This is a genomic window from Cellulomonas sp. P5_C5 (assembly GCF_054049655.1).
Map to the genome: position 1 here is coordinate 230,687 of NZ_JBFULY010000004.1, position 52,529 is coordinate 283,215.

Here is a 52,529-nt window from a genome sequence, read left to right on the forward strand (position 1 = left end):
CGATGAGCACCTCGACGGCGACCACGAGGGGCGGGACCGACGGCAGCAGCCCGCCGCGGCCCGCGACCGCGCGCAGCACGATCCAGGTGACGGCAGCCGCGGTGGCCGTGACCACCAGGAGCGTCTGCCAGCGCGTGCGGTGCATCACGGGTCCTGGGCCTCCGGTCCCGCCGGGACGGCCCCCGTGTCCCCGCTGACCGCCGGGATCGCGGTGGTCAGCCAGTCGAGCGCGAGCCAGCGGACGCCGTCGCGGTCGGGCGCGGTCGCGGCGAGCGCGCCGACCGGTCCCCCGCCCAGCCCGGGCAGCACCGCGTCGGGGTCGACCTGCGCCCACGGCTGCAGCACGAACGCACGCTCGTGGGCCCGCGGGTGCGGGAGCTCGAGGTCGTCCGTCACGGCCAGCACCGAGCCGTACAGCACGATGTCGATGTCCAGGGTGCGCGGCCCCCAGCGCTCGTGCCGCTCACGCCCGTGCGCGTTCTCGATCGCCTGCGTGGCCCGCAGCAGCTCACGCGGCGCGAGCGTGCTCCAGGCCAGGACGACCGCGTTGAGGTAGTCGGACTGCTCGGGCCCACCCACCGCCGAGGTCCGCGCCAGCGCCGAGACGTCACGCACCTCGATCCCCGGGGTCCGGGCCAGCTCCGTCACGGCGTCCCGGAGGGTCTCCTGCGCGGGCCCCAGGTTGGCGCCGAGGGCCAGGACCACCTCGACGGGCCCGTCCGGCTCCTGGTCGAGAGGGTCGGTGACGAGCTCGCCCACGACGAGCGGCTCACCCGCCGGGACCGGCTCGAGCTCGGTCGACGGGCCGTCGGGACCCTGCGAGAACGCACCGGGCGCGGGCGCGACGGCGTCGGACCAGGGAGCGGAGACGACGGGCGCGCCGGAGGCGGGTGCCTCAGACCAGGCAGCGGACGCGACGACCGGCGCGCCGGGCGCGGGGGTCACCGGGAACGACGCCGTCGCCGTCGGCACCGGGCGAGACACCGGCTCGGCCTCCACGACCGCGCGCGGCACGTACGGCTCCGCGGCAGGGAGCTTGGTGCGGTCGCGGTGGATGGCGACGACCACGTCGCCGAACGGCACGGTGATGGGGGCGTTCGGCTTGTGCACGGCCACGTCGACGGCCTGCACGATCCCCGAGGCCAGCACGGTCGCGGCGATGCGCTCCGCGACCGTCTCGATCAGGTCGACCGGCTCCCCCGACAGCACCGCCGCGACCTGCTCCGCCAGCTCGCCGTAGTTCAGGGTGTGCGCCAGGTCGTCGCGCGCGGCAGCCCGCCGGGTGTCGAGATGGACGACGACGTCCGCGACGAACGTCTGCCCCTCGCGGCGCTCGTGCTCGTAGACGCCGTGGTACCCCAGCGCGGTGATGCCCGACAGCCTGATCTGGTCGAGCCGGCGCCCGCTGGTGTCCAGCGCGTCCTGTCGGCTCTCGTCGTTCATGGTCACCGCGTGCTCCCTCCGGTTCTCGCGTCCTCGTCCACAGCCAGCTCGTCCTCGCTCACCCCGGCGCCAGGCCCGTGCGCACCCTGCCCGCCGTGCCACGCCGCGGCCACCCGCACGGCGTCGGCCGAGCCTGCCACCTCGTGCACCCGCACGCACCACGCTCCCGCAGCCGCCGCCAGGGCGGACACCGCAGCCGTGGCACCGTCCCGCGCGAGCGGCGGTGCGGGCTCGCCGTCCGGGCCCGCCAGGAGATGACCCAGGAACCGCTTGCGGCTGGCGCCGACCAGCACGGGGAACCCGTCCCCCACCAGCTCCGGGAGACGCGCGAGCAGCGGCCAGTTGCTGCTGCCCGCCTTGGCGAAGCCCAGGCCCGGGTCCAGCACCACCTGCTCGTCGCGGACCCCGGCCGCGCGCAGCGCCGCGACCCGTGCGGCGAGCTCGCGCCGGACGTCCGCCACGACGTCGTCGTAGTCGTCGAGGTCGTCCATCACGTCGGCGTGCCCGCGCCAGTGCATCGCGACGTACACCGCGCCGGTCCGGGCCACGACGCCGTACATCTCGTCGTCCGCGAGCCCGCCCGACACGTCGTTGATGATCGCGGCACCGCGCCCCACGGCCGCCTCGGCGACCACCGCGCGCGTGGTGTCGATGCTCACGGTCGCACCGTGCTGCACCAGCTGCTCGATCACCGGGAGCACCCGGGCCAGCTCGTCGTCGACGGCCACCCGGCGGGCACCCGGCCGGGTCGACTCCCCACCGACGTCCAGCAGGTCCGCCCCCTGCGCGACCAGCTCCAGGCCGTGCGCCACGGCCGCGCCGGGCGTGAACCAGCGGCCACCGTCCGAGAAGGAGTCCGGGGTGACGTTGACGACGCCCATGACGAGCGTGCGGCGCAGGGCGTGCAGCCGCGGGGGCAGCGGTGCCGGACGGGCGGAGGGACCGGGTCCTGTCACGGTGCGAGCCTAGGGGGCGGCGCGTCGGTCGATCAGCGACCGAGCACGAGACTCATGGCCTCGGCTCGCGTGGCGACGTCGCGCATCTGACCCCGGACCGCGGACGTCACCGTGCGCGAGCCGGGCTTGCGGACGCCGCGCATGGACATGCACAGGTGCTCGCACTCGACGACGACGAGCACGCCGCGTGGCTGCAGCTCGGCGACGAGCGCGTCGGCGATCTGGGACGTCAGCCGCTCCTGCACCTGCGGCCGGCGCGCGTACACGTCGACCAGCCGGGCCAGCTTGCTGAGGCCCGTGATGCGCCCGTCCGTGCCGGGGATGTAGCCGACGTGCGCGACACCGTGGAAGGGCACCAGGTGGTGCTCGCAGGTGGAGTACACCTCGATGTCCTTGACCAGCACCATCTCTTCGTGACCGATGTCGAAGGTGGTGGTCAGGACGTCCGCAGGCTCCTGGTACAGGCCCGCGAAGATCTCCCGGTAGGCCCGCGCGACCCGCGCCGGCGTCTGCTGCAGCCCTTCGCGGTCGGGGTTCTCCCCCACCGCGAGCAGGAGCTCGCGGATGGCGGCCTCGACGCGGGCCTCGTCGTACTCGCCCACGGCCGCGCCGGTGAACGTCACCGGTCCGATGCCCGTCGTCTGCTCCTGCGTCATGGCTACGCGTCCGGGGTCTGCGACGGCGGGACCTCGATGATCTGCTCCGACGGGAAGCCGAACGCCTCGGCCGCCTCGTCCTCGGGGATGATCGGGTGGCCGTTCTGCGCCGCCAGCTCCGCGGGCGTCATGACCGGCGGACGCTCCGAGACGGCGCGCTGCTCGCTGGACAGCCAGACCTGGCGCGGCGGGCGCTTGGTGATCGGCGCGAAGATCGTGGCCAGCTGCTCCTGGTTGAGCGTCTCCTTCTCGAGCAGCTCCAGCACCAGGGCGTCGAGGACGTCGCGGTACTCGACCAGGATCTCCCAGGCCTCGTCGTGCGCCCGCTCGATGAGCGAGCGGACCTCGAGGTCGATCGACGCCGCGATGTCCTCGGAGTAGTCCCGCCCGTGGCCCATGTCGCGGCCCATGAAGACCTCGCCGGAGGCCTGGCCGAGCTGGATCGCGCCGAGCCGGGCGCTCATCCCGAACTGCGTGACCATCTTGCGGGCCGTCGCCGACGCCTTCTCGATGTCGTTGCTGGCGCCCGTCGTCGGGTCGTGGAACACGAGCTCCTCGGCGACGCGGCCGCCCATGGCGTACGACAGCGTGTCCAGCAGCTCGTTGCGGGTGGTGGAGTACTTGTCCTCGGTCGGCATGACCATCGTGTACCCGAGCGCGCGACCACGCGGCAGGATCGTCACCTTGGTGACCGGGTCCGTGTACCGCAGCGCCGCCGCGACCAGGGCGTGACCGCCCTCGTGGTACGCGGTGATCTTGATCTCCTTGGAGTTCATGATCCGCGTGCGCTTCTGCGGTCCCGCGATGACGCGGTCGATCGCCTCGTCCAGCGTGTGGTCCGTGATGGTCTGCTGGCCGGTGCGGGCCGTGAGCAGCGCCGCCTCGTTCAGGACGTTGGCCAGGTCCGCACCCGTGAACCCGGGGGTCCGGCGCGCGACGACGTTCAGGTCGACGTGCGGCGCCATCGGCTTGCCCTGCGAGTGCACCGTGAGGATCCGCTCGCGGCCCTTGAGGTCGGGCGGGTCCACGGCGACCTGGCGGTCGAACCGGCCCGGGCGCAGGAGCGCGGGGTCGAGGATGTCGGGGCGGTTGGTGGCCGCGATGAGGATGACGTTCGCGTTGACGTCGAAGCCGTCCATCTCGACCAGCATCTGGTTGAGGGTCTGCTCGCGCTCGTCGTGCCCGCCGCCCATGCCGGCGCCACGGTGGCGGCCGACGGCGTCGATCTCGTCGATGAAGATGATCGCCGGGGCATTCTCCTTGGCCTGGTTGAACAGGTCACGGACACGGCTGGCGCCGACGCCGACGAACATCTCGACGAAGTCCGAGCCGGAGATCGAGTAGAACGGCACGCCCGCCTCACCGGCGACCGCGCGGGCCAGCAGCGTCTTGCCGGTCCCGGGAGGGCCGTACAGCAGGACGCCCTTGGGGATCTTGGCGCCGACGGCCTGGAACTTGGCCGGCTCCGCGAGGAACTCCTTGATCTCCTGGAGCTCCTCGACCGCCTCGTCGACCCCCGCGACGTCCTGGAACGTGACCTGCGGGGACTCCTTGTTGACCAGCTTGGCCTTCGACTTGCCGAAGCTCATGACGCGCGAGCCGCCACCCTGCGAGTTCGACATCAGGAACCAGAAGATCGCCAGGATGATGACCAGCGGGAGGATGAAGCTCAGGAGGCTGGCCCACCACGCGGTCTGCGGGACCACCGAGGTGTAGCCCTCGGAGAGGTCGGCGTCCGCGATGGCGGAGACGACCGCCTCGCCCTGCGGGACGACGTAGTTGAACTGGACCAGCTTGCCCAGGTTGTCGTCGCCCTTGACGAAGTCCTCCGCGAGCGTCAGGTCGACGCGCTGGACACCCTCGGTGATCTTGGCCTGGTCGACCTTGCCGTCCGCGATCAGCGTCATGCCGTCCGACGTGTCGATCTTGCTGATCTTCGGGGCGGCGAGCGTGGACGCGCCGATGTACAGCAGGATCACGGCGATGACGACCCACAGGATGGGGCCACGGGCTAGTCGCTTGACGTTCATGGGCGATCGGGGCAGAGCCCCTCAACCTCCGCTCGCGGGACAGGTGGCCTCGAAGTTACACGGGGAACCTGGGCGGGACCGACCGTGTTCACCGAGGGCGCACTCGGCCGGACGAGGGCTCAGGCGCCGTAGACGTGCGGAGCGAGCGTGCCGACGAACGGCAGGTTCCGGTACTTCTCCGCGTAGTCCAGGCCGTAGCCGACGACGAACTCGTTCGGGATGTCGAAGCCGACGTACCGGACGTCGACGTCGACCTTGGACGCCTCGGGCTTGCGCAGCATCGTCGCGATCTCGACCGTGGCGGGGCCGCGGGAGCGCAGGTTGGACAGCAGCCAGGACAGGGTCAGGCCGGAGTCGATGATGTCCTCGACGATGAGCACGTGCCGCCCGGTGAGGTCGGCGTCGAGGTCCTTGAGGATCCGCACGACGCCCGACGACTTGGTGCCCGAGCCGTACKACGAGACCGCCATCCAGTCCATCTGCACCGACGAGTGCAGGCGGCGCGCGAGGTCCGCCATCACCATGACCGCACCCTTGAGGACACCGACCAGGAGCAGGTCCTTGCCCTCGTAGTCGGCGTCGATCTGCGCCGCGATCTCGTCGAGCCGCTGGTGCAGCTGCTCCTCGGAGAGGAGCACCCGCTCGAGGTCGTCGCCCATGTCCGCAGGGTCCACCGCAGTTTGCTCCTCTGGTCCGACAGCCAGTCTGCCCGTGACCGCGCTATGCGGGGGCCGTGTTCAGGGCAAGCCTGCCACACGCGCGGCTGACCGCGATCCCGCCGGGGAGGGCCACCGGACCCTGCCCGTGCCAGTCGGTGACCAGCGCGTCGACCGCCAGGACGTGCGCCCGGACCAGGGCGCCGGCGGGGCTCCCGGCGGCGATCGCGGCCGACCGCAGCGCGCGGGTGCGCAGCGCCGGTGGAGCCGCCTGCAGGGTGTCGACGTCCAGGCCGTCCGCCGTGCGCGCGGCGGCGAGCAGGTCGTCCGCCAGCGCGTCGAGCAGGTCGGCGTCGTCACGAAGCTGCGCGGCCGACCGGGCCAGGGCCTCGGCGACGCCCRGACCGAGCACGCGTTCGAGCGTCGGCAGCGCCTCGCCCCGGACCCGGCTGCGCAGCGACGCGTCGGCGTGCGAGCCGTCGTTCGTCGGGTCGTGCCACGGCGCGAGCTGCAGGGCGTCGCAGACCGCCAGGGTGTCGGCGCGGCGCAGGCCCAGCATCGGCCGTCGGAACCGCCCGCGCGTGACTGCCATCCCCGCCAGCGCCCGGGCGCCCGACCCGCGCGCGAGGCCCAGCAGCACGGACTCGGCCTGGTCGTCGAGGGTGTGGCCGAGCAGCACGGCCGCCGCGCCGAGCTCGTCGGCGGTGCGGTCGAGGGCCGCGTACCGGGCGTCCCGCGCGGCCGCCTCACCGCGCCCGTCGACCTCTACGCGGACCACGACCGTCGGCAGGCCGAGACCCCGGCAGGCCGCTGCGGCGTCGTCGGCCACCTGCGCCGACCCGTCCTGGAGGCCGTGGTCGACGACGACCGCCTGCGCGCGCCACGGCGTCCCCGCCCTCTGCGCCACGAACGCCGTCCCCGCCGCGAGCGCGAGCGAGTCGGGTCCGCCCGAGCAGGCGACCAGCACCAGCGCTTCCGGCGGCAGGTCGGCGACGGCGGCGGTGACCGCCGAGCGCACCGCCGCCACCTCGCGGGCCGGACCGGTCACCCGTGCACCCGACGCACCCAAGCCCGGGGGTCGGCGATCTCCTGGGGTAGCGGCAGGTGGTCCGCCGACGCCCAGACCGCGTTCAGCCCCTCCAGGCCGACGTCCTTGCGCACGGCCCGGACGAAGGCCGCGCCGTCGCGGTACTGCGCCAGCTTGGTGTCGAGGCCCAGCAGCCTGCGCAGCACGCGGTCCACCCCACGAGACCTCGCCGCCTCGTCGCGACGCGCCTCGAACGCCTTGCGGATCTTGCGCACGCTCGGCACCACGCGGGGGCCGACCTCGTCCATCGCGACGTCCGCGTGACCCTCGAGCAGGGCCATCACCGCGCCGACCTCCTCGAACACCTCCCGCTGCCGGGTCGAGAGCAGGTCGAGCACCCCGACGCCGTCGTCGGCGCCGCCCACGACGGCCCGCGTGACCGCCCCCAGCAGCTCCCCCACCCGCGGGACCAGGGCCTTGTCGGCGGCCAGGTCGGTCAGCAGCTCCGCGGCGCGGGACCGCAGGTGGTCCGCGAGCCACGGCGCGGCGGCGAACTGCAGCGCGTGCGTCTGCTCGTGCAGCGCCACCCAGAGGCGGAAGTCCGACGGGTCGACCTTCAGCCGACGTTCGTGGTGCAGGACGTTGGGGGCGACGAGGAGCAGCCGACCGCGGCCGTCGGCGGTCGTCGTGAACGGGTCGAACTGGCCGAGCACCTTCCCGGACAGCAGCGCCAGCACGCCACCGACCTGCACCGCCGCACCCGCGCGGGCCGTCGCCGACGGCGCCGCACCCGCCAGCGGCCCGGTCATCGCGGCGAACACCTCGGCGTTGGCCTTCGCCCACCGCGGCCGGTCGACGACGAGCACCGTCGAGACCTGCTCCGGCGGCGTCCCGTCAGCCGCCGCGAGGCCGGTGATGGCGGAGGCGTGCACGGCCGCGCGCCCGGCCGCGTCGCGCAGCTCGTCGACGAGCGCGGTCAGCTCCGCGCGGTCAGCCACTGGCCCCGGCGCGGCCAGCCGGCCGGCGATCCGGATGGCGAGCTCCCAGTCGACAGGTCCTTCGGCGGTGTCCACCGAGCCAAACTAACCGCAGCCGCACCCGGACAACGCGGTGACGAACGAGTCGATGGCCGCGCGCGGACCCCACTGGCCACCGTCGGGGGTCGCGTCCGCGAGCACGACGAAGACGAGCTGGCGCGCGTCGACGTCGAGCACCGTGCCGGCGAGCGCCGTCACGTGCGGCAGGCTGCCGGTCTTGGCGCGCACCAGCCCGCGGGCCGGCGACTGCGTGTAGCGGTCGCTCAGCGTGCCCGTCAGCCCCGCGATCGGCATGCCCGTCGCGACGTCGCGCAGCACGCCGTGGGCGGGGTCCGTGGCCAGCCGCAGGAGCCCGAGCAGGAGGTCGGGCGGCAGCACCGACCCCGCCCCGAGACCCGACGCGTCGGACAGCTGCGCACCGGTGGTGTCGACGCCCGCCACGCTCACCGCGTGCAGCACGGCCGTCGTCCCGCCCTCGAACGACGCCGGCAGGCCCTGGTCGATGGCCACGAGCCGGCTGACCACCTCGGTGATCGTGTTGTCCGACGTGTCCAGGAAGTGGTGCACGATCCCGTCCAGCGTCGCCGACTGCACGACACCGATCTCCCGCCCGCTGTCCGGCCTCGACGTCCGTCGCGKGCTCCCGTCGACCGTGATCCCGACGTCCGCCAGCCGCTGCGCGAACGTGTTCGCCGCCGCGAGCGACGGGTCCGCGTACCGGGGCGGGTACTCGCCGGGCTTGATCTTCGCCGTGTCCACGGCGAGCGCCGTCACGGGCGCGACGAACCCTGCGGCCACGTCGGCGGGGTTCCAGGTGGGGCTCAGCGTCGGGCTGCTGAACAGGGAGTCGTCGAAGCCGAGGCTCACCGTCGTCACGCCCTCGAGCTGCAGCTCCTTGGCGGCCTGTGCGGCCAGGTCCGCGAGCCCGGCGTGGCCCACGACGGCCGTGGGGTCGCCCTCACCCGCCGCGAGCATCATGTCCCCGCCGCCGACCAGCACGATGCTGGTGCCCGAGCCCCGCACGACGCTCGTCGGCAGCGTCACGTCCGGACCGAGGGTGTTCAGGGCGGCGACGGCCGTGACCAGCTTCGCCGTCGACGCCGGCGTGCGACCGTTCTCGGGCAGGTGCGCGCCGAGCACGTCACCCGTCAGCTGGTCCGCGACCACCACGCCGACGCTCGCGCCCATGCGCGGGTCCGCCACCAGACCGTCGACGAGCGCCTGCACGTTCGGCGCCGCGGGCACCGGCGCCTGCGGGTCCAGGTTGGCCAGCGCCGGGACCGTGTCCGCCGGCTCGACCGCACCGGGGGCCGTCGGGAACGGCAGCGGCTCCGGCGGCACCTCCTCGAGCGTGACCATGCCCGGGACGACGTCGTACGCGTCGGCCGTCACGTACGCCCCGCCCGCCAGCACGAGGACGAGCGCAGTCGTGCCGACGACTCTCGCCGCTGTGGTCATCGTCACCCGCCCCGCTCGTTCCCCGGTGGGACGCCCCGTCCCGCGGTGCGTCAGACTACTGTCCGAGACAAGGGCGCCCCAGACACCCCGGCGCGCCGCACCATGACGAGCGTCGCGGCCGCCGGTCCCGGAACCTGGGCGCGGACGTGGGTGGAGGAGCAGCTGTGGAGTTCGACGTCACGATCGAGATCCCGAAGGGTCAGCGCAACAAGTACGAGGTGGACCACGCCACGGGGCGTATCCGTCTCGACCGGATGCTGTTCACCTCGACCCGCTACCCCGACGACTACGGGTTCATCGAGGGCACGCTCGGCGAGGACGGCGACCCGTTGGACGCCCTCGTGCTGCTCGAGGAGCCGACCTTCCCCGGCTGCCTCATCCGCGCCCGTGCGCTCGGCATGTTCCGCATGCGCGACGAGGCCGGCGGCGACGACAAGGTGCTCTGCGTCCCCACGGGCGACCAGCGCGCCGCGTGGCGCCAGGACATCGACGACGTGTCCGACTTCCACCGCCTCGAGATCCAGCACTTCTTCGAGGWCTACAAGGACCTGGAGCCCGGCAAGTCCGTCGAGGGCGCCCACTGGGTGGGCCGCTCCGAGGCCGAGGCCGAGATCGAGCGCAGCCGCCAGCGCGCCATCGACACGAACTACTACCACCACTGAGTCCCAGCACCACCTGAACCACCGCAACGTCCGAGGAAGTGGCTGCCATAGAGCCCACTTCCTCGGACGTTCGTGTCTTCTCAGCTCGGACTCCGTGAGGGATCCACAGGCCGTCGCGTCTCTGGTGCGATCCACAGAGTGCTGAGTGCTGACGCGGCGCACCCTCCCCGGAACCGCACGCTGGKGCGATGGTGGTGGAGCGAGCAGCACGGGTCCGACGGCGGGCGCGCATCGAGGAGATCGCGGCCGTGCAGGCGGGCGTCCTCACCCGGTCGCAGGTCGCTCTGCACGGCATCAGCAGGTCGCAGATGCGTGCGGAGATCGACGCGGGCCGCTGGCGGGTGGCGGGTCGCGAGTGCCTGGTCGTCGCCCCCACGCCGGCGGCGGCCCGCATCGACTGGTGGCTCGCCGTGCTCGAGGCCGCTCCACGGACCGGTACGGCGACGCCGCGCGCGGCCCTCGGCGGGCTGACGGCACTGCAGGCCGCCGGTCTCCAAGGGCTCGACGGCGACGGTCTGGTGCACGTCTGCGCGCCGAAGTCGTCCCGTCCGCTCGCGCCGCCGCCCGGCGTCCGGGTCCACGAGACCCGCCGGTGGGACGACGGCGACCTGATCGTGGCCGGGATCCCGCGGACACGACCCGACGTCGCGGCCGTCCAGGCTGCACTGTGGGCCCGCACCGACCGAGAGGCGGCCCTTCTCCTCGTCGCACCCGTGCAGCAGCGGCTGACGACGGTGGACCAGCTCGGTGAAGCCCTCGACAGGGTGCGGCGCGACCGGCGTCGGTCGTTCCTCCGCACTGTCTTCGTCGACATCGTCGGCGGCGTCCGGTCGCTCAACGAGCTGGACTTCGCCGCGCTGTGCCGTCGCCGAGGTCTCCCTGACCCCGACCGTCAGGTGGTCGCCTCGGGGCCGGCCGGGCGGTGCTACCTGGACGTCCGGTGGAGCCGGTGGCGCGTGGTGGTCGAGGTGGACGGGGTGGGGCACCTCCAGCCCGACCGATGGATCGACGACAGCCTGCGGCACAACGAGATCGCGCTGACCGGCGACGTCGTCCTCCGCATCCCGAGCCTGGGACTTCGGCTCGACCCTGACCGCCATCTCCAGGCCGTCGAACGTGCCCTGCGCCGATCAGGCTGGCGCTGACCGCCGGACCACGACGTCCGAGGACATGGCTGCAATAGCAACCACTTCCTCGGACGCCCCTTGTTCACAGACCAGAACGTCCGAGGAAGTGAGCGCTCTAGCAGCCACTTGCTCGGACGTTGCGGGAGGGGCGCGCAGGTTACGGGCGGCCGGCGAAGGGCATCGTGTTGCCCCAGCGCATGCCCGTGGTGCGCAGGGGGTCGCCCGGCTTCGAGGCCTCCATGATCTGGCCGCCCCCGGCCCAGATGGCGACGTGGTAGATCGCGTCCGGGTTGTTCGGGTTGGTGGACCAGAAGACGAGGTCGCCGGGGCGCAGCTCGTTGTAGCTGATCTTGAGGACCTGCTTGTACTGGTCGCGGCTGGTGCGCGCGAGGTTGACGCCGGCGGTGCGCCAGGCGCTCATCGACAGACCRGAGCAGTCGTAGCCGTTGGGGCCGACACCGCCCCAGACGTACGGCAGCCCGATCTTCGTCTGCGCCCACGCGAGCGCTGCGGCGCCACCCTCGGCCGATCCGCTCGACCGGCCCGTGCCGAGGCCGTAGCCACCGCCGGACGGTGCGGGCGCCGGCGGCGGCGTGACGACCGGGGGTGCGACGGGCGGCTGCGGGTTGGACACGACCGGCGGCGGGTTCGTGGTGGCCGGGGGCGGGTTCGTCGTGGCGGGCGGGTTCGTCGTGGCGGGCGGGTTCGTCGTCGCCGGCGGAGCCGTGTTCCCGCCGCCGGGTGCCGGAGGTGCGGTGGTGGTCGGCGGCGCGGGGGGCGGGCGGAGGGCGGCGGCGCGGGCGGCGGCCTCCTCGCGCTCGCGACGCTGCTGGTCGACGAAGTCCTGGCGGGCGCGCTCGACCTCCGCGCTGGTCTGGCGGGCGGCGGMCAGCGCGGTGATCAGGCCGTCGCGCTCGGCGGTGGCCGCGGTCTGCGCGGCGACGGCGTCCGTCTGTGCCTGCTCGGCGGCGGCCAGCGCGTCGGCGGCCGAGGCCTTTGCGGCCTTCGCGGCCTCGGCGGCCTCGGTGGCGCGGGCGGCGAGGGTGGTGGCGACGAGCTGGGTCGCCCGGTACTGCTGGACGGCCTCGTCGGCCTTGCCGCTGATGCGGTCCAGCGCGGTGCTGCGGCGGGCGACGTCCTGGAACCCGTCGGCAGACAGGAGCGCCTGGAGCAGGTCGGTCGAGCCGCCGGACCGGGCGACCTCGCGGGCGATGGCGACGAGCTGACGGCGGGCGTCCTCGGCGGTGGCCGACGCGTCCTTGGAGCGGGCGACGGCGTCGTCGGAGGCCTGCTGGGCGGCGTCGGCGTCGACGACCGCGCGGTTGTAGGCCTCACCTGCCTGCTGGACCTTGAGCTGGGCGGCGTCGGTCTCCGCGCTCAGCTGGGCGAGTCGGACCTCCATCGAGGCGACGGACCGCTCGGCCGACTTCACGGCTCCCTGGGCACGCCGGACGTCCTGCGCGGAGGGGGGTGTCGGGTCGGCGAACGCGCTGGACGCGCCTGCCGCGAGCAGGGTGGCGACGAGCGCGCCGGCGACCAGGCCCCGTGAGGCCGTGCGCATGCTCGTGCTTCGGCTCACCTGGACGCCCTCCCCGACGTTCGACGACCGGCCTTCGGCGGCCGTTCTCGAGGGACGCTACCGGCGGAAACCTCAGAAGAGAACACGTGTCACACCAGTCCCACGAGTCACACGCGTGTGGTTTGGGAGGAACCGGACAGGTTCACGCAGAGATCACCCGTTCGCCGCAATGACGCCTGGTGAGAAGATCTCTGACCACGATGCGAGACGCCAGTTCCACTTGTCGGACGGATCCGCTTACTGTCAGCCCATGTCCCGCCGAATGTGTCGCTGACCCAGCGCACGCTCGGCTGTGCCCGCGGGCAGGTCGCCACCACGGCGGCCTCGACGTCCCGCCCGAGCCATGGCTCGATCCGTGCGCCACTCCACCCCCTCCGCGGGACGGACGTCGGCTGCCCGAAGCCCCTCCGCGGTCCCATAGATCCCTTATCGACAACGGAGCGCTGAACCGTGAGCAACGAGAGCTGGAACTTCGAGACCCGCCAGATCCACGCCGGCCAGACCGCGGACCCCGCCACGGGCGCCCGCGCGCTGCCGATCTACCAGACGACGTCGTTCGTCTTCGACTCCGCGCAGCAGGCCGCCGACCGGTTCGCGCTCAAGGAGCTCGGCCCGATCTACACGCGCATCGGCAACCCCACGCAGGAGGTCGTCGAGAACCGCATCGCGGACCTCGAGGGCGGCGTCGGCGCGCTGCTCGTCTCCTCGGGCCAGGCGGCGGAGACGCTCGCCATCCTCAACATCGCGGAGGCCGGCGACCACATCGTCGCCAGCCCGTCGCTGTACGGCGGCACGTACAACCTGCTGCACTACACGCTGCCCAAGCTGGGCATCCAGACGACGTTCGTCACGGACCCGCACGACGCGCAGGCGTGGAGGGACGCGGTCCAGCCCAACACCAAGCTGTTCTTCGCGGAGACCATCCCGAACCCGAAGGCCGACATCCTCGACATCGAGCTCGTCGCCGGGGTCGCGCACGAGTCCGGCGTGCCGCTCATCGTCGACAACACCGTCGCGACGCCGTACCTCATCAACCCGCTGAAGTGGGGCGCCGACATCGTCGTGCACTCCGCGACGAAGTACCTGGGCGGCCACGGCTCGGCCATCGGCGGCGTGATCGTCGACGGCGGCACGTTCGACTTCGCGCAGCACCCGGAGCGGTTCCCCAACTACAACACCCCCGACCCGTCCTACAACGGCCTGGTGTTCGCCCGGGACCTCGGCGTCGGCGGCGCGTTCGGCGTCAACCTGTCCTTCATCCTCAAGGCACGCGTGCAGCTGCTGCGCGACCTGGGCTCCGCGATCTCGCCGTTCAACGCGTTCCTCATCGCGCAGGGCATCGAGACGCTGTCGCTGCGCGTCGAGCGGCACGTCGAGAACGCGCAGAAGGTCGCCGAGTGGCTGGAGGCGCGCGAGGACGTCGGCACGGTGCACTACGCCGGGCTGGAGTCGAGCCCGTGGCACGCTGCGCAGCTCAAGTACTCGCCGCGCGGCGCGGGTGCGGTGCTCGCGTTCGAGCTCGACGGCGGCACGGAGGCCGGGCAGGCGTTCGTGTCCGCCCTGGAGCTGCACTCGAACGTCGCCAACATCGGGGACGTGCGCTCGCTCGTCATCCACCCGGCGTCGACGACGCACAGCCAGCTGACGCCCGAGGAGCAGGCGCTGTCCGGCGTCACCCCCGGTCTGGTGCGGCTCGCCGTGGGCATCGAGCACATCGATGACATCCTGGCTGACCTGGACGCCGGCTTCCGCGCTGCGAAGGGTGCCTGACCGAGCATGAGTACGACACCGCCGGGACCGTCGGAGCGCACCACGCGCTCCGACGGCCCGGTGGTGCACCCCGAAGGGAACCGTGTGCCCGACCTGACCCTGTCCCCCGTCCGAGCGCGCACCCTCGGGTCCCGCACGCCCGAGACCGAGCGGCCGCCCGTCCCCGCGAGCGCCGCCTGGCACGAGGGGGACCCCGTGGGTCGTCGGCAGTTCGCGGACCTCGGCCCGCTCAAGCTGGAGTCCGGCGGCCGCCTGCCGGCCGTGCGGCTCGCGTACGAGACGTGGGGCGAGCTGAACGAGGACGGCACCAACGCGGTGCTCGTGCTGCACGCGCTGACCGGGGACTCGCACGTGACCGGCGAGGCCGGCGACGGGCACCCGACACCCGGCTGGTGGTCGTCGATGGTCGGACCGGGGGCACCGATCGACACGGACCGCTGGTTCGTTGTCGCACCCAACGTCCTCGGCGGCTGTCAGGGCTCCACGGGGCCGGCGTCGCCGGGGCCCGACGGGTTGCCCTGGGGCAGCCGGTTCCCCCTGCTGACCGTCCGCGACCAGGTCGCCGCCGAGATCCGCCTGTCCGACCTGCTCGGCATCGACGCGTGGTCCCTCGTCATCGGCGCCTCGCTGGGCGGCCTGCGGGTGCTGGAGTGGGCGGCGAGCGCTCCCGAGCGCGTCGAGGGCATCGCCGCGATCGCGACCGCCGCGCAGACGTCCGGCGACCAGATCGCCGGGTTCCACACGCAGCTGGCCGCGATCCGCGCCGACCCCCGGTACCGCGAGGGCGACTACTACGACGCCGCCGACGGCGACGGCCCGCACGTCGGGCTCGGCCTGGCCCGGCAGATCGCGCACCAGACCTACCGGAGCGCCAAGGAGCTGGACGAGCGGTTCGGGCGCATCCCGCAGGGCGGCGAGCAGCCGCTGGAAGGCGGGCGGTTCGCGGTGCAGTCGTACCTGGACCACCACGGCGACAAGCTGAGCCGTCGGTTCGACGCCAACACCTACGTGGTGCTCACGCGGACGATGGTCACGCACGACCTCGGCCGCGACCGCGGGGGCGTCAGCGCCGCGCTGGCGTCGGTCACCGCGCGCGCGCTCGTGATCGCGGTGGACTCCGACCGCCTGTTCCCGCCCGCCCAGTCCGAGCGCATCGCGGCCGGGATCCCCGACTCCTCGCTCCGCACCATCCACTCGGACTACGGCCACGACGGCTTCCTCATCGAGGAGGACCTGGTGGGGGCCTACGTGCAGGAGTTCCTGGAGCAGGGCGCGCGGCGGTAGCACCTGCGGCACGATGGGCGCCATGCCCTCCGGAGACCTCGCCGACGCCCGCACCGCCCTGCACGCCCAGTGGGACCGCCTGCGGTCCTGGGTCACCGCCGTGGTCGACGACGACGTCGCCGACGAGCCGTCGGTGCTCGACGGCTGGACCGTCGCCGAGCTCGTCGCGCACCTGGGCCGCGCGATGGAGGCGCTCGCGGTGTGCGTGCCGCTGCCCGACGGCACGGTTCCGTACACGTTCGGCGAGTACGTCGGGACGTACGTCGCCCGCGCCGAGGACATCGCGGAGACCACCCGTCAGCTGGCGGTGGACATCGCGCACGACCCGGTCGCGGAGGTCGACGCCCGCGCCCGGGCAGCGTTCGCGCGGCTCGACGAGCTGGGTCCCGAGGACCTCGTCGTGCAGGCCCGCCGCGGTCCCGTGCTGCTCAGCACCATGACCGTGTCGCGCGTGCTGGAGCTGGTGGTGCACGCCGACGACCTCGCGCGGTCGGTGCCGCGCGGCCCGGACCCCGTCGACCCCGGCGCTCTGGCGCTGGTGGCCGACGCCCTCCTCGACATCGTCGTCGCACGCGGCGGCTGGAGCCTCGAGATCGCCGACGCCCGCCTGTGGGTCCGGCTCGCGGCGGGACGGCAGGCGTACGACGTCGATCTGCTGGCCGTCGCGCTGCAGCCCCGCTACACGTCCGACGGGGTGCCCGACCTCGGACGGATGCTGCCGATCCTCTAGTCCAGCTCGACCACGGTCAGCAGCTGCCGGCTCACCAGACCGACCGTCCGAGCGAGCGAGTCGCGGACCGCGGCGGGCACGAACGGGACACCGCGCAGGTGCCACAGGGTCAGCCCGGAGACCCACGCGGCGTCCCGCGCCTTGTCGATGGAGAAGTTCGACACCAGGTCCACCAGCGGCGATGCGCCGGCGCCGTAGCGGACCACGGCCTCGTCGAGGAACGAGCGCCGGATCGGCCGCACCACCTCCGCCAGGACGGCGTTCACCTTCTCGAAGTCGGCGTGGATCGACCCCGACTCCGGTTCCCTGCGGCGCGCGCGGCACGTGGCGACGAGCGCGAGCGCGAGGTCGTGGTTGATGTGCGCGTTCATGCCGGCGAGGGCCAGCTGGATCGGCTGCACGCCCCGGGTCACGCGGCGCTCGACCAGCGGCTCCCACGCCTTCGACACCGGCCGGCCGGCCGCGAGCGCCCGCGGCACGTCGAGGAAGACCTGCGCGAAGCGCACGTCGAGATCCTCGATGAAGGCCTCGTCGGCGAACGTGCCGTCGGTCACCCGCTCGGCGACCAGGGCCGTGACCTGTCGGTAGACGTCGATGAACACGCCGAGCCCGTCGCGCCGCGGCAGTCCCGCGCGGACGCGGTCCATCTCCGCGACGACCGCTCCGATGGCTGCGCTGCTCACGCCCTCCAGGCTCCCAGAGCCCGGGTCGAGAGGACAGGACCTCATCGACCGGGCGTGATCCAGAAGGTTGCCGGGACCTCCACGTGCCGCGGGTCGGGCTCCGGCACGGGGAGAGCTTCGCCGTCCACGAGTGGCCGCGCCAGATAGAGCCGCGACACGTCGTACCGGATCGCTCCAGGCGGCCGCGTGCGACCGCCGCCGCCCGCCGCGTGCACGTGCCATGCCGTCGGGTCGGCGAGGAACTGCTCCGTGGCGCTCGACGTCGCGGGACCGGCGAGCAGCGCCGCGAGGAGCTGGCCGTCGGTCATCGCGGCGAGCGTGAGCTCGTCGAGCCCCGGGTCCTGGTCCAGGAGGGTGCCGACGAGGTGCCGCAGGATCCCGTTCACGAGCACGTTCAGAGGCGAGCAGTGGTAGGCGACCTCGTCGGCCACGAGTCGCACGATGCGCTGTGCCGTGGCGAGATCGGTCTCCACGGCGCCGTCGACGACGCGGAGCCGACCGAGCAGGGCTGCCGGGTCGGGGTGCTCCCGGCCGTGCACCCGACCGCTGCGCACGTACGAGTCGAGATGGTCGAGCGACAGCAGCCCTGAGCGCTGCGTCAGGGCCGACGGTCGACTGCCCTCCACGGTCGCGAGCACGTCGGACACCGCGACACCGTGCCGGGCGAGGAGCCCGTCGAGCGTCAGCACGGCAGCGGTGCCGAGCACGTGGTGATCGAGGCCACGGACCCCTTCGAGGGTGTGGCTGAACGGCAGGTGCCCGACGTCGTGCAAGAGCGCGGCCGCGCGGGTGACGGTGTCGTCGGGGTCGACGGACGCGACGAGGGCGAGCAGGCCGAGCGAGTGCTCGAGGCGGGAGTACGACTGCGTCGTGACGAGCGAGGCCGCTCCCGCGTGCGCGACGAGCCCGAGCCGGCGTACCTGCCACGTGCGCAGCAGGGCGGTCTCGAGCGGCGACAGCGAGATGACGGTCTGCCACAGCTGGTCGACGTGCACGCCACCGAGCCCGAGGGTGTCCGACACCCCGACCCCGGGCGCGGTCCTCTCGATCACCCGTCCCCCCGTTCCTCGTCGTCCGGCGCACCGATGCCTCAGGCCGTCAGGACCGGGTGCCGCGGAGACACACACCATCCTGCATCGCGACGACTCGCGCCCGGCGGTTACGTTGGGCCGGTGATCGCCGCCTACGCCGCCCGGTTCTCGTCCGACGACCCCGTCAGCGCGCTGGAGGTCGGTGAACAGCCGGCTCCGGAGGCGCGGGAGAACTGGTCGGTCGTCGACGTGCGGGCCGCCGCGCTGAACCACCACGACGTGTGGACGCTGCGCGGGGTCGGGATCCGGGCTGAGGCACTGCCGATGATCCTGGGCACCGACGCCGCCGGGGTCACCGCCGACGGTCGCGAGGTCGTCGTGCACGGTGTCATCGGCGGGGCGAGCGGTCACGGCGTGGGGGCCGACGAGCCGCGCAGCCTGCTGTCCGAGCGCTACCCGGGGACGCTCGCGGAGCAGGTCGCGGTGCCCACCTGGAACCTCGTCGACAAGCCCGCCGAGCTGTCGTTCGTCGAGGCCGCGTGCCTGCCGACCGCCTGGCTCACCGCCTACCGGATGCTCTTCCGGTMCGGCGGCGCGACTCCCGGGCAGCGGGTCCTCGTGCAGGGCGCGGGCGGTGGGCTGGCCACCGCGGCGATCCTCCTCGGGGCGGCGGCAGGGCTCGAGGTGATCGTGACCAGCCGTTCCGAGGAGCGCCGTGCGCACGCGCTGGCCCTCGGGGCAGCGGCCGCGGTGGAGCCCGGCGCGCGCGTGCCGCGGGCGGACGTGGTGCTGGAGAGCGTCGGGAAGGCCACCTGGTCGCACTCGGTCCGGTCGGTGCGGCCCGGCGGGACGATCGTCGTCGCAGGTGCCACCAGCGGGGACGCCGAGCCCGCCGAGCTCACCCGGATCTTCTTCCAGGAGATCACTGTCGTCGGCACCACCATGGGGACGCGCGACGACCTCGGGCACCTGCTCGCGTTCCTCGCCCGCACCGGGGTGCGACCGCTGGTGGACTCGACGTTCGCGCTGGCCGACGCACGCGACGCGGTGCGGCGGCTCGTGGACGGCGACCAGTTCGGCAAGATCGTGCTCGTGCCTTGACCGGCGGGGAGTGGGCCGACGACGTTCTCGGGCCCGACTACAGGGTCCGGACGCTCGTGCTGCAGCCCGACGACGAGGGGGACGTCGTGGCGACCCTCGTCCGGTACGCACCGCCGAGCAGCGAGCCGCTGCGGCCGTCGCGCGCGATCCTCTACGTCCACGGCTGGTCCGACTACTTCTTCCAGACCGGGCTCGCCGAGTACTGGCACGCCCGCGGAGCCGCCTTCTACGCGCTCGACCTGCGCAAGTACGGCCGCAGCCTGCGCCCGGGCCAGACGCCCGGGTACATCGAGAACCTGGAGACCTACGACGAGGAGCTCGAGGCGTCGCTCGACGTCATCTCTGCGGACCTCGGGGCACGCGCCCGCGTGATGGTGATGGGCCACTCGACGGGTGGGCTCGTCGCGGCMCTGTGGGCGAACCGGYACCCCGGGGAGCTCAGCGGCCTGGTGCTCAACAGCCCGTGGCTCGAGCTGCAGGGGTCGTCCGTGCTCCGGCACATCAGCGCCCCGGCGGTCGCGCGKATCGCCCGGTTCCAGCCGAAGGCGCCGCTGCCCAACATCGACCCCGGCTACTACGCCCGCACCCTGAGCAGTGCCAGCGGCGGCGAGTGGACCTACGACACCACCTGGCGGCCTACCCCGTCGTTCCCCGTCCGGGCCGGTTGGCTGCAGGCCGTCATGTCCGGGCATGCGCGGGTGGCCCGCGGCCTGAGCATCGAGGCGCCGATCCTCATGTGCGCGTCGAGCCGCACGGTCATCAGCCCGCGGTGGAGCGAGGACATGCGGCACGCCGACGTGGTCCTCGACGTGGAGCTGCTGGCGCGCCGCGCGGTGCAGCTGGGGTCGCACGTGACCGTCGTCCGGATCCGCGACGGGCTGCATGACCTCGCGCTGTCACCGCGACCCGTGCGCGAGCGGTTCTACGCGGAGATCGACCGCTGGTCGTCCGCGTACGGCTGGGGCTGACCGGCCCTACGGCCGCAGGATGCCGGTGGCCTCGGCCTCACGGCTGGGGGCTGACCGGCCCTACGGCCGCAGGATGCCGGTGGCCTCGGCGAGCGTCGGGCCGCCCTCCCCCAGCCGCCAGGCGCGCCAGCCGTCGACCGGGTTCTCCGCGGACACGGCCGCCGACGCGGCGTCGTCCGGGTCGGCGTGCAGCTCGCCCGTCGGGAGCTCGATGAGCCCGTCGGTGCGCAGCATCGCGAGCAGGCGCTGGCCGCGCCGTTCGCGGACCCAGACCAGGGTCGTGATCGCGCGGCGGCTCTTGGCGAGGGTCGCCAGCTCGGGCAGCGCGCTCGGGCCGCCGTCGGACCAGGGCTCGCGGATCGGCGCGATCTCCTTGGTGGTCTCCGGTCCGGCCTGCGGCGGCGGCGCCGGGCTCCGCGGGGGCGGGCTCGGCGCGGGCGGCGGAGGCGGGTTCGTCGTCGGGAAGCTCGAGGAGATGGGCAGCGCGGCGGGCAGGGGTGCGAACGGCCGGGGGCCGGTCACCTGGTCCGTGCGGTCGCGAGGCGGCGTGCGCGGGACGACCTGGTCGGCGGCGGCCCGCAGCCCGAGCACCGGGGTCAGGGTGGTGGGCGCGTCGTGGATCGTCGACGACACCCGCGGCTTGTCCGCCGCCGGCTGCAGGACGGGGGCGGGGGTCGGCTTCGGAGCGGGCGCCGGCTCGGGTTCCGGGGCCGGGGTCGCGGTCGGCGTGGACGCCTGCGTCGGGCGAGGAGCCGGCCGAGGCGTCGCCTGCGGGATCGGCGCCGTCGTCGGCGCACGCAGCGGGGTCGGTGCGGGCACCGCGGGCGTGGCCATCGGCGGTGTCACGGCGCGCAGCTCGCCCGTGGCGGGAGTGCGCACGTGCGGCGTGGGCGGGACGTGCGACTCGAACTGAGCGCCCCCCGCGAATCCCTCGCTCGACCGGACCAGCCGCAGCGCGGTGGGCTCGACGGAGCGGCGCGCCCCCTCGTGCGTCGCCAGCGGCGAGACGTCCAGGAGCCGCCGGTCGTCCACCCCGCGCACCACGCCGACCTGCAGCACGTCGACGTGCCGGCCGGGGCCGCGCAGGAAGCCGAGCGTGTCTCCGGCCTCGGCGGCGACCTCCGAGCAGAGCAGCACCAGGCGGACACCCTCACGGCGGCTGGACTGCGTGCCGAACGCCGCCTGCTCCCGGAACGCCGCGAAGTCGACCGCGAACCGGCTGGGGTCCGGGTGGTAGGCGCGCGCCAGGTCCGTCGTCGTCATCCGGGACGCCGCGCCGGCGTGCCGGAGCGCGGAGATGACGGCGTCGTCGTCGACGACCTGCACGACGTCGACCACGACGGCACGTCCCGTGGCGTCCAGGGCGAGCAGCTCGGGCAGGTCGGCGTGGTCGGGGGCGTTGGTCCGGGAACGGACCGCGAACAGGGGCTCACCGGCGATCGCGGCGAGGTGGTGGCTCAGGAGCGAGGCGCACTCCTGCGCGAACGATCCGGTCAGGGGCTGCATCGGCTGGACGAGGCGCGGTCGGCCGTCGTCGAGCTCGAAGAGAGGCATCAGTCCCGGCCTTCCTGGGCACGCCGCCGCCAGCTGCGCGTCCGTGTGTTCACCCGCGCGCCCCGACCGGCACACGTGCGACCACACTGTCCCACAGCACGGTCAGCCCGTCAGCCCGTCCGCACGGTGTGCCTGGACGAGATCGGTCACATCACTCGAACGTGGTCAGCGCGGCCTCGACCCGCTCGACCTTGCCGGTGAGCTCACCGGTGTGCCCGGGGCGGATGTCCGCCTTGAGCACCAGGCTGACCCGGCCGCCGTGCCGGCCGACCGCCTCGGTCGCGCGCTTCACGACGTCCATCACCTCGTCCCACTCGCCCTCGAGGGTGGTGAACATGGCGTCGGTGCGGTTGGGGAGCCCGGACTCGCGGACGATGCGCACGGCATCGGCGACGGCGGCGGTGACGGACTCGCCCGCACCGAGCGGGGCGACGGAGAAGGCGACGAGCATGCGGCCAGCCTAGGCCGGTGTCGCGGCATGACGGGCGGGCAGGTGCGCCGCCAGGAGCTCGGCGAGGTGCACGCCCTGCACGCCGGCCAGGTGGTCGGCCTGCGTCCGGCACGAGAAGCCGTCGGCCAGGTAGACGTCCCCGGGAGCGGCGGCGCGCAGCGCCGGGAGCAGGGCGTTCTCCGCGACCGCGACGGACACGTCGTAGTGGCCCTTCTCCATGCCGAAGTTGCCGGCCAGCCCGCAGCAGCCCGCGAGCGCCGAGAACTGCGCACCGGCGTCGGTGAGCAGCCGGCGGTCGGCGGTCCACGTCATCACGGAGTAGTGGTGGCAGTGCGGCTGCACGACGGCGGTCACGTCGGAGAGGTCCGGCACCTGCCAGCGGTCGCCGGGGCCGATGGGGGCGGGCGCGGTGAGCAGCTCCGCGAGCGTGCGGGTCTCGCGGGCGACCGCCACCGCGCGGGGGTCGTCGGGCAGGAGGTCGAGCAGGTCGGAGCGCAGGACGGCGGTGCACGACGGCTCGAGCCCGACGATCGGGATCCCGTTGACGGCGAAGGGCCCGAGCACGCCCAGCAGGCGGGTCAGCTGCTTCCGGGCGCCGTCGAGCTGGCCGGTGCTGATCCAGGTGAGCCCGCAGCACGCGCCGTCCTGCGGGATCAGCACCTCGTAGCCGGCGTCGGTGAGCACCGCGACAGCGGCCTGCGCGACGGACGGGGCGAGGGTGTCCGAGAACGAGTCGGTCCACAGCACCACGCRCGGCTTCTTGCCGGCGGAACCACCCGTCCCCTTGCCGGAACGTCCGAGGAACTGGTCGCCGGGGCGCTCACTCGCTCGGACGTCGCCGGTCTCGATCTCGTTGCGTCCGCGCACCTGGTCGCTCTGGCGCTCACTTCCTCGGACGCTGTGAGTCAGCGTGACGGCGTCTCGACCCTCGCCGCGCACCCACGTGCGGAACGGCTGCCGGGCGAACGTCACCATCTGGCGGCGGGTGTCCATCCCGCCACCGGCGAGGACCACCTTCGCGACGGGGCGGATGCCGAGGACCGCGTTGGTCAGCGCCGCGAGCCCTGGGACCCCGGTGATCAGCCGTGCCCACCGGGGCAGCCACCCGAGCGCGTAGTGCGACACCGGGCGGAGCTTCCCTCGATATGTACGGTGCAGCACCTCGGACTTGTACTGAGCCATGTCGACGCCCGCGGGGCAGTCCGACGAGCACGCCTTGCAGGACAGGCACAGGTCGAGGGAGTCGTGCACCTCGGGCGAGGCCCAGCCGCCCGACACGAGCGTGCCGTTCGCCATCTCCTGCAGCACCCGCGCGCGGCCGCGCGTGGAGTCCTTCTCGTCCTTCGTCGCCAGGTACGACGGGCACATGAAGCCACCGGTCGCGGTGCTGTCCGCCCGGCACTTGCCGACGCCGACGCAGCGGTGCAGCGCGGTCGTGAGGTCCCCGGCGTCGTGAGCGAACGAGAAGCCGTGCCCGTCGGAGAGCAGCGGCCGGGCCCACGGACGGCGCAGGTCGGCATCGAGCGGGCTCGGGCGCACGAGCACCCCGGGGTTGAGCAGGTCGCGCGGGTCGAGGAGGTCCTTGAAGGCGCCGAACAGGTCGATCGCCTTCGCCGAGTACATGACCGGGAGCAGCTCGGAGCGCGCGCGACCGTCGCCGTGCTCCCCGGACAGCGAGCCGCCGTGGGAGGCGACGAGCGTCGCGGCGTCCGTCATGAACGCGCGCAGCGGGTTGCCGGACCGCTCCAGCGGGATGTCGAGGCGCAGGTGCACGCACCCGTCGCCGAAGTGCCCGTACGCGAGGCCGTCGACCCCGTGCGACGCCATGAGCGCCTCGAGCTCGCGCAGGTACGCACCCAGCCGCTCGGGCGGCACCGCCGAGTCCTCGAACCCGGGCCACGCCTGCTCGCCCGAGGGCGTCCGCCCACCGAGGCCGGCGCCGTCCTCCCGGATCCGCCACATCGCGGCAGCCTCCGGACCGGGCGGGAAGAGCCCGACGGCGGCGGTCTGCGCGTCGGCGGCCAGCGCGCGCGCCCGGTCGAGAGCCTCGTCCAGCGAGTCCCCGCCGACCTCCACCATGAGCCAGCCGCCCCCGGCCGGCAGGGGCGGCACCGCAGCGGCACCGCGGACGCGGCGCACCACGTCGACCAGCCGGGAGTCCATGCCCTCGATCGCCAGCGGGGCGTGCGCGAGCAGCGCCGGGACGGCGTCGGCGGCCGTGGGCATGTCCGGGTAGCCGAGGACGACGAGCACGGGTGCCGCCGCGACCGGGACCAGGCGGACGGTGGCGCCGAGCAGAGTCGCAACGGTCCCCTCGGTGCCGACCAGCGCCTTGGCCAGGTCGGTGCCCTTCTCGGGCAGCAGGTGCTCCAGGGAGTAGCCGGAGACCTGCCGGCCGAACCGTCCGAGCTCGGTCCGCAGGATGTCGAGGTGCCCGCGGACGAGGGCGTCGAGACCCGGCACGACGTCGAGCGCGCCCGCCCCGGAACGCGCCTCGAACCGTCGGCCCGTGCCGTCCACCACGTCGAGCGCGAGCACGTTGTCGGCGGTGCGCCCGTACGCGACCGCGCGGGGGCCGCACGCGTTGTTGCCGATCATCCCGCCGAGCGTCGCGCGGGCCTGTGTCGACGGGTCGGGACCGAACCGCAGGCCGTGCGGCGCGGCGGCCTTCTGCAGGCTCGCCATCACCACACCGGGCTCGATGCGGGCCGTCCGCGCGGCCGGGTCGATGTCGAGGATCCGGTTCACATGGCGCGAGAAGTCGAGCACGACGCCGGTACCGACCGCGTTGCCCGCGACGGACGTCCCGCCGCCCCGCGCGGTCAGCGGCACGCCCAGGGACCGGGTGACCTCGAGCGCGGCGAGCACGTCGTCGGTGTCCTGCGGGAACGCGACGACCTGCGGGACCACGCGGTAGTTGGACGCGTCGGTGGAGTACTCCGCCCGGCGGCGGGTGCTGTCGTCGACCGCCCCGCGCAGCGCGGACCGCAACGCCTGCACGACGTCGGCGCTGCTCACGCCCCCTGCCACGGTCTCGGTCACGGCCACCACGGGGGCAGTCTCCCATCGGCGGCCGACTCCCCCGCACACCCCGCCAGGGAGTGGTCACCGCCCGGCGACAACAGGGTGGAATGTTCCGTGTGTCCGTTTTCACACTGTTTCGGGAGAAATGCCCCGATATGTAAGCGCTTCGAGTCGCTACTGTCTCGCGGGCCCGCCGATCGGTGGGCCCTCCCCGAACGAGAAGAAGATGATGCGCTCCTTCACCTACCGCGTCGCGGCCCCCGTCCTCCTGGCCGCAGCCCTCGCCGGCGTCTCCGGCTGCAGCGTCCTCGACCAGGCGGACCCGCCCGTCCGCGACGAGACGTCGGGCGAGATCACCGAGTCCAGCGAGGCCGACGTGTTCTCGCTGAAGGTGGGCGACTGCCTCAACCAGGCGGCGAGCGAAGAGGAGACAGAGGTCTCCTCCGTGCCGACCGTCCCGTGCGCCGAGCCGCACGACAGCGAGGCCTACGCGGCGACCGACCTGCCCGAGGGTGACTACCCGGGCGACGCGTCCGTCACCGAGTCGGCCGACACGTACTGCTACGACGAGTTCGCGACGTTCATCGGCCTGTCGTACGACGAGTCGGCCCTCGACCTCGCGTCCTTCTACCCGACGCAGGAGTCCTGGGCCGGKGGCGACCGCGAGATCATGTGCTTCGTCTCCTCGCCCGACGGCCAGGTCACGGGAACGCTCGCGGCCGCCGCACGCTGACCCCACCCTCCCGCTGTGCCGGGAGACGCGAACGTCCGCACTCGGACGGGGTCGAACCCTGTCGAGTGCGGACGTCGCGGAGGGATCAGGCCAGGGACGCGTCCAGCGTGATCTCCGTGCCGGTCAGCGCCTTGCTCACCGGGCAGGTGGCCTTGGCGTTCTCCGCGGCGGCGCGGAAGCCGTCGGCGTCCAGCCCGTCGACCTCGCCGCGGACGGTCAGGGCGATCGTGGTGATGTGCAGGCCGCCCGCCGGGTCGGGACGCAGCGTCACGTCCGCGCTGACCTCGAGGGCGATGGGGGTGCCGCCGGCGTCGGCGATCACGGCGGAGAGCTGCATGGCGAAGCAGGACGTGTGGGCAGCCGCGATGAGCTCCTCGGGGCTCGTCGTGCCACCCGCCTCCTCGGCGGTCCGCTTCGGGAACGAGACGTCGAACGTGCCGGCGCCGGAGCTGGTGAGCTCGACCTGCCCGCTGCCCTCCATCAGGGTGCCGTTCCAGGCGGTCCGAGCGGTGCGCGTGGACATGGTGCTCCTTTGCTGTGGGCGGAGCGGGCAGACGCCCGCATCCCCCACGCTAGGCAGACTGCAGGCTCAGCGCGCGCGTTCGAGGTGCCCGGTGACGATCTGCGTCGGCGCGCCGGCCTGTCGCAGGGCCCACGCGGCACGCGCGTGCAGGGCGCGCCGCTCGTCGGGTTCGAGGCCGTTGTAGAGCGCCTCGCGCACCAGGTCGTGCCCGAACACGAGCCGGTCGCCGCGAGCGCGGACCACGCCGGCGGCCAGGCCGTGCCGCAGGGTGCGCCAGCAGTCCGCGACGGGGTCACCCGACAGCGAGGCGAGGTCGGCGATGACGAACGACGTGCCCAGCACCGAAGCCTGGCCGAGCAGGGCGAGCACGTCGGCGCCCAGGTACTCGACGCGGCGACGGACCACCTCGTCGAGCGGGGTCATCCAGCGGGTCCYGGTGGAGTCGAGCACGCCGTCGGACGCGACCAGCGCACCCGCGGCGCGCGCGGTGCGCACGACGTCCGCGACCAGCCGCGGGTTGCCGCCGGTGGTCGCGAGCGTGCCCCGCAGCGAGGGTCCGACGGGGCCGCCGACGAGGTTCTCGGCCAGCTCGACGGTCGCCCGCGCGTTGAGCGGGCGCAGCTCGAGGTACCGGGCTCCGGCGCGGGTCCACGCGGCGACGAGCTCGGCCAGCTCGGGTCGGTACGGCACGGGCCGCATCGTGAGCACGACGAGCGCGCGCGGCACGGCGCCCTCCCGTGCCAGCTGGAGCAGGACGGCGAGCGAGGGGGCGTCCGCCTCGTGCACGTCTTCGAGCACGAGGGCCCACGGCCGGAGGTCACCGTGGCGGCGCAGGAGGGCCGCGAACAGCTCCGCGGCGCGGTCGTACCGGGCTCCCGAGCGGACCGGGTCGGCGTAGATCGCGTCGAGCAGGTCAGCGAGCTCGGTCTCGACGGGGCTGCGCCCGGGCCCGTGACCGGCGGCGGCGGAGGACCGCACGAGGAGTGCGTCCGACAGCAGCGCGAACGGCCAGCCGCGCAGGGCCGTCGCCTGGGCGGTCCGCAGCTCGACGTCGAGGAGCCGCGCGGAGCCGCGCAGGGCGTCGACCAGGCTGGTCTTGCCGACCCCGGCCTCGCCCTCGAGAAGGACGGTGACGCCCACCCCGTCGGCGGCCGTCGACAACAGGTCGTCGAGGTCGTCGAGCTCGGCGGCACGGCCCACCAGGGGCCATGTCCGCCCCGGCTCGGCCGAGGTGCTCATGCGCCCGATCGTAGGGCCGCGACGGGCGTGCGGGTCCGATCTGCACGCAGACCGGGATCAGCCGCTGTACTCCCAGTGCCACGCCTCGGGCTTGCTGCCGCCCCACTCGGCCCACGACGGGTGGATCCAGCTGAGGTCGGGCGCGTGCGAGGCCATCCACCGGTGCTGCTTCGTCCCGAACGAGTCGATGCCGCCGCCGAGGTCGACGGCGATGCCGCTGCCGTGGTTGGACGTGCCGGGCGTCGCGCACAGGTATCCCTTGGTGCGCTTGCACGCGACCTGGCCCGCGTAGGAGCGGTAGGAGTCGTTGACCACGAGGTCGGAGCCGAACTGCGCGCGGTACGCGGAGTTCAGGACGTCGAGCTGCTCGGCCGCGTCGCAGCGCAGGCGCACGGAGGCGTCGAAGCTGACGCCGCAGAGCGCGGAGTCGGGGATCTTGCCGTTGGCGTACCCGAGGAGCGACTGCTTCCACTCCGCGCGCTGGGCCTCCTGGGCGGCCTGGGCCTGGGCGGCGGCGTCGGCGGCTGCCTGCGCGGCGGCAGCGGCGGCGGCGGCCTCCGCGGCGGCCTGGGCTGCGGCGGCGTCGGCCGCGCGCTTGACCTCGGCGCTCTGCCGCACGGTGGTGGTGAGGGTCGCGACGGCGGCCACGGCCTCGCGCAGCTGGGCGGTCGTCTCGTCCTCCTTGCCGGCGGCGGGCGGGACGAGCGGCACGGGTGCCGGTGCGGGCGTCTGCTCGAACACGCTGGCGGGGTCGATGGGTGCGAGCGGGTCGACGGGGGCGGGCACGACGGGCGCCGTGGTCGCGGCGGGTGTGCTGTCCGCGGCGGCGGGCTCCTCGCGCTCGGCCGAGCGGGAGGACGCGGCGCCGCGGGTGTCGGTCGTGTCGTCCGCCTCGTCGCCGGTCGCCTCGACCAGGAGCTCGTCGAGGTGGGCGGTGGCGGCCTCGAGGGCCTCGAGCTGGGCGGCGTCGATGGCGACCTGGGCGCCCTCGGCCTGCACGGTCTGCGCGACCTCGATCGCGTCGGCGGCGACATCGACCGCACCGGCCCGCGCTCGTTCGACCTGGGCTGCACCGGGGACGAGGGCGGGGATGAACGCGCTCCCACCATCACCGGCGGTGGCGGACACGGTGACCATGACGCACATGCTCAGGGCGAGCGCGGCGACCACACCACCCTGCGCGAGGCGGACGGGGCGACTGGCTGCGCGTGCCGGCGCAGGGCGCGCCGCGGCGTGCCGGCCACTCGTGGCGCGACCTCGGGAGGGAATCTTGTAACTCACGCGTAACACGTTAAGTTCATCGGACAACCGTCCAGGACACTTGAGGCCTCTGGGCGGGGGAGATCTCGTGAGGATCTCGTTACGGCTCCGTCACATAATTCATAGGTTCGGGCGGCTACGATGCCGCCGTGCCCCCTGAATTGCCCCCTGAGACGCCCCCCGGACCGGTCGGTCCCGAGCCCGTCCGCGGCCTCGACGACCTCTACGACATCGCCCGTCTGGCCGAACGTCTCGGCGTCGAGCACGCGACCATCCGGGTCTGGCTCTCCCGCAAGGTGCCGTGGCTCCCGCAGCCCGACGGGCGGCTGAACGGCGGCGCCGTGTGGCGCGCGACCACCCTCGCCGGCATCGAGATGCGCCGCGAGCGCGGCCGCCCCGGACGCAAGCCGAAGTTCGTCCCCGCCGCGTCGGCGGCGGACGTCCCGCGCACGGGGATGATCCCCGTCGTCGCCCAGAGGACGAGCTAGAGCACCGTCAGCCGCAGCGCCCCCGGTGCCGACGCCGGCACCGCGGGTCGCACCGGACGCACGGGCGCCAGCCGCACGTACGGCTCCCCCGGCGCCGGCCGGGGATCGGGCTCGCCTGCGTTGGGCCACAGCGCGAACGCGCGCTCGGCCTGGGCGGTGATGGTCAGCGACGGGTTCACGCCGAGGTTCGCGGAGACCGTCGACCCGTCGACGACGTGCAGCCCGGGGTGCCCGAAGACCCGGTGGTACGGGTCGACGACCCCCTCGGCGGCCGACCTGCCGATCGTGCAGCCGCCCAGGAAGTGCGCCGTCATGGGCACGTCGGCGACCTCACCGAGGCTGCTCGCCGCGAAGCCGCCGAGGTGGACCGCCATCCGCCGGTAGGCGGCGTTCGCGGCCGGGATCCACGTCGGGTTGGGCTCGCCCTCACCCGGCGCCGACGTCAACCGCGTGGCGCCGCGCCAGGTCCGGCGCGGCCGCACGGTGATCGAGGCACCGCCCGTCTGCATCACCAGGCCGATGACCGTGCGCTGCGACCAGCTGCCCAGACCGAGCACGATCGAGGCGACCTGCCCCGGGTGCCGCAGCGCGGTACCCAGCCAGCGCACCGGACGTGGCACCCGCCCGCCGCCGTCGGTGAGCACCGTGCTCAGCAGGCCCATGAGCTGGGACCCCCGCCCGTAGCGCACGGGTTCGAGGTGGGTGTGGTCGTCGAGGTGGACCGAGGACGTGATGGCGACCCCGCGCGTCATGTCCGGGCGCCGTCGCCAGCCGCGCCAGCGCGTCGCCGCCCCGCCGAGCGACTCGCTGTTGGTGCGCGTGAGCACGCCGAGCCGGTCGGACAGCCCGGGCAGGGTGCCGGTCGCCTTCATCCGGTGCAGGAGCTCCTGCGTTCCCCACGTGCCCGCGGCCACCACCACCTGACCGGCGGTCACGGTCCGGTCTCCGCCGCGCCGCCCCGTCCGCGTCGTCCGCACCTCCCACTCCTGGCCGCGCGGGCGGATCGACGTCACCGTCGTCTCGGCGACCACGCGCGCACCCGACCGCTCCGCCAGGTACAGGTAGTTCGTCGGCAACGTGTTCTTCGCGCCGTGCCGGCAGCCGGTCATGCACTCGCCGCACTCCAGGCACCCGCGGCGCGACGGCCCCGCGCCACCGAAGAAGGGGTCCGGCACCACCGCGCCGGGCGGCCCGAACACCACGCCGACGGGGGCGAGCCGGAACGTGTGCCCGACGCCCAGGTCCTCGGCCGTCCTGCGCACGACCTCGTCCGCGGGCGTGCACGTCGGGTTGTCGACGACGCCGAGCATGCGGCTCGCCTGGTCGTAGAAGGGCGCCAGCTCCGCGCGCCAGTCGGTGATGCCCGACCACTGGGGGTCGCGGTAGAAGGCGTCGGACGTCGGCCGGTAGAGCGTGTTCGCGTAGTTGAGCGACCCGCCCCCGACGCCCGCGCCCGCCAGCACCACCACGTCGGGCAGCACGTGGATGCGCTGGATGCCGAGCCAGCCGAGGCGCGGGGCCCACAGGAACCGGCTGACGTCCCACGACGTCCGCGGCAGCGTCTCGTCGGTGAACCGGCGACCCGCCTCGAGCACCAGGACGCGGTAGCCCTTCTCGACGAGCCGCAGCGCGGCGACGGACCCGCCGAACCCGGACCCGACGACCACGACGTCGTAGTCGGCCACCGCACCTCCCTCGGGACAGTGCGCCGATCGTAGGCTCGACGCATGCGCGAACGTGCAGACCCCGCGCGCGCCGCCGACGTGGCGGACGCGATGCGGGTGCTCGCCCGCGAGGGGTTCCTGCCCGCGGAGCAGCGTCCCCGCGCGCACGAGGACCGGCCGCTGCCGCTGTGGAACGGGCAGACCAGCTCGCAGCCGAGCACCGTCGCGGCGATGCTGCGGCTGCTGCAGGTGCCCGTCGGCGCGCGCGTCCTGGACGTCGGCTCCGGCTCGGGCTGGACGACGGCGCTGCTCGGTCGGCTCGTCGGCCCGGACGGGGTGGTGCTGGGGCTCGAGCTGGACCCGGAGCTCGCGGTGTGGGGTGCGTCGAACCTCGACGCGTGCGGGCTGCCGTGGGCGCGGATCGAGCCGGCGTCCCCCGGCGCGCTCGGCCGGCCGGTGGACGGCGGGTGGGACCGGATCCTCGTGTCGGCGTCGCCGCGGTCCCTGCCGACGGTGCTCGTCGAGCAGCTCGCCGAGGGGGGCCGGCTGGTGATCCCGGTCCGCTCGACCATGCACCTCGTGGAGCGCGTCGCAGGCCAGGCACGTGTCACCACGCACGGCTCCTACACCTTCGTCCCGCTGCGCTGACGACGGCGGACGCACCTCGCGAAGCGTCCAATTCGCCAGAAGGTGACGAATGCCGTACCTGCCAGTAACGTGCACCGGGCGTACGCCTGCGTGTGACTACCGTCACGCTCCGGTGCACGCAGTCGGTCCTCCTCGAAGCCAGGGATGCGCACATGCCACGTCGACCCGTCCTCGCCGCCGTCACCGCCTTGTCCGTCGCGGTCACCACCGCGTTACTCGGCGCCGGCGGCGCCTCGGCGGCACCACCGCCGACGGACGGCCCGACCGCGGGGAGCTCGCGCGACATCGCCGGGCGGCTCGACGCCAAGCTCGCCCGCGACCTGGTCGGGGCCACGGGCACCGTCACGGCCTTCGTGCAGCTCGACGCGAAGTCCGGCAGCGAGGTCACGGCCGACGGCGGTACCCCCGCCGAGGTCAAGGAGGCGGCCGCCGACACCGAGGCGCTCGCCGACGAGGTCGTCCCCCAGCAGGTCACCGCCCGCTCGGCCACCTCCGCCGCACCGAAGCAGATCGCGACGCTCACCAACCTCGTCGCGGGCACGCTGGTCACGGGCGACGCCGCGCAGGTCCGGGCGCTGGCCGACTCCCCCGAGGTGGTCGCGGTCTACCGCGTGACCCCGAAGACCGCCACGAACGCGCACAACGTCGAGTTCACGCGGGCGCTGAAGGTGTGGCAGGACACGGGCCAGACCGGTGAGGGCGTCCGCATCGGCGTCATCGACACCGGGCTCGACTACACCCACGCCGACTTCGGCGGCCCCGGCACGGTCGAGGCGTACGAGGAGGCCTACGGCGAGGACGGCTCCGGCCCGGTCCCCGACGGCTTCTACGACCCGGCAAAGTACATCGGCGGCTACGACTTCGCCGGCGCCCTCTACAGCGCGAGCGACGACATCGAGGGTGCGACCCCCGTGCCGGCGCCCGACGAGAACCCGATCGACAACACCTACCTGTCGGACAACAGCGGCCACGGCACGCACGTGTCCGGCACCGCCGCCGGCTACGGCGTGACGCCGGACGGGACGACGTTCGACGGCGACTACAGCGGCCTGACCAACGTCTCCGACTGGCTCGTCGGCCCCGGCACCGCACCCGGCGCGGGCATCTTCGCGCTCAAGGTGTTCGGTGACATCGGCGGCTCGACGAACCTGACGTCGCTCGCCCTCGACCGCGCGGCGGACCCGAACGCGGACGGCGACCTGAGCGACCGGCTCGACGTGGTCAACATGTCGCTCGGCAGCGACGGCTCCCCCGCCGACGACCCGGACAACCTGCTGATCGACGCCCTGACGGCGCTCGGCACCGTCATGGTGATCGCGTCCGGCAACGCCGGTGACATCACCGACATCGGCGGCAGCCCGGGCAACGCCGCGAGCGCCCTGACCGTCGCGAACTCCGTCGGCGCCCCGCAGACGTACGACGGCGTCGAGGTCACCGCGGCCGCCGACCCGGCCCTCGTCGGCATCCACTCGGGCCAGAACTCGGTCGCCTACGGCGGCGCCGACGTCACCGCACCCGTCGGCAACCCCGGCGCCAACTTCGACGGCTGCACCGCGTTCACCGCGGCCCAGGCGGCCGCCGTCGCCGGCAAGGTCGCCTACCTCTKGTGGAACGACGACGACACCGCCCGCCGCTGCGGCTCTGCCGTCCGGTTCAACAACGCGACGGCCGCCGGTGCGGTCGGCGTGCTGCTGCCCACGGAGAACACCCCGTTCGCCGCCGGCATCTCCGGCAACGCCGCGATCCCCGGCTTCCAGATGACCGCCGCCACCACGGACCTGCTGCTCCCGGAGATCCAGGCCGGCACGCTCACCGTCCACATCGGCCCCGGCCTGGCCGGCACGGTCGTCGAGGACATCGCGGGCGACATGCTCAACTCAGGCTCGTCGCGCGGCGTGCACGGCTCCCTGGGCCACGGCAAGCCTGACGTCGCCGCTCCCGGCACGCAGATCCTGTCCGCCGCCTCGGGCGCCGGCAACGAGCCGAACTCCCTGTCCGGCACGTCGATGTCGAGCCCGCACGTCGCGGGCATCGCCGCCCTGGTCCGGTCGGCCCACCCCAGCTGGGAGGCCGAGCAGGTCAAGGCCGCCGTGGTGAACACCGCGACGCACGACATCTGGACGGGTCCGGGCGGCACGGGCACGGCCTACGGTCCGGAGCGCGTCGGCTCGGGTCGCGTCGACGCGTTCGACGCGGTCAACACCAACGTCATCGCCTACAACACGCAGGACCCCGAGCAGACCTCGGTCACCTGGGGTGTCGTGCCGGTCGGCGACAGCACGGTCGTCGCCAAGAAGACCGTCACGGTGAAGAACTTCGGCTCGACGAGCCAGCGGTACACCACCTCGGTGTCGAGCTCGTCGAAGGCGGGGGGCGCCACCATCACGGCCACCCCGGCGTCGATCACCCTGGCGCCCGGGAAGTCCGCGGTCGTGACCCTCACGCTCACGGCCGACCCGGTGACGCTCCAGCGTCAGCTCGACCCGACCTCGGCCGCGGTCCAGGCCGGCGTGCCGCGCGACTACGTCTCCGAGGTCTCGGGCCGCCTGGTCCTGACCTCCGGCGCGTCGCAGCTGCGGGTCCCGCTGCAGGCGGCTCCGCGGCTGGTCTCCGACCTCACGGCCTCCCCGGTCGCCTTCGCCGACGCCGCCGCGGCGACGGCGGACCTCGCGATCTCCGGTCGCGGTGTGGCGTCGGGTGGCTGGTACTCGCTGACCACCCCGCTGAACCTCGGCGCCACGAGCCCCAAGCTCGAGACCGTCCCGGGGTTCGTCACCTCGCCGTCGGCGACCGCCGCCGGTGACATCCGGTACGTGGGCTGGGCGTCGACGGCGCCCGCGATCGCGGCCGAGGGCGGCGACCCGACCACGGGCCTGCTGGGCATCGGCATCGCGACCGACGCCGAGTGGGCCACCCTGGGCCGCTACGTCCTCCCGGTGATCGACATCGACATCGACGGCGACGGCGCCTACGACCTGGAGACGGTCGTCCAGAAGTACAACGACGACGCCGACGTCACGATCGCCGCGACGTTCGACTACAACACCGGCGAGAACCTGGACGTGCAGCTCATCAACGGGTTCTCCGGGACCATCGACTCGGGCGTGTTCGACAGCAACGTCCTGGTCGCCCCGATCGGTCTCGACTGGGCGGGCATCCCCGTCGGGTCCACCCCGACGATCGACGTCTACACGGTGTCCAGCTACGCGGCGGCCGACTCGGGCGTGCTGGACACGGCCGACTCGTTCACGGTGAACCCGTACGACCCGCCGTTCTGGTTCGACAACGACATCCCGGGCACGTTCTCCACGCTCGGGGCCGACGGCGCCGTCATCCCGGTCCACAAGGGTGCGGGTGCGGCCGACGGACAGCTGCTGGTGTTCCAGCACCAGAACGCCGACCCGGTCTCCCGGGTGCAGCTGGTGGACGTCACGGTCCCGGCGGCGACGCCGACGACCACGACGCTCGCCGTCACGGGCGGGAAGAAGGCCGGCCAGGAGCTCACGCTCACGGCGACCGTCGCCCCGGCGGAGGCCACCGGCACCGTGTCGTTCCTCGACGGGCAGACCGAGATCGGCTCGGCGGCCGTCACGGGCGGCACGGCGACCGCGAAGGTGAAGCTCGGGGCGGGAGCGCACTCCCTGAGCGCGACCTTCACCCCGGACAGCGGGCTGTACGCGCCGTCCACGTCGGCGGTCGTCCCGGTCGACATCAAGAAGTCGGGTTCGACGTCGGCCCTCACGCTGTCGAAGAACTCGGCTCCGTTCGGGACGGTCACCACGGCCACGGTCGTCGTCACGGGCGCCTCGGCGGCTCCGACGGGCACCGTCGAGATCAAGGAGAAGGGCAAGGTCCTCGGCACCGGTGAGCTCGTCGTGAACGGCCTCAAGGGCACCGCGACGATCGCCCTCCCCGCGGACCTCGCCGCCGGGACGCACCAGCTGACCGCCGTGTACGCGGGCAGCGCGGACGTCACGGGCTCGCAGACGCAGCGGTCGTACCGGGTGACCCCCGCGACGACCAAGGCGACGCTGACGGCGGACTCCTGGACCGTGGCCAAGGGCGCGAAGGCGAAGGTCACCATCGCGCTCTCCGGCACCCCGGTGCCGACCGGGTCGGTGACCGTCACGGTGGGTCTGCAGCGGGTGGCGACCGTGCCGCTCAGCAACGGCACCGCCACGGTGACCCTGCCGGCGGCGCAGCGGTCGGGCGTCGTCATCGCGTACTACGCGGGGAACGGCGGCTACCTGCCGACGGTCGCCGCGCACACGCTGACGGTGAAGCGCTGAGCCTCCGGATCAGCTGACGTGGGCCGCGTCGACCTCCGGGTCGGCGCGGCCCTCGTCGCTCCCGTCCCGGTCGGTTGCCCGTGGGGACCATGAGCGCCGACCGGGCGACGCGGGAGATCTCAGGTTCAAGCGCCGGGCCGCCGGCGTCGATAGAGAGGCATGGGATTGTTCAGACGCGCAGCGAGGCCGTCCGACGGACAGGTGGTGCCGCACCCCCACGCGCCCGCCGACGAGAGCCGCTCGGTCCAGGTCGAGCCCCTCAACGCCGCCGAACAGGTGTGGGCCGCTCAGCACCGCGAGATCATCTCGGGCCTGTGCGCGGGCACCGTCGACACGCAGTCGCTGGGTGACCTCTTCGACCGCGTGCAGGCCATCTGGCTGCAGGCCGACGAGCGCGACCGCACGGACCCGGAGTCGCTCGTGCACGCGTTCGGCGTCTCGCTCGGTGACCTCGTCGCGCAGCGCGTGCCCGGGCTCCTGTGGGGCGCGGCCCCCAGCGACGGAGCGCCCGAGATGGTCCTGACCCACCCGCAGGTCGACCTGGTCGTGTTCCCGGTGGGCGCCGTCTCCGCGTCGTGGGGTCAGGCCCCCGTCGGCTGGGTCGCGCAGTACGTCGAGGAGGCGTCGGCCGGCGCGCTCGAGATCATCGCCGGGGCGCAGCAGCCGCACTGACGACACGGGGCCGTCGCCACAGCGCGCGGTCCGGCGCGAGCGCCATGGGCACCGCGACCGCCGCGACCGTCAAGGGCCACGCGGAGTAGTCCAGCCCGATGAACAACCAGATGCTGCCGTGCATCAGCGTCACGGACACGACGAACGGGATCCGCAGGCGGCGGACCGCGAGCCACACCGGTGCGGTCAGCTCGAGCAGCAGCGCGCCACCGGCCAGCCCCATGCTCAGCCACCCGTACTGCGCCACCGTCTGGGCGAGGTCCTGCCCCACCGGCTCGGTCCCGCCCGACAGGTGTGCCGAGAGTCCCAGGCGCAGGATCCACGTCATGTTGTCGCTGAACACCCACTCCGGCCCGCTGTGCACCAGCTTCTGCGCTCCGGAGACGACGTAGACCAGCCCCAGGACCGCGAGCGCGGTACGCGGCGGCCACCCGTAGCGGACGCGGACGTCGGACCAGCCGTCGCGGGGCGGGCTCGACGCGAACAGGAAGACCGACGCCACCAGGACCGTCAGCACGTCGTTGTGCATGACCTTCCCGGAGCTGCCCCACAGCGCCGTCAGCGCCGTGTACGCGGTCCACAGCCCGACGAACGCCAGGTGCGGACGCCGCTGCGCGACGACCAGCACGGCGCACGCGAGCCCGATGACCTGGACCGCGACGAGCGCCCACGGTGCCGGGGTGCCGGTGTACCAGCTCATCACCGTCAGCCCGTCGCGGAGGGCAGCGGGGCGTCCGGCGACCTGGGTCCAGTCGCGCGTCGCCAGGCGCAGCGCGATGACCACCGCCAGGAGGATCTGGATCTCGGCCACCCGGAACCCCGGCCCGGGCGCGACCAGCCGCTCGTCGACCCGCGTCCAGAGCCGCCTCACAGGTCGACGTCCACGATCGTCGTCCGGTCGCCGTCGAGCCACCCGTGCGTGCTCACGTCGTACTCCCGGGCGATCCGGTCCAGCCGCACGGAGTCGACCGTCGCCGGGTCCACGCCCGACACCGCGAGCCAGGCCAGGACCTTCTCGCGCTGGACCTGCTCGGACTGTCCCCGGAGGTCCGGGTACTGCCGGTCGGTGGTGACCAGGACCGGGTTYGTCTCGTCGACCAGCAGCGGCTCCTCGGTCCCGTCGAGGTGCTCGGCGACCAGCTCCAGCCTGGACTGGTCCGCGGTCCTGACCTCGCTGAACAGCCGGAACGCGGTCAGCGGCCACAGCTCCAGCCCGCCGACCGCGGCGACGGCCAGGACCGTCAGGAGGGACCACGTCACGACGCGGCCGACCCTCGCCTCACGCTCCTGATCGTCCACCGGCTCAGCTCCTAGAAGAGAACGTCCGGCACAGGCTCCACCACGACGACCGGCGCACCGTCGCGGACACCCCGGGCGGCGATGCCCGCGAGCTCGTCGGCACGCTCGTTGAACTCGTCCCCCTGGTGCCCGCGCACCCAGACGAACGTGACCGCGCCGGGCCGCTCCGCGATGGCTGCCTCGATCGACTGGATCAGCGCGAGGTTCTGCACGGGCCCGCCGCCGGCCGTCCGCCAGCCCTTGCGCTTCCACCCGGCCACCCACTCCGACGAGCACTTGATGGCGTACTGGGAGTCGGCCTGGATCACCAGGGGCTGGTCTCCGGGGTGCGAGCGGATGGCCTCGAGCACCGCCATGAGCTCGGCGATCTGGTTGGTCCCCGACGCGTGCCCGCCGCTGCCGCTGGTCCCGTCATGGTTGGCCCAGGCCCACCCGATGGCGCCGCCGGGGTTGCGCAGGCAGGAGCCGTCCGTGCTGACCGTGATCACGGACAGTGATTCTGCCGTGCCCCGGACGACGGGACGACCAGCGGCACTCGCCCGAACGGGGTCATTCGGTACACAGGTGCTCACGCTCGCGGCGGGATCGACCGATGTGTCCGCATGACGACGTTCGACGACACGGACCTGTTCTCCGAGGCGTTCCACGACTTCCGCAGCGTCGGGAGCTCGCGTCGTCGCCCGGCGCTCGTGACCCCGGTGGTGATGGTGGCGGCCGCGCTCCTGGTGGCCGCGGGGTTCATGTGGGCGCGGGGCGGTCCGCTGCTCGCCGACACCTCCGTCGACGCGTCGACGCTCCTGCCCCAGTTCGCCGCCGAGCAGACCGCGCAGGACCGGCTGACGTCGGACGAGCTGGACGACCTGCGCGTCGACCGGCACTCCACCCGGTTCCTGGCCGAGACGTCCACGGGCCGGCACTACGCCGCGGTCGGGTCCGCCGGCTCGCTCTGCGTCGTGACCGTGCAGCCCGGCGAGCTGTCCGCGCTCACCTGCGCGCCGCCCACCCCGGCCGCCCGGGTCGCCGTGGACGAGACCCTGCTCGTGGTCGCGACGTCGGGGTCCGCCCCGGCCGCCGCGAGCGGCTGGCGCGAGGCGGGCCCCGACGTCTTCGTGAACGACTGAGGACTCACGCGGGCAGACGCAGGCGCGCACCGAGCGCCGCGGCTCCGACGACCGCGGCCGCGGCGACGAGCACGATGTCCTTCAGCACGTACTGACCCGTCAGGGTCGGCCCGCCGGCCGGGAACAGCTCGCCGAAGAAGAGCACCAGCGGCGACAGGATGCCGACGAACGCCCCGGCCAGGATCACCAGGCCGGTGCGCAGGAACAGCCCCGTGACCAGGGTGAGCCCGATGACGGTCTCCATGACCGCGGTGAGCAGCAGCGCGGCCGTCGGGCCGACGAGCCCGAACGTCAGCGTGCCGATGGTCCGCTCGGCCAGCTCCGCGGCGGGGCTCATGCCGGGGAAGAACTTCAGGACGCCGAAGCCGAGGAAGACCAGGCCGAGACTGATCCGCAGCGCGGTGATCGAGTGGCGCGTCAGGACCGTCGCGAGGCCGCCGACCGCCCGGTCGACGACCGACGGCGTCGTCGTGGTCGTGGTCGCGTGGTGGATGAACGTGTTGTCCGGGCTGTGTTGCGTGGTGGCCGTGAGGGTGGGCATGGTCGTACCTTTCCGGTCGGCACCCCGGTTGGGGCGCTGCGCCGGCGCGGTCCCCGGCTGGACGTGGCTACTGGTCGGTAACCACGTCAGGCCAGGAGGGCAGGTGCCCCTGTCTGATACGCCCGACTTCCACCCGTTCGGCCTAGTTCACCCGCGCGGGTGACGCCGTCAGCCCAGGGCGAGCGCGTCCACCACACGCTTCACGCTCGACGACAGACCCCACCTCTCCGCGAGCGCGACGAGCCCGTCGGCGTCCGCGACCACGTGCGGCAAGCGGTCGTCGATGTCGCCCACGGGTGCGTCGGGAGCCACCCGGACGACCGCCGGAGCCACCGTCAGGTAGTCCGCCGACTCCACCAGACGCCTCTTCTGCGTCGCCGTCAGCCCGGGGTCCCCGGCGTCGCGCGCAGCCAGGATCCCCACCAGCGAGCCGTACCGGTGGATGAGCTGCGCGGCCGTCTTCTCCCCGATCCCCGGCACGCCCGGCAGGCCGTCGCTCGGGTCGCCGCGCAGCACGGCCATGTCCGCGTACGCCGGCCCCGACGGGACCCCGTACTTCTCTTGGAGCACCGACTGGTCGATCGTCGTCAGGTCCCGGATGCCGCGGATCGTGTAGAGCACCCGCACCGGGACGGTGTCGTCGACCAGCTGGAACAGGTCCCGGTCCCCCGTGATGACCTCGACCGCGGCCGGGTCCTTCTTCGCCACCTCGCGTGCGACCAGCGTGCCGATGACGTCGTCGGCCTCGTAGCCCGGCACGCCCACCCGCGTGATGCCGAGCGCCTTCAGGACCTCGACGATGATCGGCACCTGCGGCGCCAGGGTGTCCGGGACCTCCTCGGCGCCCGTCGTGCCGGGCACCTCCACGGCCACCCGGTGCGCCTTGTACGACGGGATCGCGTCCACCCGGAACTGCGGGCGCCAGTCGTCGTCCCAGCACATGACGAGCCGCGTCGGGCGGTGCGTGGTGACGAGCGTCGCGATCATGTCGAGCAGCCCGCGCACCGCGTTGACCGGCGTCCCGTCCGGCGCCTTCACCGAGTCGGGCACCCCGAAGTACGCCCGGAAGTACAGCGAGGCGGTGTCGAGCAGGAGCAGCTTCTCGATGCGTTCGGCCATGCCGACGAGTCTGTCAGCAGGAGGGGACAGTCCGACGACCTCGTCCTGTCTGGCAGGACGACGGCGTCGGGTTGTCGGTGGATCGTCCGGCGTGACGAAGGCCGGTCGACGTCCCTCCGACGTCGGCCGGCCTTCGTGCTGTTCTCCGGAGGTGTCAGCCCACTGCGGAGAAGTCCAGCTGGTCGTCGACCACCGCGATCACGCTMCACGTCGTGCCGTCGGCGTCGGCGAGCTCGTACGTCGGCACCAGCACCGACGCCCCCGTCGGCAGCGTTGTCAGTGCGACGCCCAGGCGGGCCGAGACCAGCGTGACCTCCTGCACCGGCCACGCCAGAGGGCTGCCGGCGGTCGGGGTCGCGGGGACGGTCGGCTCGGTGGGCTCCGACGTGACGGAGTCGTCCATGCGCGCGCCCTCGGCCGCCAGCGGCATCACGCCACCGCCGCCCGTCGCACCGAACCGCGGGTCGCCCAGCCGGGCCACGGCCTCGGTCGGGCTGACGGTGTCGTAGCTGCCCAGCTCCACCAGCGGCGCCAGTGGCACGTACAGCGACTGCACCCCGTCGGCGACGAGCGTGACGTTGGCCGTGACCCCGGTCTGCTGGTCGTCGAGGACCTGGCTGGCCGTGACGTTGGTGACCTGGACGCTGCCCGGGTCCGTCGAGGCGGTGAACTGGTAGCCCGCGGGGTCGACGCCGACGGACGTCAGCACGTCCGTGGCCTGGGCGATCGCCGCGTCGCCCGTCGGGGCGGCCGCGTCGGTGCTGCAGTCCGCCGGGGGGTCGACGATCGCGGGCTCGGGCACCGCGACGGCGCCCTCGGCAGCGTCCTCCGCGGGTGTCCCGATGGAGTCCGGCGCCGACCTCACGCAGTTCCACGGGTCCCGCGTCGGGTCGTAGTAGGACAGGCTCGCGAGACCGTCCGGCGACAGCGACACGGACGCACCCGTGCCGTCGTTCGGGCCGACCGACCACGAGCCGTACTCGAGCCGCGGCTGCCCGGACACCCCGAGCGCCGCAGCCGCCGACGCGACCGTCGCCTCCGAGAACGTGCCGGCCGCGTCGAACCCCCACGCCTCGCCCGCACCGCCCTCGTCCGACAGCCCGCTCGCCGTGAACACCGTMCGTCCGCCCCACCACGGGTACATCAGCTTGGAGTCGGCTGCGGCCATGCTGACTGCGCCACCACCGGTCATCGGTGCCGTCTCCGGAGCCACCGCGTCGCGCCCAGCACCCTGGTCCAGCGTGATGGGCGGCGCGGCGGTCACGGTCTCCGGGGCGCTGTTCAGGCCGTACGCGTAGCTGCCGGCGCCGACGACCGCCACGCCCGCGACCACCGCGGCGACCTGGAGCCAGCGCGCCGGGCGGCGCGAGCGGCGGGCCGCGAGCTCGTCACCGGGTGCCGTGACGGCGACCCCCGTCCGGTCCGACACCGCCGTGTAGAGCGCGGGCAGGTTCGGGTCCACGCCCGCGGCGGGGTCCGCCGCCTGCAGCTGCGCGAACGCGACGTCGGGGGCGCTGTCGGCTGCCTTCTCGTGCTCGGTGCGGTCGTCCACGGTCCTGCCTCCTGGTTCGGGGTTGCCTCTACCCCTGATGTGTCCTCACGAGCCCGCCCCTTGCACCGGGCCGTCGGGGAACGTCCGACGACATCGGCGACCGCGACCGGACCGTAGGTCAGGCCTCCGCGGTCGCCCACGCCTCGCGGAGGCGGGCGCGGGCACGGCTCAGGGCGGCGTCGGCTCCGCCGCGGCTGATCTCGAGCACCTGCGCGAGCGCGTCGCCCGACAGGCCCTCCCACGCGTTCAGCAGGAGGATCTCCCGGTCGCGAGGGCTCAGCACGGCGAGCACCTCGCGGACGCGCTCCTCCTGGATCGCGCGGACGGCCGGGTCGTCGGAGTCGACCTCCTCCGGCACGTCGCCGACGGGGACGGGCCGCCCCTTGCGGCGGTGGTTGGCGACGACGAACCCGGCGGTGCGGTACAGCCAGGGCAGCTCGGCGCCGTCCGGGACGTCCGCGCGACGACGCCAGGCCACGGTCAGGACGTCGGCCGCGAGGTCCTCCGCCTCGTCGCGCCCGGCACGCCGGACGACGAACCGGTGCACGGCGGGGGCGTGCGCACGCACGAGCGCCTCGAACCAGGCGGCGTCGTGCGACGTGCTCTCGGCGTCGGCCATGCCGTCCACTGTGCCGTCATCCCGCACCGACGCGCCGTCCGGCACGCGGACGGTGTCGCTGTCGGGCGTGCTCGGTGTCAACGGCACAGTGCTCCCCTGCTCGTGGTCGGCCGAACGCTCTCACCTGCACTCTGTGGCGAGCACGCCCGATCTTGCACGCAGCGACGAACGAAGTTTCCCCGACCCTCGCCACCGCCACGGCGGCGAACCCCTGCCGGGGTCAGAGGCCGTCGGCGACCACGGCGGTGACGCGGAGCCAGGCGTCGCGCGTCGTCGTGCTCAGCGCGTCGTAGTCGATGGGTCCGCCCGCGACGAGCGCCTTGTCGTGCGGCACGTCGATCACGGCCCGGGTGAGCGCCCCGAAGTGGGACCGGAGCCGCTTCTGCAGGTCCTTGTCGACCTTCGGCTCCGGGGCGGACAGCACGGTGACCGCGCCCCGGACGGCCTCGTCGTGCCCGGTGGCGCGCAGCGCGTCGAGCGCCCAGGCGGCCGACTGCGCGGTGTCCTCGCGCACCGTGGAGACGACGACGATCTGGTCGGCCGCGCCGACGGCGGCCTGCCAGTTCGAGGCGCGCATGTTGTTGCCGGTGTCGATGACGAGGACCCGGTAGAACCGCGAGAGCACCTGGTGCAGCGACGTGAAGGAGTCCGCGTCGACCGACGACGCCGACGCGGAGTTCTCGTCGGACGCCAGGACGTCGAACTGCTCGCTGGGCTGCGTGCGCACGAACCCGTCGAGGTCCCCGATGCGGACGGCGCCCGCGGGTCCCAGCGCGGGCAGCGCGTTCAGGAGGTCGACGGCGGTGCGGGTGTGGTCGGCGTGCGAGGAGCGCCAGCCGAGCGTCCCGCGCGTCTCGTTGTTGTCCCACGCGAGCGTGTACCCGCCGCGCTGGAGCCCGAACGTCGCGGCCAGCAGCATGGTCGCGGTCGTCTTGTGGGCGCCGCCCTTGGGATTGATGACCACGATCGTCTTCGGGCCGTCCAGCGTCCGCCGCACCGAGGCCGCGGCGATCCGTCGGCGGCGCTCGTCGCGACCGGGACCTGGGGAGACGGCACCGAACGTGAGCCGTCGGATCCCCGCCTGCCAGCCGTGCTCCGCCGGACCTCCGGCTGCGGCCGGGTGCCGTGCGGCGAGCAGGTCGTCGAGGGTCGGGAGCGGCTGGGCGGGACCCGACGGAGGCGTCGCCGGCCGGGCGTCCGCGCTGACGGGCTCCGGGGACGACGGGGCCGCGGCCGGTGCGGCGTCCTGTGCCCGGGCGGTCGTCGCACGCGTCGCCGCAGGTCCGCGGGTCGCGGTCGGCGTGGCACCGCTGGCCGGTCCCGAGGGCTCCGGTGCGGGCGCCTCTGCGGGCGTGGACGCGTCCGCGGCCGCCGCCGGCGGCGCAGGGGCGGTGAGCGAGGCGGTGGCCGGCAGCGTCGGCGTCGGCCGCTCGGTGCTGGGCGCGGCGCTCGCGGCCTTCGGGCTGGGTTCCGCGGGGGCGTCGTCGGAGGCGTCCGCGCCGGCGTCGTCCGKGGTCGGGGGCTGGTCGTCCAGCGCACCGGGCGCCTCGTCGACGAGACCGTCGGCGTGGATCAGGAGCGACCACACCCCGTCGGGGTCACGCACCTGGACCGGCACGGGCCGGCCGACGGACTCCGCCAGCGCCGCGATCCGGGTCGTGATCGCCGCCCCGGCCTCGGCGAGGTTCGCCATCCGCACCCGCTCGATGACGCCGTCGATCGAGATCTCGCCGGTGCCGTCGTCGCGCACCTCGGCCCGGATGTCGGGCAGTCGCGTCGTCGTCGTCGACGTGCTCGTGCCCTCGCTGCCGTCCCCATGGTCACTCATGGTGTCGTTGCCCCTCGCTCCCGGTCGTCCGCCCCCGAAACTACGCCGCACGGGCCGCGCGTGCATCGTGGAACTGCAGGCCAGGGCTGTACGAATGGTTCCGCGAGCACGCTGAGCAGGGTCCGACGGCCCGCGGTGCGGGATTCGACACACTCGGACATCCCGGGCGTGTCGGCGCGGGAGGCGCTCACTCGTCGGTGCGGACCTCGAACCAGACCGTCTTGCCGTCGGGATGGACCTCGGTGCCCCAGTCCGACGACAGCGCCTCGACGAGCGCCAGCCCGCGGCCGCTCGGTGCGGTCGGCTCGGGGTGCCCGACCGTCGGGGTACCGCCTCCGCTGTCGCGGACACCCACCCGGACGACGTCACCGTCGATCCGCACCTGGACGCGCACCGCCCCCGCGTCGGGGCCGTGCACCACCGCGTTGGACACCAGCTCGCCCGTGAGGAGCTCCACCACCTGGTTCGACGCCCCGCCGACCCCGGCACCGGCGATGGTCCGCATCACCCAGTGCCGTGCCGCCCGCGGGGCGGAGCGCTCGGCATCCACGACCAGCTCGTCGTCGATGATGTGCGCGTCACGTCGACGCGCACTCTTCGCACTCCGGAGATCTCGCACATCGCCCACCCGTCAAGCGTGCCCGACCTGGTCCGTTCCTGCTTGGGGGGACCACGGGCGCGTCCGGGTGAACGGGTCCACCCGGGCTCAGCCCAGCTGCACCAGACCCACGAGGTTGCCCTCGGAGTCCCGGACGAACGCGTGCTGCTCGTCCGTGCCGGCCGGACCGAGCGTGTCGTCCTCGTGGCGGAAGATCACGTGCGGCTCGGACTCCACGACGACGCCCTGCGCGCGCAGCCGCTCGACCGTCGCGGCGACGTCGTCGACCCGCAGGTAGAGCAGCGCGGACGGGGCACCCGCGTCGAGCAGCAGCCGGACGCCGTCGAGGTCGAAGAACAGCAGGCCCGGCGGGTCGAAGCGCGCGGTCGGCGGGCGGCCGAGGAGGTCGGCGTAGAACGCCGCGGCACGGTCGAGGTCCTGCGCGCGCTGGGCGACCTGCACGAGTCCCATGCGCCCATCGTGCACCGCGGCCCGGCTCCGGTCATCTGAGGTACCTCAGATGATCACGGGGCCACCTCAGACGCCCCGTGACCGCGCTCAGACGATCCTCAGCACCACCCGCTGCCCAGGACCCGTCGACCGTCCGATCCGCAGACCCCCGCCTCACGACGACAGTCGTCCTTGTCAACGAGAGCCGGGCAGATCGTCCGGCGTTCATGAGGAGGACACCATGGCTGACTTCTGGGGACCTGGCCTCGACGCCGAGCTCGCCTACCGTCACGAGCGCCTGTTCACGGCGCTGCGCCACACCCCGTACGGGGACACGCACGACTCCCGCGGGGGTGACCACGACGACCTGGTGGCGGCCACGACGCACGAGCCCGGCTCCGCGTCGGCACTCGCGGCGGCCGCCCGCCCGGACGGCTCGCTGCGTCCCGTCCAGCCCACGCACCCGTTGGTGAGTGCGGCGCGTGGGTGGCTGCTGCGAGGATCGGAGTCATGGCACGTGGCTCGATGAGCACACCCTTCGTCGCCCGCGCGCAGCAGGTCGACCAGCTCACGCTGGCGCTGCAGCGCGCGGGCGTCGGCGAGCCCTCGACGGTGCTGATCGGCGCGGACGCGGGCGTCGGCAAGACCCGCCTGCTGCGGCACGTCGCGGAGCTGGCGGACGCGTCCGGGGCGCGGGTCGTCGTGGCGCACTGCGTCGACCTCGGCGAGATCGGCCTGCCGTACCTGCCGTTCGCGGAGGCGCTGTCCCAGCTGTACGCGCTCGACCCCGAGGCCGTCGGCGCGGTCGTCACCAACCGTCCCGCGCTCGCGCGGCTGCTGCCCGGGCCGTCCGGCGGGGCCGCCCCGGACGACCAGTCGAACCGGCTCCAGCTCTTCGACGGGCTGGTCGAGGTGCTCGGCGCGGTCGGCCGACCCGGGCACCCGCTCCTGCTGGTCCTGGAGGACCTGCACTGGGCGGACGCGTCCAGCCGCGACGTGCTGCGCTTCCTGGTGTCGCGGCTGCGCGACCAGCACCTGCTCGTCGTCGCCAGCTACCGCACGGACGACCTGCACCGGCGTCACCCGTGGCGGCCTGTCGCGACGGAGCTCAGCCGGCACCCCCGGGTCGAGCGGCTGGACCTGTCGCCGTTCACCGACGACGAGCTCCGCGAGTTCACCACGGCGCTGAGCGGCACCCCGCTGACGGAGTCCACGCTGCGCCGGGTCATCGACCGGTCCGAGGGCAACGCGTACTTCGCGGAGGAGCTCCTGGAGGCCGGCGCCGAGGCGGACGAGCTGCCGTGGTCCCTCGCGGACGTCCTGCGCGCACGCCTCGAGCTGCTCGACCCGACCGTCCAGCGGCTGGCCCGCATCGCGTCGGCGGCAGGTCGGCGGGTGTCCGAGCCCCTGCTGCGCGCGGCTGTCGCGGCGGACGGGGACGCGCAGCTGACCGCCCCAGGCGCGATGGACACGGCGCTGCGGGAGGCCGTCGCGCACCACGTGCTGGTCGGCGAGGACGAGCTCATCGCGTTCCGGCACGCGCTGCTGGCCGAGGCCGTGTACGCCGACCAGCTCCCCGGGGAGCAGTCGTCGCTGCACCGCGCCTACCTGCGCGTGCTCCGCGACGACCCGACGCTGGGACCGTCGTCGCAGCTGGCCTCGCACGCGCTGCGCGCCCCGGACCTGCCGATGGCGCTGCGCGCGTCGCTCGACGCGGCCGGCCAGGCGCACGAGGTGCTCGCCCCGGCGGAGGAGCTGCGGCACCTGGAGGTCGTGCTGCGGCTGTGGGAGGCCGTCCCGGAGGTCACCGCGACCCTCGGCACGGACCACATCGACGTGCTGGTCTCCGCCGCCGCGGCCGCGAGCAGCGCCGGGCAGGTGGACCGGGCGGTCCAGCTCGCGCGCGCCGCCGTCGAGGAGACCGCGTCCGACGTCCCCCGGCAGGCCGGCCTGCGCACCGGGCTCGCGCGGTACCTGCTGGGCGTGGAGAGCGTGCACGACGCGCTGGAGCAGTCGTCGCGGGCGCTGGCGGACCTTCCCGACACCGCGACGCCCGCCCGCGCGTGGGCGCTGGCCACCTACGCGCGCGGTGCCCTGAACGCGGACCTCGACGCGGAGGCCGAGGCGAGCGCGACCCGCGCGGTCGAGCTCGCGCGGGAGGTCGGGGCGGCCGACGCGGAGTCCGACGCGCTGACCACCCTGGCGGTGCTCGTCGTGGACGACGAGAAGCGCGCCGCCGAGCTGCTGCGCAGCGCGCTCGCCCGCGCCCGGGAGGCCTGCGACTACGCCACCGAGCTGCGGACCATGTACAACCTGGCGAGCAACCGGTACTACGCGGGGGACCTGGCAGGGGCCACTCAGGTGACGGCCGACGGCGTCGAGCGGGCCCGGGCGCTGGGCATGGCGTGGAGCGTCTACGGGGTCGAGCTCCACATGTTCACGCACCTCATCCGGTACGTCTCGGGCGACCTCACGCCGACCACGATCGGCGCGGTCCCGGACGAGCTGGCGGACACGCTGATCGCGGTGGGCCTGTACGGCGCCGCGGCCCGCGGGGACGCCGACACGGTCGAGCGCGGCTACGCCCTGGAGCCCCGGTGGTCCCGCGACGGGCTCATCGCCCTGCTCGCGGGCGGCTGCACCATCGACGCGCACACGTGGCGCGGGGAGCTCGACGAGGCGATCGCGCTGGCCCTGCGGCTGCTGGAGCACCTGTGGCGCGCGTGGTCCGACTACTTCCTGGGCGGCATCTGGCTGGTGGCGCTGGCCCTGAGCGCCCTGGCCGACGCGGCCGCGCAGGAGCGGCTGCTGGGCCGGGACGTGTCCGAGCGGCTGGCGCTGGGCGACAGGCTGCTGGAGCGTGCGCGGACGACGGCCGAGCGCGGTCGGCCGCGCGGCGGTCGGCTGGGCCCCGAGGGGCGGGCGTGGCTGGCGCGCGCGCACGCCGAGCACTCCCGGCTCACCGGGATCAACGACGTCGCGCTGTGGCGCGCGACCGTCGCGGAGTTCGGCTTCGGGTACCGCTACGAGGTGGCGCGCAGCCGGTTCCGGCTCGCGGAGGCGCTGCTGGAGTCGGGCGACCGCGACGCCGCACGCGACGAGGCCGGCCTCGCGCTGACCGACGCGGACGCGATGGGCGCCGTCCCGCTGGCGACCGCCGTCCGCGGGCTGGCGCGGCGCGGCCGGCTGGACCTGCCGGGTGTCCGGCTCGGCGGCGTCGACGTGCTGACCGCGCGGGAGGCCGAGGTGCTCGCGCTCGTCGCGCAGGGTCTGTCCAACCGGCAGATCGGCGAGAAGCTCTTCATCTCCGCCAAGACCGTGTCCGTGCACATCTCCAACCTGCTGGCCAAGCTGGGTGTCTCGGGCCGCGCGGAGGCCGTGTCGGTCGCCCACCAGCGGGGGTTGATCGGTGCCGGTTGACCTGGGCAGGCTTCCCGACGAGCCCCTAGGTTGAGGGTCATGTCGCCGTCGAAGACCCCCGCCGTCGAGCTCGAGGTGCGCGGCCGGACCGTGCGGGTCAGCAGCCCGGACAAGGTCTACTTCCCGGAGCGCGGGCTCACCAAGCTCGACGTCGTGCAGTACTTCGTGTCCGTCGGCGACGGCATCCTCGGTGCCCTGCTGGACCGGCCGACCACCCTGGAGCGCTGGCCGAAGGGCGTGTTCGAGGGCGCCAAGCTGGCCACCCGGATGGACTCGACGGGCGACGCGTTCTACCAGAAGCGCGTCCCGCAGGGTGCCCCGGAGTACGTGCGGACCGCACGGATCACGTTCCCCAGCGGCCGGACGGCGGACGAGGTGGCGCCCAGCGAGCTGGCCGTCGTCGCCTGGGCCGCCAACCTGGGCACCCTCACGTTCCACCCGTGGCCCGTGCTCGGCGACGACGTGGACTCCCCCGACCAGCTGCGCATCGACCTGGACCCGCAGCCCGGCACGGACTTCGACGACGCCGCGCGCGTGGCACCCCGAGTGCGGGAGCTGCTGGCGGAGCACGGCCTGGAGGGCACCCCGAAGACGTCCGGCGGTCGCGGCATCCACATCTTCGTGCCCATCGAACCGCGCTGGTCGTTCGTCGAGGCCCGCCGGGCCACCATCGCGCTCGGTCGGGAGCTGGAACGACGGATGCCCGCCGAGGTCACCATGAAGTGGTGGAAGGAGGAGCGCGGCCAGAAGATCTTCGTCGACTACAACCAGATGGCCCGCGACCGCACCATCGCCTCCGCGTACTCGATCCGCACCAACCCGCGCGCCACCGTCTCCGCGCCGCTGCGCTGGGACGAGGTGGCGGACGTGCACCCGAACGACTTCGACGTGACGACGATGCCCGCCCGGTTCGCGGAGGTCGGCGACCTGTTCGCCGCGCTCGTGGGCCACGCGGCGCCACGCGGCTCCATCGACTCGCTCCTGGAGCTGGCCGAGCGGCAGGAGCACGAGGAGGGAGAGGGCGACCTGCCCTACCCGCCGGAGTACCCGAAGATGCCCGGCGAGCCCAAGCGCGTGCAGCCGAGCAAGGACCGTGACCGCCCCCGCTGAGCCCGCGGGCATCGTCTACGCCTCCGCGCGGGGCCGCTGGATCCTGTTCGCGACCGTCCTCGGTTCCGCGATCGCGTTCATCGACGCGACGGTGGTGACGATCGCGCTCCCGACGATCGCCGAGGACCTCGACGCCAGCACCGCGGACCTGCAGTGGACCGTCAACGCCTACGCCCTGACGCTCGCCGCGTTCCTGCTGCTGGGCGGCTCGCTCGGGGACCGCTTCGGGCGACGCCGGGTGTTCCTGGTCGGGGTGGTCTGGTTCGCCGTGGCGTCACTGCTCTGCGCGGTCGCGCCGACCATCGGCGTACTCAACGCCTCGCGCGCGTTCCAGGGCATCGGTGGGGCGCTGCTGACGCCGGGGTCGCTGGCGATCATCCAGGCCACGTTCAGCGGCACGGACCGCGGGCGCGCGATCGGTGCCTGGTCCGGCCTCGGCGGCATCGCGGGAGCGGTGGCGCCGTTCCTCGGCGGCTGGATCGTCGAGGTCACCACCTGGCGGTGGATCTTCGGCATCAACCTGCCGCTGGCCGCCGTCGTCGTGTGGGTCTCGGTGCGGCACGTGCCGGAGAGCGCGGACCCGACGGCCGTGAAGAAGCTCGACATCGCCGGCACGGTCCTGGGCGCCCTCGGGCTGGCCGGCCTGACCTACGGCTTCACGATCTGGACCGAGCGCGGCACCCCCGACGCCCTCGTGCTGGGCAGCCTGGCGCTCGGGGTCCTCGCGATGGTGGCGTTCGTCGTCGTCGAGTCCCGCGCCACCGCTCCCTTGCTGCCGCCCGCGCTGTTCCGGTGGCGGCCGTTCGCGGGCACCAACGCCGCGACGCTGCTGATCTACGCGGCGATCTCCGGCTTGTTCTTCTTCCTCGTCGTGACCCTGCAGGTGGTCGCCGGCTACTCGCCGCTCGCCGCCGGCCTGGCCCCGCTGCCCGTCACCGTGCTCATGCTGCTGCTGTCCCCGCGGGCAGGTGCGCTGAGCACGATCATGGGCCCGAAGATCCCGATGACGGTCGGCCCGCTCGTGTGCGCCGTCGGAGCGGTCATGCTCGCCGGGATCGGACCCGGCTCCCCCTACCTCACGCACGTCCTGCCGGGGGTCGTCGTGTTCGGGCTCKGCCTGTCCGCGACCGTCGCCCCGCTCACGACGACCGCCCTCGCGGCAGCGCCCGACCACCTGGCCGGAGTGGCCAGCGGCGTCAACAACGCCGTCGCGCGCGTGGCCGGGCTCCTGGCCATCGCGGTGCTGCCGCTGGTCGCGGGCGTCGGGTCGTCGCTGACCGACCCTGCCGCCCTGGAGTCGGCCAACAGCGTGGCGATGTTCGCGTGCGCCGGGCTGCTCGCGGGCGGCGCGGTGATCGCGCTGCTCACCGTGCCGTCGAGCGCCGAGGCCGTCCGGCCCCCGACCTGACAGCTCAGCCCCGGTACTCGAAGTGCCAGTACTCCGGGTTGGAGCCGTTCCGGCCCGCCCACGACGGGGACGCCCACCCGTACGCGGGGCCGTTGCTCACCAGCCAGTCGCGCTGCGGGGTGTCCCAGCCGTACTCGCACGGCAGCTCCGGCACGTCGAGCGCCCTGCCCGTGCCGTGCGACGACGTCCCCGGCGTGGCGGCGACCGACCCGAGCGCGTCCCGCATCGCCACCTGCGTGTCGTAGTCGCGGTACGTCAGGTCGAGGTCCAGGTCGTGCCCGAACTGCGCGCGGAACGCGCCGTTCAGACGCTCCAGCGCCGCCGCCGCCGCGTTGGTCAGGTAGTACGGCGTCCCGCGGGGGTCGACGTCCCACGAGATCGCGCTGAGCGACTCCGGGGGCAGCCTGCCGTTCGACCCGTCGCCGCCGGCCGTGGCGGGCGAGGTGTAGAACGGCGGGCCGGTGTAGGTGGTGTCGCACGACGGCGCGGCGGCACCGGCGGACGGCTTCGACGACGGTGGGGTGGTCGGCCGGGCGGCCTCGGCAGCGGCCGCCGCCTCCGCCTGCAGCCACGCCTCGTGCGCGGCGACCACCGCGGCGTCGGCGGCGACGAGGGCTGCCGTGACCGCGCGGAGAGCCGTGGCGCTGCGCGTGCCGGTCGGGGCGGCCCGGTCGGTCGCAGTCGCCGGGTCCGCGGCCGCTGGGTCCGTGGCCGCTGGGTC

Annotated in this window: 47 protein-coding genes (1 of these 47 cut by a window edge); 17 read left to right on the forward strand and 30 right to left on the reverse strand. The window is 73.9% G+C overall.

All coding sequences use genetic code 11. From position 1 onward, the window contains the following. The 9 genes from ACXJKF_RS05825 to dacB form a co-directional block, all read right to left on the reverse strand. On the reverse strand, positions 1 to 145 hold the 5' end (the start) of the coding sequence (locus ACXJKF_RS05825) for a DUF3180 domain-containing protein (protein ID WP_456786783.1). Its footprint begins 347 nt before the window's first position; 145 of the gene's 492 nt are visible here — the first part of the coding sequence; it begins with the start codon at positions 143 to 145; its stop codon lies beyond the left edge, outside the window. Then, positions 145 to 1,443, reverse strand: a complete 1,299-nt coding sequence (gene folK / locus ACXJKF_RS05830) for a 2-amino-4-hydroxy-6-hydroxymethyldihydropteridine diphosphokinase (protein WP_456786834.1) — start codon at positions 1,441 to 1,443, stop codon at positions 145 to 147. The genes ACXJKF_RS05825 and folK overlap by 1 nt, the downstream gene beginning before the upstream one ends. A 2-nt stretch (positions 1,444 to 1,445) precedes the next feature. Further along, positions 1,446 to 2,324 (reverse strand): dihydropteroate synthase, encoded by an 879-nt coding sequence (gene folP / locus ACXJKF_RS05835; protein ID WP_456786835.1) that lies wholly within the window; start codon positions 2,322 to 2,324, stop codon positions 1,446 to 1,448. Positions 2,325 to 2,431: 107 nt separating this feature from the next. After that, positions 2,432 to 3,055 carry a GTP cyclohydrolase I FolE gene (gene folE, locus ACXJKF_RS05840; RefSeq protein WP_456786784.1) on the reverse strand — a complete coding sequence of 208 codons (624 nt, stop codon included), beginning with the start codon at positions 3,053 to 3,055 and terminating at the stop codon, positions 2,432 to 2,434. Between the two features lie 2 nt (positions 3,056 to 3,057). Continuing rightward, positions 3,058 to 5,085, reverse strand: coding sequence for an ATP-dependent zinc metalloprotease FtsH (gene ftsH, locus ACXJKF_RS05845; RefSeq protein WP_456786785.1), 2,028 nt, complete (start codon positions 5,083 to 5,085; stop codon positions 3,058 to 3,060). Between the two features lie 119 nt (positions 5,086 to 5,204). Continuing rightward, positions 5,205 to 5,759, reverse strand: a complete 555-nt coding sequence (hpt, locus tag ACXJKF_RS05850) for a hypoxanthine phosphoribosyltransferase (protein WP_456786786.1) — start codon at positions 5,757 to 5,759, stop codon at positions 5,205 to 5,207. A gap of 46 nt (positions 5,760 to 5,805) precedes the next feature. Then, on the reverse strand, positions 5,806 to 6,789 hold the full coding sequence (gene tilS / locus ACXJKF_RS05855) for a tRNA lysidine(34) synthetase TilS (protein WP_456786787.1): 984 nt from the start codon (positions 6,787 to 6,789) through the stop codon (positions 5,806 to 5,808). Then, positions 6,786 to 7,841 (reverse strand): zinc-dependent metalloprotease, encoded by a 1,056-nt coding sequence (locus ACXJKF_RS05860; RefSeq protein WP_456786788.1) that lies wholly within the window; start codon positions 7,839 to 7,841, stop codon positions 6,786 to 6,788. The genes tilS and ACXJKF_RS05860 overlap by 4 nt, the downstream gene beginning before the upstream one ends. A gap of 9 nt (positions 7,842 to 7,850) precedes the next feature. Then, a complete protein-coding gene (gene dacB / locus ACXJKF_RS05865; RefSeq protein ID WP_456786836.1) occupies positions 7,851 to 9,263 on the reverse strand; it encodes a D-alanyl-D-alanine carboxypeptidase/D-alanyl-D-alanine endopeptidase in 1,413 nt (470 codons plus the stop codon). A 164-nt stretch (positions 9,264 to 9,427) separates the two neighbouring features. Here dacB and ACXJKF_RS05870 point away from each other — a divergent pair, with 164 nt between their 5' ends. Both ACXJKF_RS05870 and ACXJKF_RS05875 read left to right on the forward strand, forming a co-directional pair. After that, positions 9,428 to 9,925 (forward strand): inorganic diphosphatase, encoded by a 498-nt coding sequence (locus tag ACXJKF_RS05870; protein ID WP_456786789.1) that lies wholly within the window; start codon positions 9,428 to 9,430, stop codon positions 9,923 to 9,925. 188 nt (positions 9,926 to 10,113) lie between these two features. Further along, positions 10,114 to 11,070 carry a hypothetical protein gene (locus tag ACXJKF_RS05875; protein WP_456786790.1) on the forward strand — a complete coding sequence of 319 codons (957 nt, stop codon included), beginning with the start codon at positions 10,114 to 10,116 and terminating at the stop codon, positions 11,068 to 11,070. Positions 11,071 to 11,209: 139 nt separating this feature from the next. On the opposite strand, the gene ACXJKF_RS05880 is transcribed toward ACXJKF_RS05875, so the two are convergent. Next, the gene (locus ACXJKF_RS05880) at positions 11,210 to 12,613 is read right to left on the reverse strand and encodes a C40 family peptidase (protein WP_456786791.1); all 1,404 of its coding nucleotides are present in this window, start codon (positions 12,611 to 12,613) and stop codon (positions 11,210 to 11,212) included. A 468-nt stretch (positions 12,614 to 13,081) separates the two neighbouring features. Between ACXJKF_RS05880 and ACXJKF_RS05885 the strand changes: the two genes are divergently transcribed. The 3 genes from ACXJKF_RS05885 to ACXJKF_RS05895 are packed head-to-tail and all read left to right on the forward strand — an operon-like array spanning position 13,082 to position 16,415. Beyond that, a complete protein-coding gene (locus ACXJKF_RS05885; protein WP_456786792.1) occupies positions 13,082 to 14,401 on the forward strand; it encodes a bifunctional o-acetylhomoserine/o-acetylserine sulfhydrylase in 1,320 nt (439 codons plus the stop codon). A 6-nt stretch (positions 14,402 to 14,407) separates the two neighbouring features. Next, positions 14,408 to 15,685 (forward strand): homoserine O-acetyltransferase MetX, encoded by a 1,278-nt coding sequence (metX, locus tag ACXJKF_RS05890; protein WP_456786793.1) that lies wholly within the window; start codon positions 14,408 to 14,410, stop codon positions 15,683 to 15,685. A gap of 22 nt (positions 15,686 to 15,707) precedes the next feature. Continuing rightward, positions 15,708 to 16,415, forward strand: a complete 708-nt coding sequence (locus tag ACXJKF_RS05895; RefSeq protein WP_456786794.1) for a maleylpyruvate isomerase N-terminal domain-containing protein — start codon at positions 15,708 to 15,710, stop codon at positions 16,413 to 16,415. On the opposite strand, the gene ACXJKF_RS05900 is transcribed toward ACXJKF_RS05895, so the two are convergent. Together ACXJKF_RS05900 and ACXJKF_RS05905 are read right to left on the reverse strand one after the other, a co-directional pair. Further along, entirely contained in the window at positions 16,412 to 17,098 is a 687-nt protein-coding gene (locus ACXJKF_RS05900; protein ID WP_456786795.1) for a DUF5995 family protein, read from the reverse strand. The two genes, ACXJKF_RS05895 and ACXJKF_RS05900, sit on opposite strands and share 4 nt — an antisense overlap. Positions 17,099 to 17,139: 41 nt before the next feature. Beyond that, entirely contained in the window at positions 17,140 to 18,150 is a 1,011-nt protein-coding gene (locus ACXJKF_RS05905; RefSeq protein ID WP_456786796.1) for an HD domain-containing protein, read from the reverse strand. A 120-nt stretch (positions 18,151 to 18,270) separates the two neighbouring features. On the opposite strand from ACXJKF_RS05905, the gene ACXJKF_RS05910 reads away from it, so the two are divergent. Both ACXJKF_RS05910 and ACXJKF_RS05915 read left to right on the forward strand, forming a co-directional pair. Beyond that, positions 18,271 to 19,230, forward strand: a complete 960-nt coding sequence (locus ACXJKF_RS05910) for a zinc-binding dehydrogenase (protein ID WP_456786797.1) — start codon at positions 18,271 to 18,273, stop codon at positions 19,228 to 19,230. Next, positions 19,227 to 20,198, forward strand: a complete 972-nt coding sequence (locus tag ACXJKF_RS05915; protein WP_456786798.1) for an alpha/beta hydrolase — start codon at positions 19,227 to 19,229, stop codon at positions 20,196 to 20,198. The genes ACXJKF_RS05910 and ACXJKF_RS05915 overlap by 4 nt, the downstream gene beginning before the upstream one ends. A gap of 60 nt (positions 20,199 to 20,258) precedes the next feature. Here ACXJKF_RS05915 and ACXJKF_RS05920 read toward each other — a convergent pair whose 3' ends face one another. From ACXJKF_RS05920 to ACXJKF_RS05930, 3 genes are all read right to left on the reverse strand, one after another. Further along, entirely contained in the window at positions 20,259 to 21,752 is a 1,494-nt protein-coding gene (locus tag ACXJKF_RS05920) for a hypothetical protein (protein WP_456786799.1), read from the reverse strand. Positions 21,753 to 21,903: 151 nt separating this feature from the next. Then, the gene (locus ACXJKF_RS05925; RefSeq protein WP_456786800.1) at positions 21,904 to 22,203 is read right to left on the reverse strand and encodes an MTH1187 family thiamine-binding protein; all 300 of its coding nucleotides are present in this window, start codon (positions 22,201 to 22,203) and stop codon (positions 21,904 to 21,906) included. A gap of 9 nt (positions 22,204 to 22,212) precedes the next feature. Further along, positions 22,213 to 25,254 carry an FAD-binding and (Fe-S)-binding domain-containing protein gene (locus ACXJKF_RS05930; RefSeq protein WP_456786801.1) on the reverse strand — a complete coding sequence of 1,014 codons (3,042 nt, stop codon included), beginning with the start codon at positions 25,252 to 25,254 and terminating at the stop codon, positions 22,213 to 22,215. Positions 25,255 to 25,453: 199 nt separating this feature from the next. Between ACXJKF_RS05930 and ACXJKF_RS05935 the strand changes: the two genes are divergently transcribed. Next, on the forward strand, positions 25,454 to 25,960 hold the full coding sequence (locus ACXJKF_RS05935; RefSeq protein WP_456786802.1) for a septum formation family protein: 507 nt from the start codon (positions 25,454 to 25,456) through the stop codon (positions 25,958 to 25,960). Positions 25,961 to 26,045: 85 nt separating this feature from the next. Here the strand turns inward: ACXJKF_RS05935 and ACXJKF_RS05940 are convergent, their stop codons facing one another. The 3 genes from ACXJKF_RS05940 to ACXJKF_RS05950 all read right to left on the reverse strand — a co-directional run bounded on the left by ACXJKF_RS05940 (position 26,046) and on the right by ACXJKF_RS05950 (position 28,859). Then, on the reverse strand, positions 26,046 to 26,483 hold the full coding sequence (locus tag ACXJKF_RS05940; protein WP_456786803.1) for an OsmC family peroxiredoxin: 438 nt from the start codon (positions 26,481 to 26,483) through the stop codon (positions 26,046 to 26,048). 66 nt (positions 26,484 to 26,549) lie between these two features. Beyond that, positions 26,550 to 27,722 carry an AAA family ATPase gene (locus tag ACXJKF_RS05945; RefSeq protein ID WP_456786804.1) on the reverse strand — a complete coding sequence of 391 codons (1,173 nt, stop codon included), beginning with the start codon at positions 27,720 to 27,722 and terminating at the stop codon, positions 26,550 to 26,552. A gap of 57 nt (positions 27,723 to 27,779) precedes the next feature. Continuing rightward, a complete protein-coding gene (locus tag ACXJKF_RS05950) occupies positions 27,780 to 28,859 on the reverse strand; it encodes a D-alanyl-D-alanine carboxypeptidase family protein (protein WP_456786805.1) in 1,080 nt (359 codons plus the stop codon). Between the two features lie 272 nt (positions 28,860 to 29,131). Between ACXJKF_RS05950 and ACXJKF_RS05955 the strand changes: the two genes are divergently transcribed. After that, positions 29,132 to 29,470, forward strand: a complete 339-nt coding sequence (locus ACXJKF_RS05955) for a hypothetical protein (protein WP_456786806.1) — start codon at positions 29,132 to 29,134, stop codon at positions 29,468 to 29,470. Here ACXJKF_RS05955 and ACXJKF_RS05960 read toward each other — a convergent pair. Continuing rightward, positions 29,467 to 31,155 carry an FAD-dependent oxidoreductase gene (locus ACXJKF_RS05960; RefSeq protein WP_456786807.1) on the reverse strand — a complete coding sequence of 563 codons (1,689 nt, stop codon included), beginning with the start codon at positions 31,153 to 31,155 and terminating at the stop codon, positions 29,467 to 29,469. The two genes, ACXJKF_RS05955 and ACXJKF_RS05960, sit on opposite strands and share 4 nt — an antisense overlap. A 42-nt stretch (positions 31,156 to 31,197) precedes the next feature. On the opposite strand from ACXJKF_RS05960, the gene ACXJKF_RS05965 reads away from it, so the two are divergent. The 3 genes from ACXJKF_RS05965 to ACXJKF_RS05975 all read left to right on the forward strand — a co-directional run bounded on the left by ACXJKF_RS05965 (position 31,198) and on the right by ACXJKF_RS05975 (position 36,743). Next, positions 31,198 to 31,782, forward strand: a complete 585-nt coding sequence (locus tag ACXJKF_RS05965; RefSeq protein WP_456786808.1) for a protein-L-isoaspartate O-methyltransferase family protein — start codon at positions 31,198 to 31,200, stop codon at positions 31,780 to 31,782. Positions 31,783 to 31,934: 152 nt separating this feature from the next. Next, a complete protein-coding gene (locus ACXJKF_RS05970; protein ID WP_456786809.1) occupies positions 31,935 to 36,071 on the forward strand; it encodes a S8 family serine peptidase in 4,137 nt (1,378 codons plus the stop codon). 204 nt (positions 36,072 to 36,275) lie between these two features. Beyond that, on the forward strand, positions 36,276 to 36,743 hold the full coding sequence (locus ACXJKF_RS05975; RefSeq protein ID WP_456786810.1) for a DUF3806 domain-containing protein: 468 nt from the start codon (positions 36,276 to 36,278) through the stop codon (positions 36,741 to 36,743). Here ACXJKF_RS05975 and ACXJKF_RS05980 read toward each other — a convergent pair. Genes ACXJKF_RS05980 through ACXJKF_RS05990 form a run of 3 tightly spaced genes read right to left on the reverse strand, consistent with a single transcriptional unit; the run spans position 36,715 to position 38,530 of the window. Then, positions 36,715 to 37,614 (reverse strand): hypothetical protein, encoded by a 900-nt coding sequence (locus ACXJKF_RS05980; RefSeq protein ID WP_456786811.1) that lies wholly within the window; start codon positions 37,612 to 37,614, stop codon positions 36,715 to 36,717. The genes ACXJKF_RS05975 and ACXJKF_RS05980 overlap by 29 nt on opposite strands. Next, positions 37,611 to 38,003, reverse strand: a complete 393-nt coding sequence (locus tag ACXJKF_RS05985; protein ID WP_456786812.1) for a hypothetical protein — start codon at positions 38,001 to 38,003, stop codon at positions 37,611 to 37,613. Before ACXJKF_RS05985 ends, ACXJKF_RS05980 begins: the two co-directional genes overlap by 4 nt. A 50-nt stretch (positions 38,004 to 38,053) precedes the next feature. Beyond that, the gene (locus ACXJKF_RS05990) at positions 38,054 to 38,530 is read right to left on the reverse strand and encodes a ribonuclease H family protein (protein WP_456786813.1); all 477 of its coding nucleotides are present in this window, start codon (positions 38,528 to 38,530) and stop codon (positions 38,054 to 38,056) included. A 114-nt stretch (positions 38,531 to 38,644) separates the two neighbouring features. Between ACXJKF_RS05990 and ACXJKF_RS05995 the strand changes: the two genes are divergently transcribed. After that, positions 38,645 to 39,163, forward strand: a complete 519-nt coding sequence (locus ACXJKF_RS05995; protein ID WP_456786814.1) for a hypothetical protein — start codon at positions 38,645 to 38,647, stop codon at positions 39,161 to 39,163. A 4-nt stretch (positions 39,164 to 39,167) separates the two neighbouring features. Here the strand turns inward: ACXJKF_RS05995 and ACXJKF_RS06000 are convergent, their stop codons facing one another. The 7 genes from ACXJKF_RS06000 to ACXJKF_RS06030 all read right to left on the reverse strand — a co-directional run bounded on the left by ACXJKF_RS06000 (position 39,168) and on the right by ACXJKF_RS06030 (position 45,891). Continuing rightward, positions 39,168 to 39,704 carry a DoxX family membrane protein gene (locus ACXJKF_RS06000; protein WP_456786815.1) on the reverse strand — a complete coding sequence of 179 codons (537 nt, stop codon included), beginning with the start codon at positions 39,702 to 39,704 and terminating at the stop codon, positions 39,168 to 39,170. Between the two features lie 168 nt (positions 39,705 to 39,872). Then, entirely contained in the window at positions 39,873 to 40,823 is a 951-nt protein-coding gene (locus tag ACXJKF_RS06005; protein WP_456786816.1) for a 5'-3' exonuclease, read from the reverse strand. Between the two features lie 154 nt (positions 40,824 to 40,977). Then, positions 40,978 to 42,375 carry a hypothetical protein gene (locus ACXJKF_RS06010; protein WP_456786817.1) on the reverse strand — a complete coding sequence of 466 codons (1,398 nt, stop codon included), beginning with the start codon at positions 42,373 to 42,375 and terminating at the stop codon, positions 40,978 to 40,980. Positions 42,376 to 42,493: 118 nt separating this feature from the next. Beyond that, the gene (locus ACXJKF_RS06015) at positions 42,494 to 42,994 is read right to left on the reverse strand and encodes an RNA polymerase sigma factor (protein ID WP_456786818.1); all 501 of its coding nucleotides are present in this window, start codon (positions 42,992 to 42,994) and stop codon (positions 42,494 to 42,496) included. 220 nt (positions 42,995 to 43,214) lie between these two features. Continuing rightward, a complete protein-coding gene (locus tag ACXJKF_RS06020; RefSeq protein ID WP_456786819.1) occupies positions 43,215 to 44,822 on the reverse strand; it encodes a chromosome partitioning protein in 1,608 nt (535 codons plus the stop codon). A gap of 187 nt (positions 44,823 to 45,009) precedes the next feature. After that, positions 45,010 to 45,372 carry an ATP-binding protein gene (locus ACXJKF_RS06025; RefSeq protein ID WP_456786820.1) on the reverse strand — a complete coding sequence of 121 codons (363 nt, stop codon included), beginning with the start codon at positions 45,370 to 45,372 and terminating at the stop codon, positions 45,010 to 45,012. Between the two features lie 156 nt (positions 45,373 to 45,528). Beyond that, positions 45,529 to 45,891 (reverse strand): VOC family protein, encoded by a 363-nt coding sequence (locus tag ACXJKF_RS06030; protein ID WP_456786821.1) that lies wholly within the window; start codon positions 45,889 to 45,891, stop codon positions 45,529 to 45,531. A gap of 220 nt (positions 45,892 to 46,111) precedes the next feature. On the opposite strand from ACXJKF_RS06030, the gene ACXJKF_RS06035 reads away from it, so the two are divergent. Genes ACXJKF_RS06035 through ACXJKF_RS06050 form a run of 4 tightly spaced genes read left to right on the forward strand, consistent with a single transcriptional unit; the run spans position 46,112 to position 51,808 of the window. Beyond that, positions 46,112 to 46,399, forward strand: coding sequence for a hypothetical protein (locus tag ACXJKF_RS06035; RefSeq protein WP_456786822.1), 288 nt, complete (start codon positions 46,112 to 46,114; stop codon positions 46,397 to 46,399). Further along, positions 46,396 to 49,290 (forward strand): helix-turn-helix transcriptional regulator, encoded by a 2,895-nt coding sequence (locus ACXJKF_RS06040; protein ID WP_456786823.1) that lies wholly within the window; start codon positions 46,396 to 46,398, stop codon positions 49,288 to 49,290. The genes ACXJKF_RS06035 and ACXJKF_RS06040 overlap by 4 nt, the downstream gene beginning before the upstream one ends. A 39-nt stretch (positions 49,291 to 49,329) precedes the next feature. Further along, positions 49,330 to 50,400 carry a non-homologous end-joining DNA ligase gene (ligD, locus tag ACXJKF_RS06045; protein WP_456786824.1) on the forward strand — a complete coding sequence of 357 codons (1,071 nt, stop codon included), beginning with the start codon at positions 49,330 to 49,332 and terminating at the stop codon, positions 50,398 to 50,400. Beyond that, on the forward strand, positions 50,384 to 51,808 hold the full coding sequence (locus tag ACXJKF_RS06050; protein WP_456786825.1) for a DHA2 family efflux MFS transporter permease subunit: 1,425 nt from the start codon (positions 50,384 to 50,386) through the stop codon (positions 51,806 to 51,808). Before ligD ends, ACXJKF_RS06050 begins: the two co-directional genes overlap by 17 nt. A gap of 4 nt (positions 51,809 to 51,812) precedes the next feature. Here ACXJKF_RS06050 and ACXJKF_RS06055 read toward each other — a convergent pair. Then, on the reverse strand, positions 51,813 to 52,529 hold a 717-nt coding region (locus ACXJKF_RS06055; RefSeq protein WP_456786826.1), incomplete at its 5' end, for a M15 family metallopeptidase.

Coding starts and splice junctions, on each gene's coding strand:
- folK (WP_456786834.1), bottom strand. CDS start 1,443: ATGAACGACGAGAGCCGACAGGACGCGCTGGACACCAGCGGGCGCCGG.
- folP (WP_456786835.1), bottom strand. CDS start 2,324: ATGGGCGTCGTCAACGTCACCCCGGACTCCTTCTCGGACGGTGGCCGC.
- folE (WP_456786784.1), bottom strand. CDS start 3,055: ATGACGCAGGAGCAGACGACGGGCATCGGACCGGTGACGTTCACCGGC.
- ftsH (WP_456786785.1), bottom strand. CDS start 5,085: ATGAACGTCAAGCGACTAGCCCGTGGCCCCATCCTGTGGGTCGTCATC.
- ACXJKF_RS05875 (WP_456786790.1), top strand. CDS start 10,114: ATGGTGGTGGAGCGAGCAGCACGGGTCCGACGGCGGGCGCGCATCGAG.
- metX (WP_456786793.1), top strand. CDS start 14,408: ATGAGTACGACACCGCCGGGACCGTCGGAGCGCACCACGCGCTCCGAC.
- ACXJKF_RS05895 (WP_456786794.1), top strand. CDS start 15,708: ATGCCCTCCGGAGACCTCGCCGACGCCCGCACCGCCCTGCACGCCCAG.
- ACXJKF_RS05920 (WP_456786799.1), bottom strand. CDS start 21,752: ATGCCTCTCTTCGAGCTCGACGACGGCCGACCGCGCCTCGTCCAGCCG.
- ACXJKF_RS05925 (WP_456786800.1), bottom strand. CDS start 22,203: ATGCTCGTCGCCTTCTCCGTCGCCCCGCTCGGTGCGGGCGAGTCCGTC.
- ACXJKF_RS05940 (WP_456786803.1), bottom strand. CDS start 26,483: ATGTCCACGCGCACCGCTCGGACCGCCTGGAACGGCACCCTGATGGAG.
- ACXJKF_RS05950 (WP_456786805.1), bottom strand. CDS start 28,859: ATGGTCACCGTGTCCGCCACCGCCGGTGATGGTGGGAGCGCGTTCATC.
- ACXJKF_RS05965 (WP_456786808.1), top strand. CDS start 31,198: ATGCGCGAACGTGCAGACCCCGCGCGCGCCGCCGACGTGGCGGACGCG.
- ACXJKF_RS05995 (WP_456786814.1), top strand. CDS start 38,645: ATGACGACGTTCGACGACACGGACCTGTTCTCCGAGGCGTTCCACGAC.
- ACXJKF_RS06000 (WP_456786815.1), bottom strand. CDS start 39,704: ATGCCCACCCTCACGGCCACCACGCAACACAGCCCGGACAACACGTTC.
- ACXJKF_RS06005 (WP_456786816.1), bottom strand. CDS start 40,823: ATGGCCGAACGCATCGAGAAGCTGCTCCTGCTCGACACCGCCTCGCTG.
- ACXJKF_RS06015 (WP_456786818.1), bottom strand. CDS start 42,994: ATGGCCGACGCCGAGAGCACGTCGCACGACGCCGCCTGGTTCGAGGCG.
- ACXJKF_RS06030 (WP_456786821.1), bottom strand. CDS start 45,891: ATGGGACTCGTGCAGGTCGCCCAGCGCGCGCAGGACCTCGACCGTGCC.
- ACXJKF_RS06035 (WP_456786822.1), top strand. CDS start 46,112: ATGGCTGACTTCTGGGGACCTGGCCTCGACGCCGAGCTCGCCTACCGT.
- ACXJKF_RS06040 (WP_456786823.1), top strand. CDS start 46,396: ATGAGCACACCCTTCGTCGCCCGCGCGCAGCAGGTCGACCAGCTCACG.
- ligD (WP_456786824.1), top strand. CDS start 49,330: ATGTCGCCGTCGAAGACCCCCGCCGTCGAGCTCGAGGTGCGCGGCCGG.